Source organism: Paenibacillus sp. 23TSA30-6 (genome assembly GCF_014858585.1).
Classification (GTDB): Bacteria; Bacillota; Bacilli; order Paenibacillales; family Paenibacillaceae; genus Paenibacillus.
Map to the genome: position 1 here is coordinate 115,343 of NZ_SLTL01000011.1, position 57,671 is coordinate 173,013.

At 47.4% G+C, this 57,671-nt stretch carries 43 protein-coding genes and 1 pseudogene (2 of these 44 running past the window's edge); 21 read left to right on the forward strand and 23 right to left on the reverse strand.

What is annotated here, in order from left to right:
• From E0698_RS12590 to E0698_RS12600, 3 genes are all read right to left on the reverse strand, one after another.
• A protein-coding gene (locus tag E0698_RS12590) for a DUF1304 domain-containing protein (protein WP_192511782.1) crosses the window boundary here: on the reverse strand, window positions 1-36 show its start. 327 nt of this gene lie to the left of the window's left edge; only the first 36 of its 363 coding nucleotides appear in the window; the start codon lies at window positions 34-36; its stop codon lies beyond the left edge, outside the window.
• A gap of 130 nt (window positions 37-166) precedes the next feature.
• Window positions 167-1,678 (reverse strand): methyl-accepting chemotaxis protein, encoded by a 1,512-nt coding sequence (locus tag E0698_RS27315; RefSeq protein ID WP_192511783.1) that lies wholly within the window; start codon window positions 1,676-1,678, stop codon window positions 167-169.
• A gap of 259 nt (window positions 1,679-1,937) precedes the next feature.
• Window positions 1,938-3,191: a cation:dicarboxylate symporter family transporter gene (locus tag E0698_RS12600; RefSeq protein WP_134911577.1), complete on the reverse strand. Its 1,254-nt coding sequence runs from the start codon at window positions 3,189-3,191 to the stop codon at window positions 1,938-1,940.
• A gap of 210 nt (window positions 3,192-3,401) precedes the next feature.
• On the opposite strand from E0698_RS12600, the gene E0698_RS12605 reads away from it, so the two are divergent.
• Both E0698_RS12605 and E0698_RS12610 read left to right on the forward strand, forming a co-directional pair.
• Entirely contained in the window at window positions 3,402-4,706 is a 1,305-nt protein-coding gene (locus tag E0698_RS12605; protein WP_192511784.1) for a sensor histidine kinase, read from the forward strand.
• Between the two features lie 5 nt (window positions 4,707-4,711).
• Window positions 4,712-5,641: a response regulator gene (locus E0698_RS12610; RefSeq protein WP_149095457.1), complete on the forward strand. Its 930-nt coding sequence runs from the start codon at window positions 4,712-4,714 to the stop codon at window positions 5,639-5,641.
• A gap of 86 nt (window positions 5,642-5,727) precedes the next feature.
• On the opposite strand, the gene E0698_RS12615 is transcribed toward E0698_RS12610, so the two are convergent.
• Entirely contained in the window at window positions 5,728-6,240 is a 513-nt protein-coding gene (locus E0698_RS12615) for a MarR family transcriptional regulator (protein ID WP_134911580.1), read from the reverse strand.
• 76 nt (window positions 6,241-6,316) lie between these two features.
• Window positions 6,317-7,837, reverse strand: coding sequence for a monooxygenase (locus E0698_RS12620; RefSeq protein WP_149095456.1), 1,521 nt, complete (start codon window positions 7,835-7,837; stop codon window positions 6,317-6,319).
• A gap of 494 nt (window positions 7,838-8,331) precedes the next feature.
• Between E0698_RS12620 and E0698_RS12625 the strand changes: the two genes are divergently transcribed.
• Both E0698_RS12625 and E0698_RS12630 read left to right on the forward strand, forming a co-directional pair.
• On the forward strand, window positions 8,332-8,829 hold the full coding sequence (locus tag E0698_RS12625) for a DinB family protein (RefSeq protein WP_192511785.1): 498 nt from the start codon (window positions 8,332-8,334) through the stop codon (window positions 8,827-8,829).
• A gap of 178 nt (window positions 8,830-9,007) precedes the next feature.
• Window positions 9,008-10,207 (forward strand): MFS transporter, encoded by a 1,200-nt coding sequence (locus tag E0698_RS12630; protein WP_192511786.1) that lies wholly within the window; start codon window positions 9,008-9,010, stop codon window positions 10,205-10,207.
• Window positions 10,208-10,234: 27 nt separating this feature from the next.
• On the opposite strand, the gene E0698_RS12635 is transcribed toward E0698_RS12630, so the two are convergent.
• Window positions 10,235-11,056 (reverse strand): endonuclease/exonuclease/phosphatase family protein, encoded by an 822-nt coding sequence (locus E0698_RS12635; protein WP_192511787.1) that lies wholly within the window; start codon window positions 11,054-11,056, stop codon window positions 10,235-10,237.
• A 5-nt stretch (window positions 11,057-11,061) separates the two neighbouring features.
• Entirely contained in the window at window positions 11,062-12,726 is a 1,665-nt protein-coding gene (locus E0698_RS12640; protein WP_134911585.1) for a PTS transporter subunit IIBC, read from the reverse strand.
• Window positions 12,727-12,969: 243 nt separating this feature from the next.
• Here E0698_RS12640 and E0698_RS12645 point away from each other — a divergent pair, with 243 nt between their 5' ends.
• The 3 genes from E0698_RS12645 to pgmB all read left to right on the forward strand — a co-directional run bounded on the left by E0698_RS12645 (window position 12,970) and on the right by pgmB (window position 17,114).
• Window positions 12,970-13,992, forward strand: coding sequence for a LacI family DNA-binding transcriptional regulator (locus E0698_RS12645; protein ID WP_149095452.1), 1,023 nt, complete (start codon window positions 12,970-12,972; stop codon window positions 13,990-13,992).
• Window positions 13,993-14,132: 140 nt separating this feature from the next.
• Complete coding sequence (locus tag E0698_RS12650; protein ID WP_192511788.1) at window positions 14,133-16,415, forward strand: glycoside hydrolase family 65 protein; 2,283 nt, start codon at window positions 14,133-14,135, stop codon at window positions 16,413-16,415.
• Between the two features lie 24 nt (window positions 16,416-16,439).
• Window positions 16,440-17,114 (forward strand): beta-phosphoglucomutase, encoded by a 675-nt coding sequence (gene pgmB, locus E0698_RS12655; protein WP_192511789.1) that lies wholly within the window; start codon window positions 16,440-16,442, stop codon window positions 17,112-17,114.
• 290 nt (window positions 17,115-17,404) lie between these two features.
• On the opposite strand, the gene E0698_RS12660 is transcribed toward pgmB, so the two are convergent.
• Both E0698_RS12660 and E0698_RS12665 read right to left on the reverse strand, forming a co-directional pair.
• Window positions 17,405-17,791 carry a retropepsin-like aspartic protease gene (locus tag E0698_RS12660; protein WP_134911589.1) on the reverse strand — a complete coding sequence of 129 codons (387 nt, stop codon included), beginning with the start codon at window positions 17,789-17,791 and terminating at the stop codon, window positions 17,405-17,407.
• Window positions 17,788-18,045 (reverse strand): hypothetical protein, encoded by a 258-nt coding sequence (locus E0698_RS12665; protein ID WP_192511790.1) that lies wholly within the window; start codon window positions 18,043-18,045, stop codon window positions 17,788-17,790. The genes E0698_RS12660 and E0698_RS12665 overlap by 4 nt, the downstream gene beginning before the upstream one ends.
• A 415-nt stretch (window positions 18,046-18,460) precedes the next feature.
• Between E0698_RS12665 and E0698_RS12670 the strand changes: the two are divergent.
• A pseudogene (locus E0698_RS12670) lies at window positions 18,461-18,784 on the forward strand (HAD-IA family hydrolase); the annotation flags it as partial.
• A gap of 44 nt (window positions 18,785-18,828) precedes the next feature.
• Here E0698_RS12670 and E0698_RS12675 read toward each other — a convergent pair.
• Complete coding sequence (locus tag E0698_RS12675; RefSeq protein WP_192511791.1) at window positions 18,829-19,008, reverse strand: hypothetical protein; 180 nt, start codon at window positions 19,006-19,008, stop codon at window positions 18,829-18,831.
• A gap of 832 nt (window positions 19,009-19,840) precedes the next feature.
• Between E0698_RS12675 and E0698_RS12685 the strand changes: the two genes are divergently transcribed.
• The 3 genes from E0698_RS12685 (at window position 19,841) to E0698_RS12695 (ending at window position 24,967) form a co-directional block, all read left to right on the forward strand.
• Window positions 19,841-21,505: an SWIM zinc finger family protein gene (locus E0698_RS12685; protein ID WP_192511792.1), complete on the forward strand. Its 1,665-nt coding sequence runs from the start codon at window positions 19,841-19,843 to the stop codon at window positions 21,503-21,505.
• On the forward strand, window positions 21,502-24,522 hold the full coding sequence (locus E0698_RS12690; RefSeq protein ID WP_192511793.1) for a DEAD/DEAH box helicase: 3,021 nt from the start codon (window positions 21,502-21,504) through the stop codon (window positions 24,520-24,522). The genes E0698_RS12685 and E0698_RS12690 overlap by 4 nt, the downstream gene beginning before the upstream one ends.
• 100 nt (window positions 24,523-24,622) lie before the next feature.
• Window positions 24,623-24,967 (forward strand): hypothetical protein, encoded by a 345-nt coding sequence (locus tag E0698_RS12695; RefSeq protein WP_192511794.1) that lies wholly within the window; start codon window positions 24,623-24,625, stop codon window positions 24,965-24,967.
• Between the two features lie 105 nt (window positions 24,968-25,072).
• On the opposite strand, the gene E0698_RS12700 is transcribed toward E0698_RS12695, so the two are convergent.
• The gene (locus E0698_RS12700) at window positions 25,073-27,166 is read right to left on the reverse strand and encodes a pectate lyase family protein (RefSeq protein ID WP_192511795.1); all 2,094 of its coding nucleotides are present in this window, start codon (window positions 27,164-27,166) and stop codon (window positions 25,073-25,075) included.
• Window positions 27,167-27,491: 325 nt separating this feature from the next.
• On the opposite strand from E0698_RS12700, the gene E0698_RS12705 reads away from it, so the two are divergent.
• The 8 genes from E0698_RS12705 (at window position 27,492) to E0698_RS12740 (ending at window position 38,999) form a co-directional block, all read left to right on the forward strand.
• Window positions 27,492-28,013 carry a ClbS/DfsB family four-helix bundle protein gene (locus tag E0698_RS12705; protein WP_149095445.1) on the forward strand — a complete coding sequence of 174 codons (522 nt, stop codon included), beginning with the start codon at window positions 27,492-27,494 and terminating at the stop codon, window positions 28,011-28,013.
• Between the two features lie 75 nt (window positions 28,014-28,088).
• Window positions 28,089-28,724 carry a uridine kinase gene (gene udk / locus E0698_RS12710; protein WP_192511796.1) on the forward strand — a complete coding sequence of 212 codons (636 nt, stop codon included), beginning with the start codon at window positions 28,089-28,091 and terminating at the stop codon, window positions 28,722-28,724.
• A 242-nt stretch (window positions 28,725-28,966) separates the two neighbouring features.
• Entirely contained in the window at window positions 28,967-30,526 is a 1,560-nt protein-coding gene (locus E0698_RS12715; RefSeq protein ID WP_192511797.1) for a response regulator transcription factor, read from the forward strand.
• 38 nt (window positions 30,527-30,564) lie between these two features.
• Complete coding sequence (locus E0698_RS12720; RefSeq protein WP_134911597.1) at window positions 30,565-32,376, forward strand: cache domain-containing sensor histidine kinase; 1,812 nt, start codon at window positions 30,565-30,567, stop codon at window positions 32,374-32,376.
• 407 nt (window positions 32,377-32,783) lie between these two features.
• Complete coding sequence (locus E0698_RS12725) at window positions 32,784-34,073, forward strand: ABC transporter substrate-binding protein (RefSeq protein WP_192511798.1); 1,290 nt, start codon at window positions 32,784-32,786, stop codon at window positions 34,071-34,073.
• 101 nt (window positions 34,074-34,174) lie between these two features.
• Window positions 34,175-35,071: a carbohydrate ABC transporter permease gene (locus tag E0698_RS12730; protein WP_025686098.1), complete on the forward strand. Its 897-nt coding sequence runs from the start codon at window positions 34,175-34,177 to the stop codon at window positions 35,069-35,071.
• On the forward strand, window positions 35,068-35,892 hold the full coding sequence (locus E0698_RS12735) for a carbohydrate ABC transporter permease (protein ID WP_134911599.1): 825 nt from the start codon (window positions 35,068-35,070) through the stop codon (window positions 35,890-35,892). Before E0698_RS12730 ends, E0698_RS12735 begins: the two co-directional genes overlap by 4 nt.
• 56 nt (window positions 35,893-35,948) lie before the next feature.
• Window positions 35,949-38,999, forward strand: coding sequence for a glycoside hydrolase family 2 TIM barrel-domain containing protein (locus E0698_RS12740; protein WP_192511799.1), 3,051 nt, complete (start codon window positions 35,949-35,951; stop codon window positions 38,997-38,999).
• Between the two features lie 205 nt (window positions 39,000-39,204).
• Here E0698_RS12740 and E0698_RS12745 read toward each other — a convergent pair whose 3' ends face one another.
• From E0698_RS12745 to E0698_RS12775, 7 genes are all read right to left on the reverse strand, one after another.
• Entirely contained in the window at window positions 39,205-39,747 is a 543-nt protein-coding gene (locus tag E0698_RS12745; RefSeq protein ID WP_192511800.1) for a GNAT family N-acetyltransferase, read from the reverse strand.
• Between the two features lie 216 nt (window positions 39,748-39,963).
• Complete coding sequence (locus E0698_RS12750; protein WP_192511801.1) at window positions 39,964-41,931, reverse strand: BglG family transcription antiterminator; 1,968 nt, start codon at window positions 41,929-41,931, stop codon at window positions 39,964-39,966.
• Window positions 41,932-41,977: 46 nt separating this feature from the next.
• Window positions 41,978-44,671, reverse strand: a complete 2,694-nt coding sequence (gene mngB / locus E0698_RS12755; RefSeq protein ID WP_192511802.1) for a mannosylglycerate hydrolase — start codon at window positions 44,669-44,671, stop codon at window positions 41,978-41,980.
• Window positions 44,672-44,904: 233 nt separating this feature from the next.
• A complete protein-coding gene (locus E0698_RS12760; RefSeq protein ID WP_192511803.1) occupies window positions 44,905-46,020 on the reverse strand; it encodes a PTS fructose transporter subunit IIC in 1,116 nt (371 codons plus the stop codon).
• 115 nt (window positions 46,021-46,135) lie between these two features.
• Window positions 46,136-46,453 (reverse strand): PTS fructose transporter subunit IIB, encoded by a 318-nt coding sequence (locus tag E0698_RS12765; protein WP_149095436.1) that lies wholly within the window; start codon window positions 46,451-46,453, stop codon window positions 46,136-46,138.
• Window positions 46,453-46,908: a PTS sugar transporter subunit IIA gene (locus E0698_RS12770; protein WP_192511804.1), complete on the reverse strand. Its 456-nt coding sequence runs from the start codon at window positions 46,906-46,908 to the stop codon at window positions 46,453-46,455. The genes E0698_RS12765 and E0698_RS12770 overlap by 1 nt, the downstream gene beginning before the upstream one ends.
• Window positions 46,909-47,079: 171 nt before the next feature.
• A complete protein-coding gene (locus E0698_RS12775) occupies window positions 47,080-47,973 on the reverse strand; it encodes an AraC family transcriptional regulator (protein ID WP_192511805.1) in 894 nt (297 codons plus the stop codon).
• A gap of 130 nt (window positions 47,974-48,103) precedes the next feature.
• Here E0698_RS12775 and E0698_RS12780 point away from each other — a divergent pair, with 130 nt between their 5' ends.
• Window positions 48,104-50,365: a glycoside hydrolase family 127 protein gene (locus tag E0698_RS12780; protein ID WP_192511806.1), complete on the forward strand. Its 2,262-nt coding sequence runs from the start codon at window positions 48,104-48,106 to the stop codon at window positions 50,363-50,365.
• Between the two features lie 93 nt (window positions 50,366-50,458).
• Here E0698_RS12780 and E0698_RS12785 read toward each other — a convergent pair whose 3' ends face one another.
• Window positions 50,459-51,541 carry an RDD family protein gene (locus tag E0698_RS12785; RefSeq protein WP_443146911.1) on the reverse strand — a complete coding sequence of 361 codons (1,083 nt, stop codon included), beginning with the start codon at window positions 51,539-51,541 and terminating at the stop codon, window positions 50,459-50,461.
• A gap of 35 nt (window positions 51,542-51,576) precedes the next feature.
• Window positions 51,577-52,455 carry a LysR family transcriptional regulator gene (locus E0698_RS12790; protein WP_192511807.1) on the reverse strand — a complete coding sequence of 293 codons (879 nt, stop codon included), beginning with the start codon at window positions 52,453-52,455 and terminating at the stop codon, window positions 51,577-51,579.
• Window positions 52,456-52,590: 135 nt separating this feature from the next.
• Here E0698_RS12790 and E0698_RS12795 point away from each other — a divergent pair, with 135 nt between their 5' ends.
• The gene (locus E0698_RS12795) at window positions 52,591-53,580 is read left to right on the forward strand and encodes a zinc-binding dehydrogenase (protein ID WP_134911607.1); all 990 of its coding nucleotides are present in this window, start codon (window positions 52,591-52,593) and stop codon (window positions 53,578-53,580) included.
• An 85-nt stretch (window positions 53,581-53,665) separates the two neighbouring features.
• On the opposite strand, the gene E0698_RS12800 is transcribed toward E0698_RS12795, so the two are convergent.
• From E0698_RS12800 to E0698_RS12810, 3 genes are all read right to left on the reverse strand, one after another.
• A complete protein-coding gene (locus E0698_RS12800) occupies window positions 53,666-55,057 on the reverse strand; it encodes an MATE family efflux transporter (protein WP_192511808.1) in 1,392 nt (463 codons plus the stop codon).
• Window positions 55,058-55,333: 276 nt separating this feature from the next.
• Window positions 55,334-56,701, reverse strand: a complete 1,368-nt coding sequence (locus E0698_RS12805) for an MFS transporter (protein WP_192511809.1) — start codon at window positions 56,699-56,701, stop codon at window positions 55,334-55,336.
• A 27-nt stretch (window positions 56,702-56,728) separates the two neighbouring features.
• Window positions 56,729-57,671: the 3' end of a glycoside hydrolase family 127 protein gene (locus tag E0698_RS12810; protein WP_192511810.1), read on the reverse strand. Its footprint extends 1,001 nt past the window's final position; 943 of the gene's 1,944 nt are visible here — the last part of the coding sequence; its start codon lies off the right edge, out of view — the gene reads right to left on this strand; the stop codon is at window positions 56,729-56,731.

A 57,671-nucleotide genomic window follows, 5' to 3' on the forward strand; every position in this document is an offset into this window, starting at 1 on the left:
AACAATCCCAACCAATATTGAACTGATCAAGCTCAAGTATATTCCTCTTTTCCACACAAGTTATGATGAGGTAACTTTTTAAATCTATCTCCGAAAAGTATAATGGTTCTTCCAAAAGCAGTAAAGAGGCCGAGCCTAATGCCCGACCTTATTCCTGCATAAACCCTTACATCGTTCTCGCAAAATCAAGCAATGCTTTGGACATGCTGTTAATCTCGTCCGTAGATGCATTCACCTGCTGCGTGAGCGCAGCCTGTGTCTGCGTCAACGTAGACATGTTGCCGATGTTATGCAAAATCCGCTCGATGAGCGTCTTCATTTCGTCCAGACTGGTCTCAATATTTCCGGTCGCATCGGCGCTGTGAATGGCAAGCTTCCTTACTTCATCCGCAACTACAGCAAAACCGCGTCCCTGTTCACCCGCACGGGATGCCTCGATCGCCGCATTCAGCCCAAGCAGATTCGTTTGATTGGCAATCTCTTTGATGAAGTTGGAAATGTTTTGTGTCTCTTCCGCGCTATCTTTGGCCTGATTAGCCGCCTCAGTCGATTGCTCTTGAGCCGTAGCCAACTCCTGCGCCTGATTACTAACCGAGTTTACACCATTCACCATTTCCGTAATGGAATCAGAGAGATGTTGTATTTTGAGCGTGAGCTCGTCCGCAACAGACTGCTTTTGTTTTTCCATCGTTACATCACGGATAGTACCTGCCATGCGAATTGGCACTCCCTTACTGTCACGTATGCTTCCACCACTATTATAATACCAGCGGTATTCGCCATTTTTATTCTGCAAGCGGCAAGTTACTTCATAGGGAGTGCGATCTGAAAAATCATTCAAATGGTCGTTCAACGCTTTAAACGCTATTTCAACGTCATCTGGATGCAAGCGTGAACTCCAACTGCTAAGCGCACTCGGAAAGTCTTTCTCATCACTAAAGCCCAGCGTTTTGCGAAATTGCGGTGACCACCAAAATTCACTATTTGGATTTTCTACATCTCCGTCAACCAGAATGATGTCGTATGGAGCTTCGATTAATACACGGTTAACAAGGTCATACCTTGTAACCATGGCCTCCAACTCCTCGGACTTGATCTTCTGATCGTGCACATCCAGCAAAGCACCGGCAATCCGAAGCGGTACTCCCTGATGGTCGCGAATCGTTGTTCCAGTCGCACGGAACCAACGGTATTCGCCATGCTTCAGCTTTAGGCGATACTGAATGTCATAAGGAGTTTTTCCGGTATGATCCAGCAAATGATCCGCCAACGCTGCCAATACCCAGTCATAATCCTCCGGATGTAACCGGGATGCCCAGCTATCCAATACATTTGGGAAATCTTTTTCGCTCTGATACCCCAACATGGAACGGAATTCATCTGTCCATGTGAACGTATTACTTGGATTGACGGGATCACCTGCAATGACCTCCATATCCCATAAGCCGACTTCAATCGCCTTGGTGACGAGTTTCAGACGAATGTCGGTGTTTCGAGCTTCGTTTTTGATGGATTCAAGCGCTTGGTTTACATTGTTTGCGATTTCTTGAACCTCGGTAGATGCAGAGGATAGTTGTATTGCGGCAGAGTAGTCTTTCTGCTGTATTTTTTGCGACAATTTGCGGCTTTCTTCCACTAAAGGAGCAAGTGATTGAGCCTCGTTTTTTTTGAAAAACATGATATGATCTTCCCTTCTGGACCAATGTTTGAAACGGTATATTTTATATCGGAATATTATCAATAATCATTATAAATAAAAATGAAATTAATTAGGTAAAAAGAACCATTTTTAAAGACCATATGCCCAAATATCCATAGATAAAATATCGAAAAAGGTCGAAAAAGGGAGAAACCTCACAGGTCTGGAAACGAAAAGAACACCCTCGCACTTACTCTGCAAGAGTGTTCTTTTCGGCAAATATTCGGTTTATTCGATTTTATTTCAAAGAAGCGGCATATTCCTCGCCCTTTTCCTTATCGTATTCGCCTTCCCATTTGGACATGACCACGGCGGCAAGCGAGTTGCCTAATACATTGACTACCGTACGCGCCATATCGAGAATACGATCAATACCAGCGATAAAGGCCAAGCCTTCCAGCGGAAGGTTCACTGATCCCAGTGTAGCGAGCAAAACTACAAAGGAAGCGCCCGGCACACCTGCCATACCTTTGGAAGAAATAATCAGCACCAGCACCAGCGTGATCTGTGTAGTGATCGGCAGATCAATACCATACATCTGGGCGATGAAGATCGCAGCCAGCGCCTGATACAAGGTGGAACCGTCCTGATTAAAGGAATATCCTATCGGAATGACAAAGGAAGTAATTCCTTTCGGACATCCGAACTTCTCCATTTTCTCCATGATCTTAGGCAGGACACTTTCCGAGCTGGCCGTTGAGTAGGCAAGCAGTAGCTCACTTTTCAAAATTTTGACCATAGTCCAGAGACGAGTACCGCAGAGCTTGGCGATAATTCCAAAAACAATCACAATGAATAGCAGCATGGAGCCGTACACCGACAAAACAAGCTTCAATAACGGCCACAATGAGGCCAGGCCAAACTTGGCTACTGTCGTTCCAATCAGTGCAAATACACCGAACGGAGCCAAGCGCATCACCTGATTGGTTACCCAGAACATAGCGTCGGCTACGCCTTCGAAGAAATTCAGCACAGGCTTGCCCTTGTTACCAATCGCCGCTACCCCTAGTCCGAACAAGACGGAGAAAAAGATAATGGCCAGCATATCCCCTTCGCCCAGCGCTTGAAAAATATTAGTAGGAACAATATGGACAATCGTATCCATAAAGCTGTGGCCTGACTTTTCAGCCGTCTCCACGTAGCTATGAATATCACTTTTGGCCAGGTGGGACATGTCTACACCGTCTCCGGGACGAACCAGATTCGCAACCAGCAATCCGAAAAGGATGGCAATGGTCGTCACAATTTCAAAGTACACAATAGACTTTCCGCCGAGCTTGCCCAGCTTTTTAATATCTCCGACGCCGGCTACGCCGATAATGAGAGTTGAGATCACAATAGGCACGACAATCATCTTAATCAACCGGATAAAAATATCGCCGATCGGCTTTAAGTAGACTTCCACCCCTGAATTGCCGTAAAATAAGGCACCAATAATAATACCTAAAGCCAGACCGATAAAGATTTGCATTGTCAAATTAATCTTTTTCACTTCGTGTCCCCCCTGGCTGATTTGTATATTTTTGCAGTATGCTGTTCTTAATATTCAAATGGTGTTATTTATACTACAGTCTGATCTATAAAAACCGACAATTATCTACACCTGTATTTGTTTTTTTTCAATAAATTCACCACTTTAATGTTGGATTGTGAATTTATCTCACATTGCCTTTTTGATCGAATACACAGGAGGTGAATAATTATGAAGCTGAATATCCTCCTTTTCCTGCTTATGCTTGTGGTCGTACCACTGGCGGGCGAGCTGAATATTCACCCTTTCTTTAATACATTTCGTCTCAGCTTCGGCACGCCTGTATTTTTTTTCTTTCTGCTATCTATTCGTCATATTCCGCCTGTATTATCAGGACTGCTTACAGGCATAGCCGTGGTGGCCTTTCGTATCTCACTCAGTTATTTTACCCATTCCGGCCTTTCCTTTGAAGAGCTGGTGACCCTGCACGGGCCTACCTTTTTTTATTACTTGGTCTACGGCCTGCTCTTTCAGGTCCTTAACATTAATGCCGAGCCTTACCGCGCTCTCCGGGTAGGCATCCTCTCCGTGGGTATTGAGGTTGCGGCAAGCGTTGCGGAACTTAGCGTCCGGCGGAGCATTGACGGGGAATTCTGGGACATCATCAAGATGGGCAAGGTGGTGCTCATCGCCATGATCCGTAGCTTCTTCGTGCTCGGGTTCTACAATATCATTCGCCTGAAGCAGTCCGTTCAGCATGAAGAGGCGCAAAGAGAGCAGACCGAACGGATTCTGCTTCTGGTATCGGATCTGTACGAGGAGTCCGTCCAGCTCGGCAAAACCCTGTCGCATACAGAGCAGATCACCCGTGAAAGCTACGAGCTATATCGGGAGTTGCAGCAGGCTGAATCTCTGGAAGACAGGGACCGTTACGCCAGACAGGCACTGCGTATTTCCGGACAGGTTCATGAGATCAAAAAAGACAGTCAGCGGATTTTTGCCGGGCTGTCCAAGCTGATTGATGCGGAAAGCGGAGTGCATTACATGCCTTCTCGGGAGCTTGGGGAGCTGATCGTCCGAACGAACCGCAAATATGCCCAAGCGCTGGACAAGCCCATTCATTTCACCCTGCATGTTGACTCTTTACTGCCGAAGTTGCATGTTTATACGGTTTTGACACTCATTAATAATCTGACAGCCAATGCGGTTGAAGCGATGAAGGACAACGGAAGTATTGACGTTTCCATTCGGTTTCTACCGGGAAAAGAGGACACTGTAACCTTTAGCGTCACGGACAACGGCCCGGGGATTCCTCAGCGCAAACGGGAAATGGTCTTCACACCGGGGTATACAACCAAGTATGATGATGAAGGACAGCCTTCGACCGGTATGGGATTGTTTTATGTGCGCGAGGTCGCGGAGAGCCTCGAAGGAACGATTGTACTGCAACAGCATGAAGAAGAACACACAGACAGGGTACGGACCACTTTTACAGTCACATTGCCTTTACGGAAACTGACGGAGAAAGGAAGATAGCCCGGATGCGTTTTTATATTGTGGATGACGATCAGGGAATTCGTTCTATGCTGGCAGACATTATTGAAGATGAAGGTCTCGGGGAGGTTATCGGGGAAGCGGAGGACGGTTCCTATGTGAGCAGCGATCTACTGGAGCTTAACCGGATTGATATATTACTCATTGACCTGCTGATGCCGATTCGTGATGGCATTCAGACGGTACGCGCGCTCGGTGATCAATTCAGCGGCAAAATCATTATGATTTCCCGCATTGAATCTAAAAATATGATCGGCGAGGCCTACTCACTCGGTATTGAATACTACATTGCCAAGCCCTTGAATCGGCTGGAGATTATTGCGGTGATTCATAAGGTGTCCGAACGTTTGCGTATGCAGCAATCTATCACAGATATCCAGCGCACGCTACAGGGACTATCGATGTTCGCATCGACAGGACCATCGACAACGGTAGAACCGACCAAAAGCATCACAACTTCCGGACAGTTTCTGCTCTCCGAAATGGGAATGATCGGCGAAGCGGGGAGTATGGATCTGCTGGACATGCTGGAATATCTGGATCAGTATGAGGAGGAAACGGGTAACCTGTCCCCCTACATGTTCCCGCCGCTGAAGGATATCTTCGCGAATGTAGCCTTGAAACGGCTGGGAAGCTCGGCTTCTGCGGCAGAGCTGAGCAAGGAAATCAAGGCATCTGAGCAGCGCGTCCGCCGCGCCATTTTCCAGACGCTAAGCCATATCGTGTCGCTCGGATTGACGGATTACACTCACCCTAAATTTGAAAATTATGCGTCCAAATTTTTTGATTTTACAGAAATCCGCAAAAAAATGCTGGAGCTGCAAAACAATGTGGAGCCCTCGCTGTCTCAAGCCCGTATTAATACGAAGAAATTTGTACAGGTGTTCTATATGGAGGCCAAAAGGCTATTGCATTAGAAAAGCACCTGCATATCCCCTAATGTGTCCGCCACATGAAAAGGGTTACGCAGATGCCATTTTGTTAGAAAAATGCCGATGATCTTCTAGTCTTTTGGTTCCTCACTCTTGTCATGGAGTTCCAGGGCCTCCAAAAAACCGACACCGTCGGACAACAAACGTTTCAAGACATTTAATTCCTCCGTGCTGTAACGATCTAAAAATTGAAGCAACTGATGCTGTACTTTAACGTGAAGCCGCTCATGCACAAGAAAGAGCTTTTTCCCCAACGGGGTTAGACGAAAGTAAATTTCTTTTTTGTTGTCGTTAAGCTGGGTTCTGCGAATCCAGCCTTCCTTGAGCAGCTTGGTGCTAACTTTCGAAACCGTACCTTTGCTCAGCTCGATCCGATCCGCTAATGCCGTAACATTAATCGGCTCATGCCTTCCGATACAGTCAATAACGTGAATATCGGTCAAATTGAGCGAAGCTATCCCGTCAAAATGCTCGTGGACTTCTTCGAGAAAAGACATACTCTCTCTCTGATGATACTGCTCCAGTTGATGGTTAGTTTTGATAAGCAGGTCATAGACATGCTGGATGGTTGTGGCTTTTTCCATACAAACGGATGGTCACTCCTTTGGGGTACTCCTCCCTTCATTATAGCTTAAATTTGTTTCGCAAGAAACAATATGATTATAGCAATACGGGTTCTCCGCTACACCAGCTCGCGATACCTTCCCCGATGGTTCTCAGCACGTCCGTCTGTTCCAAGGAAATAGCCCATGCAATATAACCGTCTGGACGAATCAGAACCGTATGCACATCACTCCATCCCACAGGCGCTTCTTCGGCTACAGCCTCTACATATGAGATATGCGAAAGTGCAATTTTGTGAAGCTCATTCGCTATCTTGGCATCCTGAGCAAGATGAAGCAGCACAAAACGGCCCTCATGAAAAAGATCGTATGCATACGTTCTTGTTCCGTCAGACAGCCTTAATTGGAAATCTGCAAACCGCTTCCCGTTCAGAGGATGCTGCGGCATACCCTCAGCCGCCGGATAACCTACATCCAACGCACTAATTTGCTCCGCCATAGAACGGTTGATTTCCGTATGACGGAACCATTTCTCTTGCAACTGACGGTGAGCCAGTACAGCAGTCGTAAAATCCAACAGGCTGGTCTGAATCTCCGTATTCCGCAAGAACTGTGTATTAATAGGGTAGCGTTCGCCATGGTAGCTATCCAGCAGCGTGTCCGCAGCCCAGCCGTGAATCACTCCTGCCAGTTTCCATCCCAAATTCGTCGCCTCCTGCAAACCCACATTCATGCCCTGTCCACCTGCCGGGAAATGAATATGTGCAGCATCGCCAGCCAGCAGGATTCTGCCCTTGCGATATGTTTCGGCCTGCCGCGTAGCATTCCCGAATCGGGACAACCAGCGGGGATTAGACGCTCCAAGGTCTGTACCGAGAAGATAGCGCAGTTCTGTCTGAATCTCTTCCAGCGTTACAGGTACGTCTTTCGGGACATGCATCAGATGGGGGGTAGTCAAAATAACCCGGTAAATATCCGGAGAAACGGGGGCAATCATCACCCCACCCCGCTCTGTGTATTCGGAACGTATTCCATTTTCAGGAGGAACGGCCAGCTCTACATCCGCTAATACAGCGGTCAGAGTAGTATCCGTGCCGGGAAAAGCAATACCTGCCTGCTTGCGCACGGTACTTCCCGCCCCATCGGCTCCTACGACATAAGCCGCTGTCATCACCGACACATTCGCATGCGGACCGGATGCGCGGACACTGACGACCTCTACACCCTGATCCTGTTCCCGCACAGACACCACTTCTTCCCCACGTCGGATCACAACCCCCAGCTTTGTCGCATGTTCCTCCAGTACCTGCTCGGTGATCTCCTGCGGGATAAACAAGGTATAATTCGAGGAGCTGTCAAGCACCGAAAAGTCCAGACGTGTATCCAGCATGGCAAAATGTCCCGTACTTATGGGCTTGCCGTGCTCCATGAATCGCTCCTTCAATCCACGCATATCAAACATCTCCAGCGTCCGAGGATGTAACGTAAGTGCGCGCGAGTAGGGACTTGTTTCCTCTAATCGCTCAATCACACAAACACTCACCTTTGCCAATGCCAGCTCAGCAGCCAGCCACATCCCGACAGGACCGCCACCCGCTATAATCACTTCATAATCCATGTCTCACGCTCCTTTGTATGAAAGTATAATCCCACCACCATTTTGTTTCAAAGGAAACAATATAAAGATGCGAAAAGCTCCCCTTTAACATTTTCGTATCTAAATAAAAATCATAATCGTTCATGATATTTTGTTTCTTGTGAAACAATTTTATTGTAGCTACATTGAGAATAATTATCAACTACTTTTTTTGAAAAAAATCCTGGATCCCCTCGCAAACCATGCTAGATAAGCTGAACTAAAGACGAAAAAAGGTGGAACAAGAACGAAGTGGGCGGAATGGTGCTGTACAAGCGCTAGCGGTCGCCTTAAAAGCTTTCCATAGGAAAGCTCGCTTCGGAAGCATTACTTACCCGGATTTCAACCTTTATAAATTGAATAAAGAAATCTGGGTCGTATGCATCTTTAGTGCAGCTTATAGAATTTCCATTTCCAAAAATTTAATTGTATAATTGTAAAATGAGAACAAGCTTTTATGAAAGGGATGATCTTACATGTCGGATGCAAACCAATTATTCGGTCAAGCACTGGTTAAATCGCTGGTCGGTGAACGTGGACATATTCGAGTGGCTCGGGCTTTACCGGATATCCACATCGAGCTGGCAGGGAAGAAAAATGCAGAAATGCCCTACAGTATTTATCAACTGTTGAAGCATATGAGCTACTGGCAGCAATTTATGCTGGAGCATTTGGAAGGTCGGAAGCCCCAGCTTCCGGGCAATGTAATGGAAAGCTGGCCTGAAGAAACCGAACCGCAAAGTGAAGAAGCATGGCAAGCTGTCATTAACGAATTTTTACAGGGCGTAGATCAGGCTGTAAAGATTGCAGAAACTGCACAACTGGATGATTCACTCCCCCATTTCCCCGGTGAAACGAAAGCGGGACTGCTGCGGAATATCGCTTCCCACAACTCATATCATTTGGGCGAAATCGTGCTGCTGCGCCGTATTTATGGAGCTTGGCCGCCGCCTGGAGGGGGCTTTCCCGCTTAATGGGTACAGAATTAGGCACAGCAAGGAACACATCTGCGTATCCTATGAGAGAACTCACTCCCCTTGTGCCTGCTTACTTCATATTCATCCTACCTTGATTTGAAGCCCTTCATGCGTAATCAGGAGTAATCAGAAAAACGGTTCCCATGATGCAAGCTCAAAGAGAGGTTTCGAGGATATGAAGAGGCGTATACATTTAAACCATAATATCGTCTGTATGATTGTCATCAGTCTTATTGCTAATATGAGCGGGAGTATGATCCTCCCGCTCTTTGCTATTTATGTAGAACAGTTCGGCATATCCGCACTCAGCATGAGTATTTTATTTTCTCTATTTTATGTGGGAAGATTTCTGGGTGGAGGCTTGGCAGGACGAATTTATGAAAAGATTGGCGCAAAGCGCTTGGGGCTGAGCTTACTCTTGGCTGAGATTATGTGTATGCTCTTGTTCCCGATTGCAGAAAGCTTCATCATTCTATCCATCCTTAGACTCCTTCAAGGCTTGGTGGCGATAGGATTAACCGTGTTTGTAAGAGTCACCATCAGCCAGATCAGTACCACGGAGAATAGAGGTATCCTCAATGGATATATCAGCAGCAGCGAAGGGGCAGGTACGATTTTAGGACCTATCATGAGCGGAGTGATTGTTTCCTATTTTACTTTATCTGTTCCATTCTATTTCGTTGCTATGTTTTCATTGGTATCGTTCGTCGCCGTTTCTAGAATGACATTCCCCAGTCCTCCTTCCAAACCTCAGCCACAGCCCGAGCTCCTTCATGAGCCGAAAAGAAAAACCACTTTAACAAAGCAGCTACTGCTCTATTCCACCGTTCATTTCCTTGAAATGAGTGCATTCGCCATATTTTTAACGTACTTCTCTGTGTATGCAACCTACAAGTTCCACTGGAGCCCTGTAGAAATCAGCCTAGCTTTTACCATCATCGGGGTATCGACGTTTGTATCAGCACCTTTTATGGGCAAAGTATCCGATCTGCTCAAAGATCGCTTAATCCTCAGTATTATTGGCCTGTTGCTGATCATGGTGGAAATAACCTTGTTTCTGTGGTTCACTGAACCGTGGATCGTATACTTGGGGATGTTCATCGGAGGCATTGGCGGAGCCAGCTATCTGGATTCTTTTTACTCGCAACTGGGGGATGTCATTCCTGAGGAAAACAGAAGTTCATTTATCGGCAACGTTGTATCCCTCTCGGAATTAGGGGCTATTGTTTCTCCAATCATCGCAGGCGTACTCATTGAACGTTTTAACATAAATGCCCCTTTTTATTACAATATGCTTTTGGTGCTTATGGCTATTGTTATCCAATACTTCATTCGGTTAAGGTCGAAATCCTCAAGAAAAAGGCCACTTGCATAAGCAGGCAGCCTGTTCCTTTATCTATCATTACAGCTCCAATTCAACTGCAACCCCGAAATGATCGGATACGACTGATCCCGTTTTTCCGTTCAGCACGACAGTTGAAGATTGAACCTGTACGGGTTTGTTGGAAAAAATATAGTCAATCCGCAGCGGTTCGGCGTTACTTTCCCAGCCTGCAATGGCTTTGATGACCGTATGGCCTTCATCACGTACTGTTGCGTTCGGATAGGTGTCCGACCAGCCGGATTGCAGCACATAGTCATACCCTTCCCGGCGCACTTCAGCCGCATTGTTGAAATCCCCCATCATAAAGACAGGCGTCGGTGCAAAAGTATTCAACACCTCCGTTGTACGGTCCCATAGTCCACGGAAGGATTCTTCATCATTCCACCAGTTGTAGTGCCCGCTCACAAACCATGCCGATACTCCATCCACTCCAGTTTGCACGCCCACAATTTTGCGGGATCGGTAGTTGTCATAGTCCCGTAGCGAGGAAACATATTCGCTCACCGTATCTGTAATCGGTGTTTTGGACAAAATCGCCAAGCCCTCATCGTATTTGGCAAAGCCAATATGTGCGGGGGCCCACGTCCAATAATAGGTATCGGACAATAATCCGTTCAGCACATAAGCGTAATTATCACGCTTAATGACCACCTCAGGATCAGCACTATAGTAAGCTCCCAAATTGTCCGGCGATAAAGGAGCCTCGTCTATGGACTGGTTCACTTCCTGCAAAGCAATGACATCGAACTGCTGCTCATGAATAAAAGCGGCCAGTTGTTTTAGCTTTTCAAGCTGATTTTCTTCCATCCAAGCATGTACATTTAGGGTTAACAATTTCAAAGTAATCACCTGTTGAGTATGTCTTGTATATCTGATTTGAGCACATCGGCCTTCGGTCCGTAAACCGCCTGTACCCCATTATCTACTTTAATCAAGCCCAGAGCGCCTAGCGCTTTCCATGTCTTTTCGTCCCCGACGGCATCTGTATCCTTCACCGTCACACGCAGACGGGTCATGCAAGCATCCACCTCGACAATGTTCTGCTCACCCCCAAGCGTTTTGATGATATCGGTAGCCAGTTGATTTTGCGGGGAAACAGCCGCCACACCATCTGCCTTCGTACTCCCCACCTCGGAAGTCCCCTGAGGCTCCTCATCCGTATAGTTTCCCAGTCTTCCCGGCGTAGCCATTTGGAATTTGCCGATCATAAAATAAGCGATAAAGTAGGTTGCTACCGCAAATACAACACAAGTCAGCACGAAGTTAATAATATCCTGCACCAAACCCGCATTTATAGACAACGGCAATCGGGTCAGCAGTTCAATCATACCAAACGAATGTAAACGCAAATGTATGATGTCCGCCATTCCGAACGCAATTCCGGTAAGAATAGCATAAACCACGTACAGTACAGGCGCTACGAACATAAACATAAATTCCAGCGGCTCCGTTACCCCTGTCAAAAAGACAGCAGCAGCGGCTGAAAAAATCATCGACTTGTACTTGCTTCGCTTATCCTTGTCTACACGGCGATACATAGCCACCGCCAGTCCCATAAGGATTCCCGCTCCGCCGATCATTTGTCCTACCTTAAAACGGGCAGGCGTCACGCCTTCCAACAAGCTATTGTAGGCTGCCGGATCGGTACCACGAAGCGCACTCAGGTCGCTTGCCCAAGCCAGCCACAGCGGGTCCTGTCCAGCAACGACGCTGCCCGCCCCGGAACCCGTAAGCGTCGTGTAAACGCCACCAAGTTGAGTATAGTTAATAGGAACCGTCAGCATATGGTGAAGCCCGAAGGGAATCAATAGTCTTTCCAGTGTACCATAGACAAATGGCGCTACAAAAGGAGCCGATTCCCCAGAGGTCGCCAACCAAACACCAAACTGGTTAATCCCTCCCTGGATAAATGGCCAGATGGCAGACATGATCAAACTAACGATGACAGACCATAAAATCACGACAAAAGGAACAAAACGTTTACCGTTAAAAAAGGCTAAAGCGTCCGGTAGCTTGCGGTAATTGTAGTATTTGTTAAATACCACTGCCCCGACGAACCCGGAGATGATACCGACAAACACGCCCATATTGAGTGCAGGTGCCCCTAAGACAGAAGTAAAATAGCCACTGACCGGAATGGATGCACCAAAGAGAGTATGGGTGGTTGCCCCCTCCTGCGTTAGCATCTTCGAGGATACACCCAAAATCGTTCCTGTTGAAATATTAATAAGGATAAAAGCAATTAAGGCAGCAAAAGCCCCGCCAGCCCGTTCCTTAGCCCAGGAACCGCCGATGGCCACCGCAAACAGAATGTGTAAATTGTTAATGATGCCCCAACCCAAATTTTCCATGACCCCACCGACGGTCAACCAGACATGAACATCGCCAGCCAGCATTGCCACCACTTTACCGAGCGAAATCATAATTCCGGCCGCTGGCATGACGGCGACTACCACAAGCAGTGCTTTCCCAAGCTTTTGCCAAAAATCAAATGATAGAAGTTTTTTCATTTCTCCATCAATCTCCATCCATATAGTATGTACAGCGTTGTTTGTTACCTCGTAAATATATGCAATCGGTTGCACAATTATTATAATGATATCGCTTTCTATTAGCAATACCCTGATTGTAAATATCTTGGTTAATGACGATGTAAAAGCTCGAAAAAAGCCGCGAGTTTGTTGATTTTCGAGCAATATCGTATGATAGAACATAATATTTCCTGCTTGAGATAGCAAAAGGAGAAGAAGACGATGGCAGTAACCATCAAAGATGTCGCAAAACGTGCCAATGTTGCTACTTCCACCGTGTCCCGCGTCATTCAAGACAGCCCTAAAATCAGCGAGGCCACCAAGGCACGTGTCCGTAAAGAAATGAAGGCACTCGGCTACGAGCCCAATTATTCGGCCCAAAGTCTGGCTAACCGTGTCACACAGTCGATTGGCATTATTATGCCAGAATCGGATGTGGCAATCTTTCAAAACCCGTTCTTTCCGGAAAGCCTCCGCGGGATTAGTGAATGGGTGAATGAGCATAACTATACACTGTCGATTGTCACGGGGAAAACGAGCGATGAATTGCTATCCCGCGTGAAGCTGATGACGCGAACCGGACGTGTTGACGGCTACATTGTCCTGTACTCCAAGCAAGAGGATAAAATCGTGGAGTATTTTCATAGAGAAAAAATACCTTATACCGTAATCGGTAAGCCTCAGCAATTTATCAGTGAAACCACCCATGTGGACAACGATAACTACCAAGCCGCCAAGGACGTGGTCACTTATTTGATCCGTCTGAATCATCAGCGTATTGCTTATGTTGGCGGAGATCATGAACGCACTGTGAATATTGAAAGACTCAGGGGCTATCAGGATGCGCTACGGGAGGCCCATCTGCCTCTACCAGGCGAATATGTTGTCAGGGAGCCTTTTTCCCTGGAGGACATGCGGACGCTATTGCAGGTTTCCCCTCCCCCTACCGCTATGATCGTCAATGATGACCTTGTTGCGATGGCGGTACAAAAATCACTGTCCCAACTGGGCGTGTCCATGCCGGAACAGCTTTCCATGGTGAGCTTCAACAATCTGATGCTGGCTGAGCTGATGAATCCCCCTCTTACTTCCGTAGATATTGATATCTTCACCCTGGGTTATCAGGCGGCCAAAAGTCTGATCGAAAAAATCGAAGACCCCAAGGAGCTGACCAAACATATCATTGTTCCCCACCGGATCGTAGAACGCAAATCCAGTCAGGCGCTGTTATCTTCCAAGGAATGAACAAAAAACTGATTTTGTGGACATCCATAAAATCAGTTTTTTTGCGTTGACAGGGCAATCGGTTGCACTATATACTGAACTCGCTCATATACTGATTTCGTTAAAACAACGAATTCATTTTCCGAGAGGGGTACGCAATCATGGTTTATAACCGATTATTTGACGTAGATAACTGGAAACTGACAACCCACACTCTACATACAACACACATGCGATTACAAGAAAGCATAATGTCCATAGGCAACGGTTATATGGGCATGCGCGGCAATTTTGAAGAAGCCTATTCAGGTGATCATCATCAAGGAACTTATATCTCCGGTGTCTGGTTCCCCGACAAAACAAAGGTCGGCTGGTGGAAAAACGGCTATCCCGAGTATTTTGGCAAGGTCATCAACGCCATGAATTTTATCGGCATCGGTCTGATCGTGAACCAGCAGGAAGTGGACTTATTTACGGCCCACATCAGTGATTTTGTGCAGGAACTGGACATGAAGCAAGGTATTCTGCGGCGTGCCTGTACCGTGAACGGTCAGGTTCGTATCACCACGGAACGTTTTCTAAGCATCACCACTCGTGAACTATGCCTGATTGATTACCAAGCAACCAATATAAGCGAGCAGCCTCTAACGATTGAGCTTGTTCCTTATCTGGACGGTAATACGAGAAATGAGGACACCAACTATGATGAGGTGTTCTGGCTAGAGGAAGCACGCGAGGTTCAGGAACAATTCATCAGCCTATCCACAACGACGATAGATAATCCATTTGGTGTTCCGCGTTTTACCGTAAACGCTACCATGGGTATTGTGACCGAGGGACAGGATCATCAGACGACGGAAGAAGGCTTTTTGTATGCTGCACGCCACTATCAATATACCGTCGCCCCGGGTGACAGTGCTCATTTGCAAAAAATCGTGGCCGTCACCACCTCACGTGACATAGAAAAGGATGCGTTAATTCCACAGGCTGAACGTCTCGCCGTGGAAGCCGTGAACAAAGGATACGCTCTGCTTAAGCAGGAGCATATCGCCGCTTGGGACGGACGTTGGGACAAAGCGGATGTTGAAATCGAAGGGGATGCAGAGGCCCAGCAGGGAATACGTTTTAATATTTTCCAGCTATTCTCTACGTACTACGGTGAAGACGCTCGCCTGAATATCGGACCGAAAGGCTTTACGGGTGAGAAATATGGCGGTGCCACGTATTGGGATACGGAAGCGTACGCTGTACCGATGTATTTGGCGCTGGCAGATCCTGATGTGACTAAAAACCTGCTGCTATACCGCTACCATCAACTGGAGGGTGCCAAGCATAACGCGGCGCAGCAAGGTCTTCGTGGAGCACTGTATCCTATGGTCACCTTTACGGGTGTGGAGTGCCATAATGAATGGGAAATTACCTTCGAGGAGATTCACCGTAACGGAGCCATCGCGTATGCCATTTACAATTACACCAACTATACGGGCGACTTGGCCTATTTACGGGAATATGGAATAGATGTACTGGTCGAAATTAGCCGCTTCTGGGCGGATCGAGTTCATTTTTCCCATCGCCATCAGCAGTATATGATCCACGGGGTTACCGGACCGAACGAATATGAGAATAACGTCAATAACAACTGGTATACCAACACGCTGGCTGCATGGGTTTTAAAATATACGTCATCGGTCTTGCCTCAAATTTCTTCAGAGAAATCGGAGAAGCTGGCTGTTACCGAGGATGAGCTTGCGCATTGGCAGGATATCATCAACCGCATGTATTATCCTTACGATGAGGAACGGGGCATATTCGTACAGCATGATACCTTTCTGGATAAGGATTTACAGCCTGTATCCTCCCTTGATCCAAGTCATCTGCCACTAAATCAGAAATGGTCATGGGATAAAATCCTCCGTTCTTGCTTCATCAAGCAGGCGGATGTGCTGCAAGGTCTGTATTTCTTCGGAGATCGGTTCACGCTGGAGGAAAAAGCACGCCATTTTGCATTTTATGAGCCCATGACCGTTCATGAATCCAGTCTGTCCCCATCCATTCACGCTGTGCTGGCTGCCGAGCTCAAAATGGAGGAAAAAGCAGTCGAGATGTATAAACGGACAGCTCGGCTGGATCTGGATAATTATAATAACGACACCGAGGACGGACTGCATATTACCTCCATGACGGGAAGCTGGCTGGCGATTGTGCAAGGCTTTGCCGGAATGAGAACGTATAACGAAACGTTGAGCTTTTCCCCCTTCCTGCCGCAGGGCTGGAGCAAATATACGTTTAAAATCAACTATCGTGGTCGCTTGCTAAGTATTCTCGTACAGGAAAATGAAGTGATCATTACGCTGTTGGACGGAGAACCCCTCACGCTGGAGCTGTATGGACAGCCAACGCACATTACCCATGGGCAGCCGTTACTGACAAACAGTGTTTCATAAACCGGACAGACAGGGGGAAACCAAATGAAGGCAGTGATTTTTGACTTGGACGGAGTCATTACAGATACCGCCGAATATCATTTTCAGGCATGGGGCAGCTTGGCGACAACGTTGGGTATTCCTTTCGACCGGGAATTTAATGAGCAGTTAAAAGGAATCAGCCGTACAGAGTCACTCGACAAAATATTGGCGCGTGGTGATCGGTCCAGCGCGTATTCAGCCGATGACAAGCAGCAACTGGCCGCACAGAAAAATACCGAATATCAGCGGCTCATCTCGGCTTTGACCCCGGTAGATGTATTACCGGGAATCCGCGCGCTCCTAACGGAGTTACGTGACGCCAGGATCGGTATCGCGCTGGCCTCTGCGAGCAAAAATGCAGCGTTTATACTGGATAGGCTGGAGCTGACGCACTATTTTGACAGTGTGGTGGATGTCACAGCCATTCGGCATGGCAAACCCGATCCGGAAATTTTCCTCACGGGAGCCACGAATCTGGGCGTTCGGCCTGCCGACTGTATCGGTATAGAGGACGCACAGGCGGGAATTCAGGCGATCAAGGGTGCCGGAATGTTCGCGGTCGGCGTAGGAACGCCCTCGCAAATGCAAGGAGCCGATGTCGTGGTGGCTACTACCGCCGAGCTGTCTTTGAGGATGCTGAAGGATCATTTTAGTAAGTTGAACTGGAAATGTACATGAGGTGCCACTGCGCAGGCGGATGGTGCTTCCCATCGCTGTTGCCCCCGGATTTCCTGAATGATCGCACAATGTTTGAAATCCGGGGGCAAAGGCGACCGCTCCGCTTGTACAGCACCATTCCGCCTACTCCGTTTTCCATGTGAATTTTTCGATTTCATCTTATATAATAAGTTTCAAAAAAGGGAATGTCCTTTAAAAGTGAATTTGATTGGCTGGTGGACCCGTTCCACCAGTTTTTTATTTTCCTTTGATACAGGCCTTATTGAATTTAGAAGTTTTGCAAACAAACTCTAATAGGTATCCGTCTTTACTTCCATTGCTTTAGCATCAATAATAGCTCCAACTAGTTTAAGGAAATTAAAACCCAGTATCCCATCAATCTGCATACCATAATCCATACTTCCAATTTCCACCTGAAAATTTTTGAGTGTCGATTCTTCGAGTGTAATGGAATCAAGAAATTTAGTGTAGACATATTCTACGCCACCCACGCCTCGTATAATATCAACATCATCATTTCCTTCCGGAACCATTCCTATTTCTCGTACTATATCTGCATTCAGAAGTGTGCTGGCAGAACCAGTATCTAGCAGCATTTTGCTTAAAGTTAACTCTTCTCCCCTAAATGTTACGTTGACCTTGACAAAGGGAAGCTCATATATTTCTGTAATGTTCATCTAGGCCCCCTGATCCCCACATAGCGTTCTTTTGCCGTAACCGTGGCACGAGAGGTGTGAAAAAAACAATACTCACGCTGAGGATCTACTCTGTGCAGCTCATTATACCGCTTAAAAGCATCAGTCGAATCATCGAATGTATCAATTACGGTCATTTCTTCAATGAAACGCTGACCATCCTTGGAATAGGCTTTGGTCGCCTCAAGTACGACCCATTCATTGGGAAAACGTTCTTTAACTTCTTCCCATCGCATTTCAGACACCTCCCATATTTTGAGAAGAACATAATGTATATAACTCGATATTTTATAATGTTATTCGACATTATTATACCATCTCGAAGTACTTTATATCGCAAAAAGCCCACAACTTCCGATTGGAAGTCGTGGTTCGGATTATGTTTTTAGAGTAACTTTCCACTACTTCTTCAATTGTTTTTTCGTTTGACTGAGGCTTGTCCATATTTTTCCCTCCTAAAAAGGTTCCATTCCCACAAGTATATTCTAAACTTCTTTGGAAATCTGTCATTCGCCAAAGGTTCTAATAGTTTGATAATAAAGTGTTTTTTTAGACATATAATTGGATAATCAGACAAGTAATCTTAGGTCTCATATTGTTTTAGTGATCTATCAGATCAATTTTATGAAAAAGATGATGGTAGGTATGTGGGCTTCTGCGAGCAAAAATGCAGCGTTTATACTGGAACGGCTGGAGCTGACGCACTATTTTGACAGCGTGGTAGATGTTACCGCCATCCGGCATGGCAAGCCTGACCCTGAAATCTTCCTCACCGGAGCCGCCAATCTGAGCGTTCAGCCTGCCGACTGTATCGGTGTAGAGGATGCTCAGGCCGAAATCCAGGTGATCAAGAGTGCAGGAATGTTCGCGGTCGGTGTGGGCACGCACTCGCAAATGCAGGGTGCCAATATCGTGGTGGCTACTACCGTCGAGCTGTCTTTGAGGATATTGGAGGATCATTTTCTCAGAGGATGAACAAGGTAGAAAGATTATAAAAAATGACCTGTCTCTGTGACAGGTCATTTTAGCGTTTTTATGACTTGAAGGACTTTCTCTTTGGTGTCTGGGTGATTATTCGCATATTCTGTGAAGGCTTCTTGCAAAATGGTTCTTTGATCCTTTTCCGTAACAAATGACCAGGTACGCAGCATTGTAGCGAACTCTTCCGAAAATCTAAAAGATAGCGCATTCCTTGCCAAAGCGATTACCTCCTATTCTTAATAGCTTGTGATAAAGCAGCCAGTGAAATAACCAGACCGACCAAAGCGATGATAAGGGTAACAGTTTGCATACTGATGCCTCCTTTATGGTTTCTCGAATTTGTAAAATATATTTTACAACAGAGAATGAAGAGGGTAAGATAAGCATAAGATGATAGGGTGCAGGAAGGGGATTGCTCCCCAACCTTGCTAATGATTCAAGCCTTCTTACGCTGCAACGTAAGGGGCTTTTTACTTTACCCGGCGGTTATTTTTCTTGGCTGTTTGGAAGTTCATCCAAGCGGCTGCGAGATTAACCAGTGCCGTGAGTAGAAGTACAATCGCGGTCCCCATCGTGCTGCCTCATGACCGATCCTCACTGGAAATACGGAATCGTATTCGCCGCGGGAAATAAATACGAATACGTGCGGTTAGGATCAAGCTGGCTGGGCAGGTGAATATCGTAGCTATATAAAGATGACATCTTCTTTTCCTCATCATACAATCCTAAACAGGATCATCAGCACTAAAATATTAGTAATATTTATTTTATATTCATAATACAAATTCACTTTTTAAAAGAACGCATGTCAACCCGCATGAAAACTTTCCATCTGCTCCCTCCACCTCAATTTACGTCCCAGCATTTTGCATTATTCGTTTCCATTCGCCCGCAGGTACAATATATAGACGGACAGAATCATTCCGATCTATTATATTGCCGAATAAAAACCGCTCTCTGGATTAATGCAAATACTCGTTCCTAAACTGATATAATGGAAGAGTTAAGCTGTCATCAGATTGACTATTCTCTCTTAGGAGACTAATGCATATGAAACCAACCTATCTTATGGATGATATACAGTGGCAGCAGCTTATCCAAAATGTAGCTGACCATTTTAATGATGTGACGATCAAACGCGGGTTCCAATATTTTAAGCAAGGAAAGGTAAAAGAATTTATAATGCCTGACGCCGACCATATCGCGGCTGTCGTAGATGGAAGCGATCTTTACGAGGTGGATCTGCACTTGAGCGCTTTTGCTGCCAGCCGATGTACATGTCCGGTTCATAAGAACTGCAAGCACATGATCGCCACACTGCTGAATTATGCGAATGTGCAGGAGCGTTCCGTACATGCGTTGGTGAACGCCCATTCAGCGAGCTTCACCCGGTTGGCTACCAAATCTGACGTGCGCACCACCGCGCCTGCTTCCCGGTCCACTCCTTCACCGGATCGCAAGCAGGCTGCCAGGAACACGATCAGTAAAACAGCAAGCCGCATACTGAATTTGCCCATCTTGGAGTGGCATGACTTGTTCGATCAGTGCATCGCCCTTATCCACATGAATACGCAAAATTCCCAATATGCACAAAGCGCGCTGGCCTCAATATATGCCGTGAAGCCGCCGCTTTCACCCGGCATGGAACAGTTGTATGAATTGCACGCTCATCTGCGTGTGCTGGAAAAGCTGGTGCCTCAGTCACCTATGCCAGGCTATCCCACCCATTCCTATATGGGATATTACACGCAAATCGCCGCAGATGAGCTTAAAGAAGCTATCGAGCGTGATTTTGAGAGCCAGCTTGCCCTAACCGATGAACCGATGCAAGAAGCACGCATGGCAGAGACCTTGGCCTATTTACGCCGAAAAATGCTGACAGAATCGCGTAATGGCAATTATTTTTCAGACGCGTACTACCGATTTTGGCTAAACTGGATGCGTCCCCAGCAGAAAGATTACACTTCCAGCATATATGCAGAGGAATTACTGCATTTGCAGACGGCTGAGGATGAGCTTGGGACAGCTTTGGCCCGGCTTCCCTGGATGCTGGCCCAAAGCTGGATGTATTTTTACCAGTCGCAGGATGATCAAGCCTGGTCGCTGCTTGAGGAGGCCGAAAAGGCTTTTCCGCTAAAAATCTCTTCCAGTCAGTTGCTTTTGTTCTTGCATGCGTTGCGTGAAGCCGAGGAATGGCCACGCCTCAAGGATGGACTACGGCATATCGGACCCTTGCTTCACAGCCATCGGGACGATCATTTACACGATTATATGAATGGTTGGGATATGGTTTTGCAGCACCTTCCAGAAGCGGAGCAGGAAATGTGGAATACACTGGTCGGTATGCTTCCTTTTGCCGGGGGAATGTATGAAGAAGCGCTGCTTGCCCACGACAAATGGCGGCAATGGATTGACTATCAGCTAAGTATACGCAGCGAGCCTTTGAGTTTTCGAGTGAGCGTGTTACAACCCATTGAAAAGAACGCACCAGAGCTGCTGTTGCCCTTTTACCATCAGGCAGTGGAACGATATGTGCTGGAAAAAAATAGATCCAGCTATAAAGCAGCGGTCAAGCTGTTGAAGCGACTGTTCAAGCTATACAAAAAAATGAAGCAAGAACCGCGCTGGGAGCTGTTCTTCGCGACCTTCACCAGCCGTCATAGCCGCCTGCGGGCGCTACAGGAGGAATTGCGGAAAGGGAAATTGTTATCATGAGCCAATACACGGAGACGATTACGGTACACATCCAGTTAACTACCTATGGAGACGCGCTGATTTATGGCGATTCCTCCATGAATTACAGCATTTCCGGTCAGATGTTGAAGCAGCGTTTGTTTGCCTGGCACGAGGCCTCTTTCTATGGCACCGAGCTGGAGATTCAGCACGTTCAGGACACGGATATTATCCTCCTGCCCTCGGAACAAGTGATTCCCTTTCTGGCGGAACGCCAATTGCTGGAGCATATCGAATGGATCTGGGACGAGGGCAATGCCCCGTGGCTTCGGCTGATCCCTCTACTTGCCCATTGTATTGAAGCAAAAGCCTACACGCCCAGCTTCACGGCATTTCAGACAGGGAAGCTACAATGGATTTGGGATACGGAAGCAATGGTGGAGGCGAGAGAGACGTTAAAGACGTTAGAGGGGCTAGAATCGGGGAAAAGGTTTGAAAGCACCGAAGCGGCAGAGCTTGCTCTGCTTGACAGCCTGGAGAAGGACGAACTCGAAGGGCTGGCTGCGGCGTTCTCGGCCGCCGTGTTTCAACGCTGGTACAGCACCGAGGCGGAAGCCGCCGATTTGCGAAGAGAATATCCAATTCTCTTCGCCCAAAACCGCCCGGCCGCGGCAGGTCTGGATGCGCGGGCATGGCTTATCGCTATCGGCTGGAAGGCCGATACCGCGCCCTTCCGCCCGCTCCTGCAACTGCTGGAGCCAGAGCTGGAGGACGACGATCCGTCGTGGCAGCTCAAGCTTGTGTTGCAGGACAAGCAGGACCCGGCACTGCTGGTGCCTGTACGGCTAGCTGACGATGGATACGCATCCGGCCCGTGGCCCGATGCGTGGACGGCCCATGTGCGTGAGCGCTCAGCCGGATGGCTGGAGCGCTTGACCGCGATTTTGCCTGCCGGGCAGCGGACCGGAAGCCGCGATGACGTGCTGGATCGCCCGCTCTCCGACGAGGCGGCGTGGCAATTCCTGACGACCGACAGCCATCGCTTGCTGGAGGGCGGTTGGCAGGTGCTGCTGCCCGCTTGGTGGGAGGCAGCCACCCGCAAGAAGCCGAAGCTGCGGGCCAAGGTTCGCCCGGGCGAAGGCGGGGGTGAGCGCACAAAGGGCAGCTCGCTGTTCGGACTGGACTCGATTGTCCAGTTCGATTGGCGTGTTGCCATTGGCGATGCCGATCTGAGCGAGTCCGAGTTCGCCGAGCTGGTGGCCCGCAACGAGCGGCTGGTGCGCTTCCGCGGGCAATGGATCGCGCTCGATCCCGCGCTGCTGGCGCAAATCCGGCGAGCCATGGCCGGGATCGACAGTGCTCAGGGATTGTCCTTTCAGGACATCCTGCAGCTGCACCTGCTCGGCAACGACGATGAGGCAGAGGGCGACGCTACGGGAGAGCAGCCAGAGGATGCGGCACGCTTCCGGCTGGAGGTCGAGCTGAACGGGCATCTGCTGAAGCTGATCAGCCAGCTCGGGCGACAGTCGGAATGGCCCGCACTGGACGTGCCGGATGGACTGCAAGCCGAGCTGCGGACGTATCAACAGGACGGATACGCGTGGCTTGCCTTTTTACGGCGCTTTGGGCTGGGTGCCTGCCTTGCCGATGATATGGGGCTTGGCAAAACAGTGCAGTTTATTGCCTATTTGCTGCATCTACAGGATATCGCAGCAGAGACGAGCGTCCGCTCCAGTTCGCTGCTGATTTGTCCGACTTCGGTACTGGGCAACTGGCAGAAGGAACTTAGCCGATTCGCCCCTTCATTAAAGGTCATGCTCCACTATGGAAGCAAACGGGATCAGGGAGACTTGTTCCGCGAAGAAGTCGAGCAAGCCGATGTCATCCTGACCTCCTTTGCAACAGCGACCCTGGATCAAGAGCTGCTGCAAAGCATAACCTGGGACTCGGTTTGCCTGGATGAAGCGCAGAACATTAAAAATGCGCAAACCAAGCAATCCAGTGCCGTTCGCAGCTTCCCTGCCCGGCATCGTATAGCACTCACCGGGACGCCTATTGAAAATCGGCTATCCGAGCTATGGTCGATTTATGATTTTATCAATCCCGGTTATCTGGGCAGCGCACGCTCCTTCAGCAATCGGTTCATCAATGCTATCGAGAAGGAACATAACGAACAACGAACGATAGACCTGCAAAAGCTGGTTCAGCCCTTCATGCTGCGACGCAAGAAGAAAGACCCGGCTATACAGCTTGATTTGCCCGAGAAAAATGAGATGAAAACGTATATTCACCTCACCTCCGAGCAGGGAGCGCTCTATGACCAAATTGTTAAAGAGCTCATGGAACGGATGCAGAAGCTGGAGGGGATTGAGCGAAAAGGCGCTATATTATCTGCCCTGACCCAGTTGAAGCAGCTTTGCGACCATCCTGCGCTCTTAACTAAGGAGGCGGTGCCGGATGCCACGGCTTCCAGCTATAGTCAGCCCGATTTCGAAGCAGTTATCAGCCGTTCATCCAAGCTGGAGCGTATTTTAGCCATGGTCAAGGAGCTGCGAGAAGAAGGCGAGCGCTGCCTTATTTTCACACAGTATATCGGCATGGGACGTATGCTCCAGCAGGTGCTCGCTCAAGAGCTGCAAGAGCCGGTGCTCTATCTCAACGGCAGCACGTCCAAAACCGCCCGTGACCGGATGATTGACCAGTTCCAATCTCACACATTGCCACCTGACGAGCAGCCATCCGTATTTATTTTGTCACTCAAAGCCGGGGGTGTGGGTCTGAATCTGACAGCTGCCAACCACGTCTTTCACTTCGACCGCTGGTGGAATCCGGCTGTTGAAAATCAGGCTACGGACCGCGCCTACCGAATGGGACAAACGAAGGACGTACAGGTGCACAAGTTCATCTCGCTGGGAACGCTGGAGGAACGCATTGACGAAATGCTGGAGAGCAAGCAGCAGCTTAGCGACCAGATCATTTCCAGCACCGAGGGCTGGATTACCGAGCTGTCGACAGACGCGTTAAAAGAACTCTTTACGCTACGACGCGATTGGGCATGATGAGGTCTATAACCTATTTTTGAAGAAGTAGATTATAGCACGGTCCGAAACTCCTTTGTGTGCATCTACTATCACATCACAACAAAGGAGTTGATATGAAGTGGCCATTCGTCCTCCTCAAACCCTGAAGTCTACGGGCAGAAAGGTTCCTGTTACGAAATATCGTAATGTAAGTCCTACGCAAACCCTTCGTCGGTTTACAGTCATCTGGGCTAACACTAATGGTGTGCCTTTTAACACGACCGGATTTTTTGCTACACTCCGGCGTGCAGATGGAAGCTTTGTGCAAGCTGCAGGCTTCGACAGTTTTGGTACTGCCCGATTCAGCAGAGTCCGTACACCTACGAACCAGCCTTATACTCTGCGTACCTTTAGAGACGACGGAACGTTATTCCGGATTAGATCAGTACCTGCTGGTGTGTCCTCGTATGTCGTTATCGGTTAAGTGCTTGCCGAACGCGTCCTGAAAGTGTATACGAAAAAAAGCAGCCAGGAACAGAGTATATCTGTCCTGGCTGCTTCTTATTCCAATGCTATTTTTCCAATACACTTATTCGGAATCTTCCACCGTTTCTGCAGCCTTCAAAGCAACTGTTTTGTATACGGTTTTAAGCCAGTTTTCATTCGACCAGTTCAGCTTGCCTGCACCTGCTCCGTCCTTGGCTGTCAATTGAGCAACCAGGTTTTCAGGATCTTCGGCTGTGTAGCTGTAAGGCAACGTTGTGAATCCATTCCAGGAGAAGCTCTTGCCTTTTACAGGATAAGGGGCTAACGGGCTATTCGCATCTTCGCTGCCCCCTCTGAATACTGTACCGTTGTCAGAGAAGATAACATCTTCTGCTTTGATTTTACCTGTGTAGTCATCTTTTTTTGGGTCTTTTTGATTATTACGTACTGGTGAAAATACATCAATTAAATACGATTTTTCAAGCAGTACCGCGCCATTTTCCGTGGAAATCGCACCGTTACCCACTACGTCAAAATGGTATCCTTGGGCAGCAATCGCTTTCGCCATGTCGGACGTAATTCTGTTTTTGGCTCTAGCCAATCCGGCATCGTCCATAACGATGTTATAGGCATGGGCATTACCAGCACGCAGACGAGGCATACGGTCTTGAATATCCTTGTAGTAGTTATGGTGCAATGTTACTGCCAAATCTGCATTATCAGCAGCCATCTCAGTAGCACCGATCAGATGCGCTTTCTTTTGTCCTGCTGCGATATCAATGATATCTTCTTCACTCAAGCCTACTGCACTGCTTCTCAGATAAGCATACATAGGGTAGGAAGATTTGTCTGCTTCCATAGCGTTAACCTGTTGAGTTACCCAGCTATTGGAGCTGCGGTCATCTCCTTTGAACAAGGACCATGAAATGGTAACTCCGTTACTGCCTTTTTTCACATCTACCAAGCCATCATATGCTTTGTTGAATGTACAATGGTCAATCCATACTTTGGAGCTTTGACCTTCAACCGTGATATAATCCCAGTCATTCTTGTCATAGTTCCCTTTGGTTGCTTCATCCCACTCCCAAAGTTCGTCAAATTCGAGGTTACGGAAAATCAAATTAGAGCTTCTTTTAATAACAATACCAGCATGTTTGATTTTAGCGCCATTTGCCGAGAAAATCGTGATTCCATTCAAGTTTTCTATATAGATTTTGCTCACACCTGTTTTCTTCAAAACGGGATTTGTCAGCACAGGGTTGTTTGCGCTAAAAGGCATGACCTTTGCAGCATCAGGCATTTCGTTCCATCCCAAATCAAGATCATTCATGATCTCAATAACTTTGACTTTAGAACCTTTTTTAAGTGCCTCGTTGAGATCTACAGCGTTGTAAACCTTTTTGTAATTGGCATCGGTATCCTTAATTTCCCCGCCGCCTGTATTACCATAGGAGAAACCGGCCAGATTATAGTTAATATTTGAGGTTGCGTTTTTATCTACCCCAGGAGTTGGTTTATCTATACCTGGTGTTGGATTCACCGGCGTTGTGCCTGGATCTGCTTCAGTTGAAGCACCGGATACGGTAACATTATCGAACTGGGCAACCGCCTTGGAGGTTACCAAACCAATAGCTCCGGAAGCAAGGCCGGAATCTGTTGCGGTCAGCTCCAGCTTATCATTGACATACATCTTAATTTCCGAACCGGACAGCTCCAGCTTCACTCTGTACCAGGTATTGGTGTCCAGTTTGTATTTGTTATTGGTAGCCAGTGTCTTCATAGAACCGTTTACCTTTTTGCGAATTTCAAGCGCTCCACCCTTCTTGTTGTACAAAGATGCAGCATAAAAGTTGTTGGAATCTGTGTATCTGCCTGCAACATATACCCGATTGGAGCCATTAAAATCATCTACATATACATCTGCTTGCACACTATAGTTGGTCCATGATGCATTACCTTTAACCGAATGGCTTTCGCTTTGACTAGATTGCTGGTATGTAGAGCCATTCCCGTTCGAGACAACTGACCAGTTCCCTGAACCTGCTGTCCAGCCTTGAGCTTCCCCTTGTTCAAAATCATCACTTACCTGTAAATTCCCATCTGCATGTGCATGACCTAGTAACGGTAACGACAAAGACAGAGCCATCGTACTGCTCAACATTACACTTGCACATTTTTTCAGCAAACTCGACTTCATGTAACAGTCTCCTTTTTAGATAAATTGATAAGAACCAACCAACATAACTGTACAGCTGTTTGTGCCATACGGCCTTTCCAAACAATATACGCTAGCGCAATACACTAATAATTATAGACTTATAAAATAATATTAAAATATGTCGAATTACTTATCTTTTGGTTTAAATTCTCTATTAATTTTGCATCCTTTTTCGTGAATATACCAATTACCCTTTCATAAAACCACATAAAACATTTTTTTGAATAAGCCATAAGGTTGTCATGTTTAAAGTGATACATTTAGAGAGGTCGGTATAATGAAAAGAACCTATAGGAGTGATTAGATGCCCAGCTACCACTACGCTTCCAAAACCGAGTTAAAAGAAGCAATTCATGCCTCCTACTTACTGTTAGATAGTGAATACAAGGAGGTTGACGAGAACCAAAAGGATGTCCGGATACCCGAAGTAGATAAAACACCTGCAGAAATCATTGCCTACCAGCTTGGATGGCTTCATCTTGTCATGTCATGGGACAGGGACGAAAAGGAAGGAAAAGACGTCATCATGCCTGCACCAAATTATAAATGGAATAGGCTAGGCGAGCTTTACCAATCCTTTTACAAAACCTACACCCACCACTCTTTACATGAATTACGCCAACTATTCAAGCTGACAGAGCAAAAGTGGCTGGATTGGATTGACACGCTAAGTCATGAAGAACTCTTTACGCAGGGCGTTCACAAGTGGACAGGCAGTAATCCGAAGTGGCCCATGGCTAGATGGATTCACATCAACTCCGTGGCACCGTTTAAAACATTCAGAGCCAAGATACGAAAATGGAAGAAATACAATGCTCTGCATTGATGAAAAAAAGTGCGTGTTGTGCTACAATACTTGAGTTGTATCGGGATATATTCAGGGAAGGGTAAGTGAAACGCCATGCTTATTATTGGTATTGCCGGCGGTACGGGTTCCGGTAAATCAACGGTAGCACGCGCTGTCGTTGAACGTCTGGGATCAAACAAAGTGACTTTCATATCTCAGGATAACTACTATAAAGACCATTCACATCTGAGCCATGCTGAACGTGCTTTGGTCAATTATGATCATCCGTTTGCCTTTGACAACGAATTGCTTATCGAGCATCTCCAATGTCTGAAAAAAGGACAAGCGACTCAAGCGCCAGTGTATGACTTTACAGTTCATGCCCGTTCCACTGACGAGACGGTAGAGCTTCTGCCGAATCATATCGTTATGTTGGAGGGTCTGCACGTGCTGTCTGACGAAAAGCTCCGTCAACTGCTCGACATCAAGGTATTTGTCGACACCGATCCGGATGTGCGTATACTTCGCCGGGTACTTCGGGATATTGAGGAGCGAGGCCGCACCATTCAGTCGATCCACGATCACTATTTGAGTACAGTTAAGCCTATGCACGAGGCATTTATTGAGCCTTCCAAGAAATACGCTGACCTGATCCTCCCTGAAGGGGGCCACAATGAGGTTGGCATTCAACTGCTGTCTATTTTGACTGAAAAATATTTGGCAGGTGATCGAACATGGGGTACCGTTTAAGGTAAAGGTAGCCCGGTTTACTCAGGCTGTCGAGATCTTCTCGACGGCCTTTTTTGTCGTTTTACATGCCATTTGAACTAAATTACCTTTGGATTAGACAAAGGTTTATGTTAGCATGTAAGGATTAAATGCTTTATATTTAAGCTAAGTTGGAAGCGTTATCAACTATGTGTCTCAAATGATGTGACGTCCGCCTTATGGAGGTCATTTTTTGAATAGGTATAATTACGGAGAGTGCTACCATGAAAGAGCTATGCAATATTTTGATTGTAGATGATGAGATATTGGTACGGCAAGGGATCAAGCATCATTTATCGTGGGAACAGTATGGATTTCGCATTGTAGGCGAGGCTTCTAATGGAAAAGAAGCGTTAGCGCTGATTGAGACTTTGCGCCCCCATATTGTCATTACGGATATCGTGATGCCTATCATGGACGGTGAAGAACTGACGCGCATTGTCAGACAGAATTATCCTGATATTGAGGTCATTGTGCTCAGTAGCTACGGCGAGTTTAATTACGTGCGATCCACCTTCCAGCAAGGTGTTGCTGACTATATTTTGAAGCCCAAGCTGGACACGGATGAGCTGCTTCAAGTGCTCCAGAGAACAGCCCGCAAAATTCCGTCCATTCAGTATCAGGCGGATGCCGGGAATAACCAAATTACGATGGATCATGTGATAGAAAAGCTCGTTTCCGGCTATAGCATCGACTATGACACGGAACTGCTGAAGCAGGAATTTCCGTATGCCCGTTTTACACTCATAGGCGTGGAGCAGGCGGAACCACAGGGGAAAGGCCACTCCCACCCTGCCTTGGACCTATTTTCCAAGCTCACCGATCGAGTGACATCTGCCTGTGAACAAATCGTGTTGCGACAACTGCCGTCTGAAGCAAACACGGCTGTTTTTTTAGCTAATCTTGATCCGCGTGAATTACACTCCTGGATAGCTGCGGTCCGAGAAGTAGCTCAGGAGACGAAGCAAGTCGAGCCACAGACAGGCTGGGCGATCAGCCGTTTGTTTGATAATTTTAATCAAATGAGCGAGGTCTATCAGGATGAACTGCCCAAACTGCTCAGCTATCGCTTTTACTTCCCGGGAACCGCGCTCTTGATGGAAGACGAACTCCCCAAGCCTGTTCAGGTGAACAGCTCGTTTAACTTAAAACAGTTCACGGAAGAGATGAAGCGTGAGCATTTTGAAACGGCTTTTCAGGATTTGAGGTCTTATGTAGCCGCTATGTCCGGCAACTATACCTCCACCGCTTTTGAATTCAAATCCCTTCTCGGGAACATCGTATTCAACATTACGATTTTGCTCGGGAATCAGGGGTATGATATGAAGGAACTGGATGCAGCGAAATACTCCTATTTCAAAACAATTAATGATGCCCCTCACGTACATGAGGCAGTGCGATTGTTGGAGACCTTTTTAGAAGAAGCGAACATGCAGATTCTGGCCAAAACACAGCAAGGAAGCAGTACGAGCATGAAGAAGCTGCTGGAATATATCGAGGAACATCACGCGGAAACGCTCAATTTGACGACACTCGGTCAATATTTTCATTTTAATCCCTCTTACTTGTCCAGTTATTTTACAGCACACCATACAGAGGGCTTCAGCGAGTATCTGAACAAAATTCGGGTTGAAAAGGCTGCTGAGCTGCTGCGGTCGGGGACGATGTCCATTTCGGATATTAGCAGCACCGTCGGCTATTCGGACCCCAGCTATTTTACCAAAGTGTTCAAAAAGGTAACGGGTTACTCACCCAGCCAATATCGCAGGGAGCATCTCCATTAGAGAGCAAGAGCATATCTGCCAGCAGAAAAGAGATTGATATGAAAAGGTATATCCATAAAATCAAATATCAAGGTCTGTTCTTTAAAATATTTGTCGTTATGGTGGTCAGCATCACTGCGGTGTCCTTGCTGACCTCTTTGGTGACGATTCGGATGTCTGAACGACTGTTCGCCGAAACATTCAGCATTACGAATGCCAAGGTACTCAGTCAGATTCAATCCAGCTTTGAGTCCTTCAATGATTCTATCGTGAATGCCGTAACCCATGCTTCGGAAAATGGAACGGTCAAAAACTACCTGACAGGAGGGCAATCCGACTCCATTAACTCAGCGCGAATCTACTTCGGTATGGCACAGCAGATGAAGCAGATTAAATCAAATGTCGACGCCTATGATGTCAGTGTCGCCGTAACGGGCATGAACGGCCGGAGCTTCTATTCCGACTCGTCCTACTGGCCGGTAACTGCGGAGGAGCTCAAGAACAGTTTGATTACAGCCCGCAGCGCGGCACAGCCTACACAGCTCATGTATCAATTGGATACGGATCTATTTCGTCAGCAAATGAATAATACCGGGCAGAAACCGACACCGTATATTATCGCCTCCAAGGCTTTTATGGAGCGAACTAGCGGTACGTTGTATGGCATGATCTACATTGCCATTCGCGAGCCGGAATTCCGCCGCTTCTATAACAACTTCACAAGCAACGGCAATGATGTACTCATTTTGGACAAGTCGGGACTGATTGTATCGAGCAACCGTCAGGATCTGATCGGACAACGTTCCAATGAGTTGCTAGGCTATGCCACAAAAATTAATGAACAGGGACTTAATTACATCAATGCCGATGTGATGAACAAGGAGAGCATCCTTCTTTCCAACTACATTCCTTCTTATGATTTTTATCTGGTGAACATGATCGACAGACAAACCGCGATCGGACAGATTATTGACGTCAAATCCGTTGTACTGATCTGCATTGGCATCGTGTTGATTGCTTTGTTAATTGTTTTTCTGATTTCCCGTCGCCTGATTCGTTCTCTGACCCGGCTGGTCAAGCAAATGTCGACCGTCCGCGAGAAAAATTTTGATAACTATCTCCCGGTAACGGGTAGCTATGAGGTTAGACAGTTAAGTCATGCCTACAACTACATGCTGGATGAACTGAATGACTATATCCAGAAGCTTCTAGAGACGCAAAAAGGACAACGAAATGCAGAATTGGCTGCGCTGCAGCGGCAGATCAATCCGCATTTTCTGTACAATACACTGGCTTCGATCAAAATGCTGGTGCTCAAAGGAAACAAGGAGACCGCCGCCGAGACGATCAACGCGCTCATTTCCCTACTGCAGAATACGATCAGCAATGTAAGTGAAACGATCACAATCGAGCAGGAAATGGCCAATATGCAAAATTACGTGTTCATTAACCACGTACGCTATGGGCAGCGGGTACAGGTGAATTATTTTGTGTCGCCGGATTGTCTGGAGTACCATGTGCCCAAGCTGATTATCCAGCCTTTTATCGAAAATTCATTTTTCCATGCATTTAATGAAAAAAATACAGGACACATCTATATATTGGTGTCCAAAACGGACGACACTCTCATCTGCGAGGTAGTCGACGACGGGGACGGTATGGATATGGACGGACATGCTGTGCAGGACGGACTTCCGAACCCCAAGAGCAAGCGCCAACTGTTCACGGGCATCGGCATTCAGAACGTACACAACCGCATTACCCTTTTATATGGAGAAGAATATGGCGTGACCATCTCCAGCAAAAAAGGCGAGGGTACCAAAGTGAAAATGACACTGCCATTGATCGTAAAACCCGCCTCTCCTATCTAATAAAAATATAGGCTGGACTAAAGACAAAGAAGGTGGAACAAGAACGGAGTGGGCGGAATGGTGCTGTACAAGCGTAGCGGTCGCCTTTGTATCCGGATTTCAACCTTATATAATTTGAATAAAGAAATCTGGATACAACAGCGATGGGAAGCACCATCCGACCGCGCAGTGGCGCTTCGTGTACAACTTTAGTTCAACCTAAAAAAAATACCTAAACCAAAATAAAATACAAATGTAAGCGGTACCTTTTTTGATAATTCATAATAATAAGACCAATCCGTATAAAGATATTCCTAACGCCTGCAAAACAAGGATGATAAACTAGATTTATAAACAAAGTAACCGCTTTCATTCAAAAGGTTTAGCACGAATAAGTAACATATAAAAAAGAGTAGGGGTTGAACGAAATGAAAAAAATGACTTTCCTTCTGCTGATCGCAAGCTTGATCTTGCTGTCCGCATGTTCCAGCAATTCCGAGAAAGCCGCGACTACCACGGATTCCGGCAAGAAAGAAATCACGGTCTGGGCTTGGGACCCGAACTTCAATATCGCAGCACTGAAGCTGGCGAAAGATCGCTACGTTGCCAAACATCCTGATGTAACCGTAAACATTGTAGAATATGCTCAAAATGATATCGTACAAAAAATGAATGCCGGTCTCAACTCCGGTTCCACCAAAGGATTGCCTAACGTGGTTCTGATCGAGGATTACCGGGCACAGAACTTCCTGCAAGCCTATCCTGATTCCTTCCATGATATGAGCAGCTCGATCAAAGCATCCGACTTCGCGGATTACAAAATCGGACCAACAAGCTACAACGGCAAGCAATACGGTGTTCCATTCGACTCCGGTGTTATGGGTCTGTATGTAAGAACGGACTATTTGGAACAAGCCGGCTACAAAGTAGCTGACCTGACCAACATTGATTGGGACAAATTCATTGAGATCGGTAAAGCTGTGAAGCAAAAAACAGGTAAAGAAATGCTCACTCAAGATCCGAATGACCTCGGTCTGATCCGCGGTATGATCCAATCCGCAGGTTCATGGTACCTGAAAGAAGACGGTAAAACACCAAACCTGGCTGGCAATGCAGCTCTAAAAGAAGCACTCTTGACGTACAAATCCTTGTTCGATGCCAACATTGTTAAAATGAATGCCGACTGGAGCCAATTCCTGGCCGCCTTCAACAGCGGTGCAGTCGCTTCCGTACCTACAGGTAACTGGATTACACCATCGATCAAAGCAGAAGCTTCGCAATCGGGTAAATGGGCCGTTGTTCCTTTCCCTAAATTGAAAAATGTACCTGAGTCCGTGAATGCTTCCAGCCTCGGCGGCAGCTCCTGGTATGTGCTGAACACAGACGGTCAAGATACCGCTGCTGATTTCCTGAAAGAAACATTCGGTTCAGATCAAGATCTATATCAAGATATGCTGAGCAAAATTGGAATTGTCGGTTCATTAAACGCAGCTTCCAGCGGTAAAGCTTATGACGAGACAGATCCGTACTTCGGTGGCGACAAAGTCTATAAGAAATTCGCAGAATGGACCAAACAAGTTCCAAAAGTCAATTATGGCATGCACACTTACGCCATTGAGGATATTATGACCGTTGAAATTCAAAACTACCTGAACGGCAAAGATGTAGATGCAGTTCTGAAAGATGCTCAAGGACAAGCAGAAGCACAGCTTAAATAAAACAGTCCATCTAGCCAAGGCTAAACAATAAAACGATAAGCACTTAAAACCTTGGGCTTTCGAGTTCAAGGTTTTATTGCTGCATGGGGAGTTGACATGGTATGAAGACAGCCGCGCCCAAAATGACGACATCACGTTTCAAGGCAGGTATGACAGGATGGTTGTTCATATCCATCGCAGTGATCATGATTGTGGCTTTTTATTTCTATCCGATGATCCAGGCGCTCATCTTGTCCTTCAAGACAGGTACAGGGTCTAATCTGACCTTCAACGGCATTGATAACTACAAACGTCTGTTCACCGACAGCATGTTTATAACCGCCGTAAAGAACACGTTTATCTATTTGATTTTCCAGGTGCCATTGATGGTGATTCTGGCCCTGTTCATTTCCGTACTGCTGAATGATAAAAACCTGAAATTCAAAGGCTTTTTCCGCACAGCGATCTTCTTGCCTTGTATTACATCCCTTGTAGCCTATTCGGTTGTATTCAAATATCTGTTCTCAGCTGATGGTCTGGTAAACTCCTTATTGCTGAATCTGCACGTGATCGGCACGCCGATTCAATGGATTACAGACCCCTTCTGGGCCAAGGTTACGATTATTATTGCAATCACATGGCGCTGGACCGGCTACAATATGATCTTTTACTTGTCCGGTCTCCAGAACATCGACAACTCGATCTACGAAGCGGCCCGTATTGATGGAGCTTCCTCCATTCGACAATTTTTCAGCATTACGGTTCCACTGCTCAAACCGATTATCCTGTTCACCTCCATCACATCGACGATTGGTACACTCCAGCTCTTCGATGAAATTATGAACATTACCAAAGGCGGACCGGGGAACGCGACTTCTTCCATTTCGCAATATATTTATAACCTGTCCTTCAAATATTCATCCGACTTTGGTTATGCGGCGACCGTATCCTACTCCATCGTCATTATGATCATTATCTTGTCGATCATCCAGTTCAAAGTGGCAGGTGAGAAGAAATGATGAAAACGAAAAGATTATTTACGTATGCCTTTCTGATCATTATATCGTTCGTTTCGATTTTCCCGTTCCTGTGGATGCTATCCAGCGCCACCAACCTGTCGGTTGATGTGACGAAAGGCAAGCTGCTGCCCGGCTCTCATCTGATGGATAATATGCACAATCTGCTGGAAAAAGTGGATATCGTTACCGCGCTGAGTAATTCGGCGAAAATCTCGATTTCCACGACACTGCTGGCAATGCTGATTGCCTCACTGGCAGGCTATGGGTTTGAAATCTACAGAAGTAAAGCCAAGGACGTAGTCTTCAATATCCTGCTAATGTCTATGATGATTCCGTTTGCGGCGATCATGATTCCGCTCTATCGGATGTTCGGCAGTATCTCTAATACGCTGCCTTGGATCGGCATTGATACCCTTTCGTCTGTCGTCATTCCGACAGTTACCACGGCGTTTCTGATCTTCTTTTTCCGTCAAAGCACCAAGATGTTTCCGAAGGACTTGCTGGAAGCCGGTCGTATGGACGGATTGTCCGAGCTGGGTCTGTTCTTCCGGGTGTATATGCCTACGATGAAAACAACTTATGCCGCTGCCGCCATCATCACGTTCATGTCGAGCTGGAATAACTATCTCTGGCCTCTGATCGTGTTGCAAACGCCGGAAAATCAAACGATTCCGCTGTTGATCTCGAACCTCGGCTCTGGCTATGCACCCGATTACGGCGTGATTATGATTGCCATCGTCCTGTCCACGTTGCCGACTGCACTGGTATTTTTCCTGATGCAGAAGCATTTTGTAGCGGGTATGGTAGGCTCGGTAAAATAACGGATTCGCTGTTGTGAAATCCCTTCATTTCATTTTAAAAATAAGGAGTGTTCGCCTTGACCATCCACACCCCCAGCCTGGATTGGCTAACCGACGTAACCAAGTTTGCAGTACATCGGCTGCCTGCCTATTCCGATCATAAATATTACGCTACACTTCAGGAAGCGAAGCGTCATGCCGATATGGCTTGGCGTCATAGCCTGAACGGTAGCTGGAAGTTCAACTATGCTACGAACCCATCCAGCCGTCCGGCGGAGTTCTATGCCCCTGATTTTGAATACGGCGGCTGGAGCGACATTCAGGTACCGGGTCATATTCAGACGCAAGGCTTCGGCCAAATGCAGTACGTGAATACGATGTATCCGTGGGACGGACATTCCGACGTTCGCCCACCACATATTCCGGAAGATCACAACCCGGTCGGGAGCTATATCAAAAGCTTTGTTTTGCCGGAACATATGGCTTCTGACGGTCAGCCTGTGTTCATTTCTTTTCAGGGCGTCGAGTCGGCTTTCTATGTGTGGTTGAACGGGCAATTTGTCGGGTACAGTGAGGACAGCTTTACACCGTCCGATTTTGAACTGACACCGTTCCTGCAAGCAGGCGAAAACAAGCTGGCGGTTGAGGTATATCAAAGAAGTACGGGAGCATGGCTGGAGGATCAGGATTTCTGGCGTTTTTCCGGTATTTTCAGAGACGTATATCTGTACACCATCCCGTCTGTTCACGTACGTGATCTGCATGCCAAGGCCGGTCTGGACGCCTCGTATACGCAGGGCCTTCTGGAGCTGGAGCTGACCTTGGAAAAAGCAGTAGCCGCCTATGCAGCCGTCGATGTCAAAGATGCTGCGGGCCAGATTGTCGCTTCTTTGAAGACGGATTTTGCAGATGGCAAGGCTTCGCTATCGGCAACACTGGATCAAGTCCAGCGCTGGAGCGCCGAAAAGCCCTACTTGTATACGTTGTTCATCCAAATCTACGAACCGGATGGAACGCTGATCGAGGTCATTCCGCAAAAGGTCGGCTTCCGCAAGTTTGAGCTGATCAACAAGGTGATGCATCTGAACGGCAAGCGGATTGTCTTCAAAGGCGTGAACCGCCATGAATTCAACGCTCGCACCGGACGTGCGATTTCGCGTGAAGATATGCTATGGGATATTCGCACCCTCAAGCAAAACAACATGAACGCGGTCCGCACCTCTCACTATCCTAACCAGACTCTGTGGTATGAGCTGTGCGATGAGTACGGGGTGTATGTGATTGACGAAATGAATCTGGAAACACACGGCTCCTGGCAAAAGCTTGGCGCAGTCGAGCCTTCGTGGAACATTCCCGGCAATCTGCCGGAGTGGCAGGATATCGTTATGGACCGCGCCATTTCCATGCTGGAACGGGACAAAAACCATGCGTCCATTCTAATCTGGTCCTGCGGCAATGAGTCCTATGCAGGTGAAGTGCTGCGGAATGTAGCCAACTATTTCCGAGCCACCGACCCGAGCCGTCTGGTACACTACGAGGGCGTGTTCCACAATCGTACCTATGATGATGCCAGCGATATGGAAAGCCGGATGTACGCCAAGCCTGCGGATATTGAGCAGTATTTGAACGACAATCCGCAAAAGCCGTACATTAGCTGTGAGTACATGCATGCAATGGGCAATTCGGTAGGCGGTATGCACAAATATACAGAGCTGGAGAACAAATACGAGCTGTATCAGGGCGGTTTTATTTGGGACTACATTGATCAGGCGGTTATGAAAAAAGATCGCTACGGACGCGAATACCTCGCTTTTGGCGGCGACTTTGACGACCGTGCGACAGACTATGGCTTCTGTACGGACGGAATTGTCTATGCGGACCGGAAGGTTTCACCGAAGATGCAGGAGGTCAAATTCCTGTACCAAAATCTGAAGCTCACGCCGGATCGCACAGGCGTGACGATTCGTAATGAAAATCTGTTCGAAGGAACAGATGAATACGAGCTGGTATACAGCCTGCTTCATGAAGGCCACGAAATCGCACGGAACGTAATTCATGTGGATGTAGCGGCACAGACAGAAGCTCATATTGCATTGACGCTGACAGATACGGCTGGAATAGACGCGCCTGGTGAATACGTCATTCACACGTCTCTGGTCTTGAAAGAAGCTACGCTGTGGGCGGAGGCTGGATATGAAGTAGCCTTTGGGCAGTATATTTTCATCGTGGAAGATACCCGTCCGCAAAAGGCTCCTACGGGCGGTGCCCTTCGAGTCGCGCATGGAGATGTTAACATCGGCGTCCATGGTGCCGATTTCAGCGCCATGTTCTCCAAAGGAGCAGGCAGCCTGACTTCACTGCGCTACGCTGGACGCGAGATGATCGCCATTCCTCCTGCCCCATTGTTCTGGCGTGCAACCACGGACAATGACAGAGGTGTAGCGCTTGGGTTTGAAGCGGGCGGTTGGTTTGCTGCGAGTCTAACACGCAGATGCGTGGGGTTTGAAGTCACGGAGGAGCAAACTGATCACGTAACCGTTACGTTCCGCTATACACTGAGCATTCATGCAGACGTACGGGTAGCAGTGGCATATACCGTCTTTGCCGATGGCAGCCTGAAAGTGAAATCCACTTATGAAGGCGTATCCGGGTTGCCTAACCTGCCGATCTTTGCTCTTTCTTTCAAGGTTCCAGCAGACTACCGCCATTTGGACTGGTACGCCATGGGACCAGAGGAAAACTATATCGACCGGGCCTTCGGAGCAAGACTCGGCGTATTCCACAACGAAGCAGCGGACAACGTATCCGGTTATGTCGTGCCACAGGAATCAGGTAACCGTACAGGCGTACGTCGTGTCGATATTACTGACGATTCTCAGCGAGGTATTCGCATTACTTCACCGGCAACCGCGCCTGTGGAATGCAACATTTCACCGTACACAGCGTTCGAGCTGGAAAGTGCATACCATCAGTATGAGCTGCCAAACGTCTACTACACCGTCGTCACGGTGGCTGGCAAGCAAATGGGCGTAGGCGGTGACGATAGCTGGGGCGCTCCGGTACACGAGGAATACCAAATTGCAGCCGATCAAAAGCTGGAATTTGAGTTTACCGTGCAAAGGGTATAAATAAGTTCACCGCATAGATAATCAGGATCATCATTATGCAGCAAGCTAAGCCCTTCCGGCTTCCCACGAGAGGAGCATCGGAAGGGCTTTTGTAATTCAAATAGCTGTCCAGTGAAAATAAAGTCTTAGACTGCCGCTGTTGTCATTCAACTAACGTATCCCGTTAGTTGAGCCATAAATCATAGATTATTTTCACTTTGGGAAACTAGATATCCTCTGACGGATTTATAATCGCCAAAACCTGATGATCCTCCCACTCTCCGTTGATCTTTACGTTGCTTCGAGAGATGCCTTCTTTGTGAAAGCCAGCCTTCTCAAGCACACGGATTGATCCTGGATTCCGAGGAGAGGCTTCCCCGACGATCCGGTGAAACTTTAGCTCATCGAAAGCGTAACGCACCACCTGCTTCACCGTCTCCGTCATATAGCCCTTGCCGTTATAAGCTTGGTCTAGGTCGAATCCGATCATACAGCTCTGAAGCGGTCCCCTCACCACAAAAGATAGCCCTATGCTGCCTATAATCCGGTCGTCCTCCTTGTGGCATACCACGAAGGAATATCTCCGATCCTCCATCATGTCGGCCTTGCTCGTAATAATCTTCTGGAGCTGGTGCTCCTCCGTATAGTACTCCTCTAGATTGCTTGGCGAAAACTTCTCAAACAACTCCCGATTGCGCTTGTACATTGCTGTTAATTCTGCGGCGTCCGCCTCCTCAGAGAACCGGACATATACTCGCTGCTCCGACATCTGCACCATCCTTCATTACTATGATATTGGGAGAATTATATCACAGGATGAAGATTCGGTAATTGATTCGATGAGTGGTGTATATTAGGATCATTTTATTAATAACTCCAAAAAAACAAAGTGGGAAAGGAGTCGCAGCTCCTTTCCCACTTTGTCAACAGCCCCTTTGGGGTCCCTTTTTTCGTTTCATATGAAAGAGGATAATGTGTTCAGCCTTCAATGAAAATCATTGCTCTTGACTGCAAGTACCTGACGGGCGATTAGCATAAAGGCATCGAAGGAGTGGCAATGCTTTAATCGTTCCAGCGTTTCTTCTTGACGAATCAGCTCTACAAACAGATCGTAAATCCCCATCGCCTGCTCGTAGTCCTCTTTGCAGATCGAAAGCAGGAATACAACATGAACCTCATGGTTGGCATCCCATTGAATCGGCTTTTCCAGCAGACACACGCTTACGACCGTCCGGTTAGAGCTAAGCTCCAAAGGATGGGGAATCGCCATACCTCGATCCAGAGCCGTAGATCCCAGCTTCTCCCTCTCCATGACTGCTGGCAGGAACTTGTCAGTTACAACTCCTTTTTGCCTCAAAATACCGCTCATTTCTTCAATCAGAGCATCTTTATTCGGCCGATCGGATCGGGTCATAAATAAGTCCTGGTCAAAATACCGCAGCAGCGAAATTTCCTGTTCCTCATCGCTGGCACGCACCATCCGCGTGATCGTCTCCATATCCCGTTCCGAAGGAATCGGGCTAATCACCGCCGACGGTTTATCCTTACGCTGCTGCAAGTGGATCGTGGATACGATCAAATCCTCGTCGACAGTAGGCATTTCCTCGTATTCTCGAAGTGAAACCACCCGCGATACATCCAGCTCAGCGAAAAGCGAACGCAACCTGGATTCCAAAATCCGGGCGGTTCCGTAGCCGGAGCCACACACCAGCAACACGGTTTTACGACGCCGATGTGGGATATTGTATTTGCGTTCCAAAGCAGCTCCAATATGAAGCGCCAAATAACCAATTTCGTTATCGTTGATTTCATACGGGAACGATTTTTGCAGTTCTTTTACTGCACCGACCGTGATTTCATAAGCAAGCGGGTAATACTTGCGAATATGCCCAAGCAACGGATTACGCATGTTCATGCCATGCTCCAGCCGGGTCAGCATCGGTTTCAGATGCACAAACAAGTCCCGGGACAGCCGTTCATCGTCACGCAAATCATAGGTGAAGCGCTCGTAGACAAATGTCAGCATCTCGCGCACAGCCAGGAAGAGACGGTCAGACTGGAGACGTTCCCACTCGGTTTCGGCCATCTTTTTGCTGACGATATGCAGCAGGACATAATCCAGTTCCCCTGAAGGACAGGTGATGTCAAAAGCCTCCTCCATCTCACTCAAAATGGCAGTAGCCAATTCAATATCTCGCTGACCGCCTGCCACCTTTTCAAAGCGCTCCAATCCTTGCCCTTCCTTCACTCGTAGTACCATAACCGCCAGATGGGTGATCAGGTCCTTCAGCGCCAAATCCGCCATCTTGATGCCGTTGGGACGCAGATGCTTCAAAATAATTGCACGGATTCGCGGTAAATCCAGCCCCTGAAACAGTTGTTGCTGTTCCAAAGGCATACCGCTGCGTTGTCCTTCTTCATCGCGTACATCGGCATACTCAGCGAGACAGTAACGGATACTTTTCTCTTCCCCGACCACCTTCACGCCATATCCCGGCTTGGTGCGCAGGGTGAGAGCATAATCATCCAGAATCCGCCGGATAATTTTAAAATCATTATTCATGGTCGCCCGGCTAATGTACAGTTCATCGGCAAGGTCTTCCATCTTCACGTATTCTCCCGTATTCAGCAGCTTGAATAGCTCATACCTTATGCGTTCTTCCGGTGCTCCCGGTAGCCGCCCGCTTACCTCCGTTTCTTCCTGACCTTCCTCAGCGAATAAACGGTATCTTTCGGGATCAACGACCATGATTGTATAGCCGCTACCCTTCTTGGATTCCAGACGTGCTCCATATTCATTCAGAATACCGCCCAGTTTTTTGAGATCATCACGGACCGTTCGCTCCGTGACCTCCAGCCGCTCGGACAGCGCTTTGGTGGTCCAAGACCAGCCTTGATCGTTTCCACTGACGAGCTGGTACAGCTTTTTCAAGCGTTTGTAAGGAAAAATCATGTAGATTCAAGACCTCCTTTCCAATAAACCATGTTTTGTTTCCGCGTTACTTCGACTCAGGCGTCACCAGTACCGTCAACAGCTTGCAATGCTCCAACTCCGGCAATGGTGCACCTTCAGCATCCGATGAGGCCAACGTTTCTCCCTTGGAGCGCTCATCCAGCGAAGCCAGCTCGTAGTGGGCCGATTCACCAAAAGCGATCCGTCCGATTGCATTCTTCTCTAAATAAGGATTAAATACACGCACAATATATCCATCCGTATGCTCTGCTTTCTTGAATGCACTCAGGATCACATTCGAATCCTCGCTAAAGGAAAGCAGGCTGTAGTTTTGCTCAAATATTCTTTCTTCGTCACGGAAGGCGAAAATTAAACGACCATTCAGGAAGTCAGACAACTGGTAGCTGGTCAATGGCGTTAAATATTCCTTGGCCGCTTTAGCTATATTGGCTTCATCAAAACCGGACTCATGCACATGCAGGGCAAAAGTGAATGAAAGCTCGCCAATGAGCTGCGCATCTGGCGTTTCTACGATCTTTTCTCCCGAAGCGCGTCCCGGGCGATATAGCAGATTTTCCTTGCCCATAAACCCGAAAGTACGGAATAACGTCAGCGCTATTGTATCATGCTCTGAGCCTATGATTTCATATTCCCGTACACCTCCGGTCAGCACCGCTACTCCACGGGAACCATCGTTCAGCGCAGCATAGCTTTGCAGAGCCTCAATCGTGATCGGTTTTTCTGTCCACTGCTCACGTTCCCACACCTCTACTTCTTCCAGCGTTGTTGGACGGGCAATGACTCCGAACGGTTGATCCGCAATAGAAAGCTTGGAAGCAATCCCGGTGTCAAATAGCACCCGCAGACGGTGACTCAGCACGCGATTGTCCACATCTACCGAGAAACGGATCAGACGCTCGCCTTTACGCAGGGAGACGGATGCCTGTAGCGGCAGTTCCGCAGAGATTATGGCAGCGGCGCGTTCATTCAAATCGTACGGAACCTTTAGCTTCATACGGAGGGACAGCTCCTCGGCTACCGGACTTTTAGAGGTGATAGTCTCTACATCAGCACCGAGCGAAGAAACCGTAAGGTCACGTTCCGGCGGAGAATAGTTATAGGAATCTCCGTCATCCCCATTTTCCTCAAACACCATCTGATCCGCGTACACACGTCCCGAGATTTTATCCGTAATGCTTAATGCCCCGTTCTCCTGTACAGCTACGCTATAAAATTCGTTTTCAATACAGTTTCCATTACTGCGTTCTGCCGTGGCATCCCCGGTCGAACTGAAATCAAATACAATCTGCGTATATCCCATAGCAGGTATTTCCTGAAGCTCTGCCAGAAGCTTTGCACGGAATACACGTTCAGGCAGATACACTTTTTTGCTCGGATTCAGGTAAATATGCTGACCAAGCACGTAATCCGTCTGTTCCACTTTTTCGGTAATCGTATACGGAAGCTGCTGTCCGTTCGTATCCCGAATCACAAAGCTTCCTTCCGGTAAATAAGCATCAATCTCTGTAACGCCCTTACGCGGATAAGGCAATGTGTTAAAGATGGTGAAGGCGAATGTCTCCTCCTGTTTAATCTTTGAAGCAATCAGGCGCTTATGCAGATCCAGCAGATTTTCCGCGATATCCCGCGCCTGCTTGTAGCGAAAAGCCACATCCCGGTTCGTCGTGTCACTGTTGCAGCCACCGATGCTGTCATGGGCAGCATTTTCAAACATCAGCTTCCAGATATCCTTCACGATATGATGCGGATATTCATGTCCCAGCGCATGACTGATTGACAGGACTGGCTCCAGCGTATTTACGATTAAATTTTCAATATAGTTATTTTGCTGCTTGAGGTCAGCTCGCGTAGAAAAGATCGACTTATGGATGCGCATATGCTTCGCTTCCATAAGCTCTCCTTCCAGCACAGGAAGATCGCTGCTGTCCTTTTCAATTTCTTCAAGGAAACGCTCCGGCTCATTCATCACATATTCCCGTTCCGGGTCAAGCTCGTTGAACTTGCGGATCAGCTCCGGCAGATTCAGGCGGACAGGCGCTTGGTCGAAGCCGTTCGGAAAATAAACATGGCGAGTGGACGCTTTTTCCTCCAGCGCGCCGATTTGGCTGTCCAGATATGCTTCAAGTTCTCCGGGTTCCTCCGGAATATTACCGCCATAGTAGTACCCGAACGGTATTTGAACCGCAAACACCTGACTCCCATCCGAGCCCTTCCACAAAAATTCGGTTTTCGGGTTCGTATTGTCTGCTACACCGCGCCAGAACAGAAAATGGCGAATGCCGAACTCCTGATAAATTTGCGGCATCTGCGCCGACTGACCGAAAGCATCCGGCACATAACCAACCTTCATCGCATGACCATATTTCTGCGCTGTCTCCATACCGTAGTACAGATTGCGAACCATGGATTCACCGGAAATGACTAGCTGATCCGTCTGCGTATACCACGGCCCGGTCATCAGGCGCTTGTCCGTCACAAGGCTGCGAATGCGTTCCTCGTCTTCGGGACACCATTTGATGTAATCATCCAGTAAGGACCCTTGGGCATCCAGCAGGTAATACTTGAATTCGTCCACATTTTCTAATGCATCCAGCACTTCTTTCACATGCTTTACCAAGTAAACTTTGGATCTGGAAGTGGTAAAGTACCACTCCCGATCCCAGTGAGTATGTGGAATGACATGCACTTTCGTACGGTTCATATCTCTATCTCCCTCCATGTTATCTATCTTCTATTTATATAAGCTGAACTTAAAAGTTTCATATTGTGCCACTGCGCAGTCGGATGATGCTTCCCATCGCCACCGCCCCCGGATTTCTGGAATAAAGCCTATAATCAGAGTAGAAATCCGGGGACAAAAGCGACCGCTTCGCTTGTACAGCACCATTCCGTCTACTTCGTTTTAATGTGCATTTTTCGAATTCAACTTATCTAGTGAAGTTCAGGAAAAATTCAGTCAAATACCAGTTCGATGTCTTCTCCATTTTTCTTGACGGATGCTTCCTTCGTATCTGCCTGCTGCTTTTCTTCCTCACGGAAGTTGACGAGCAGGGTTCCCGCTACAATGATTAAAGCTCCCGTAATCCCTCCTGCGAGATAAGCAAACGGAGTACCTACAGATATCGCGCCATACAGGCCGCCGATTGGAGGCATGATGACATGTGCGCCCAACAAAGCTGTTAATGCCGCACCTGCCGCACAGGCAATCATGTTCAGTGGAATCAGCTTGGCAGGGTTGCGCAACGTAAAAGGAATAGCCCCTTCGGTAATTCCAATAACGCCCATGATGACCGAGCCTTTTCCAGCTTCCCGATACGTTTTGGAAAAACGATGCTTCAGAATCAGAGTCGCAAGTCCATAGCCCAATGGTGGAATACAGATGGCAATGTTTACGAAAATATTAGGCAAATATACACCTGACAGGAATAACGCATTTCCCGCCATCCAGGCTGCTTTATTGACAGGTCCGCCAAGGTCGAACCCGATCATGGCTCCCAAAATCAGGGCAAGTACGAGGGTGCTGGTTCCGCTTTCACTCATATGCTTAATCCAGTTAACCAGTCCTTCGTTAATCGCACTGAGCGGTCCCCCCAGGATGACGGACATGAGAATCCCCGTTAAGCCTACGGTAATGAGCGGTAAAATAATCAGTGGAACAGAACCAGCGGCTGGGCCTGTGATTTTCACTTTATTTTTCACCCACAGGGTTAGGTATCCGGCAAAGAACCCGGCAACGAGCGCGCCCAGAAAACCAGCGTTCGTTTCCTGTGCCAGTACGCCACCAATCAGCCCCGCAGCAAGCGCAGGCTTATCGGCAATCGAGTAGGCGATATATCCGGCCAGCACCATGTTCAGCAGCCCAATTCCGCGCCAGCCGACATTTTCCATCAAGTATAAAATATGAAGAAATCCGCTTTTATCGGCATAGGGGCCGAAGTCCGTGACCCCCATCGTCAGTCCAATAATTTTACACACCGCAACAATCAGGGAACCTGCAATAATAACCGGCAAAAGGTAGGAAATGCCTGTCATTAGATGCTTTCTAGCTTCACTCAGCCATTTTTTCATCATGTTCTCTCCTATCTTGAAAACTACTGTTATCCAAAGGCTAATCGGTTGTTATTCAAGGCAGCTACGCTGCTTTCTTTTTTACTACATGTCGCTGTTCCCTGTAGCCTTAGCCTTATTTTTGAGCAGATATGGCTTCCACCGCTTTGGTGAGAACCGCTTCCGCATTGTTGACCGCATGACCGATTTTGACGCGAACGATCCGTTTATCCTCAAAACGCTCCGCATCCTTTACCGTCTGGTCCGAGGCAATCAGTACAAAATCCGCTGCTGCAATCTCTTCCTCCGTAAGCTTGTTCACCTGGCCTAGCGCACCCTGCTGTTCCACTTTAATGTTGTGACCGAGCTGTGCTGCTGCTTTTTCCAGTGCTTTTGCCGCCATGGGAGTATGAGCCAAACCTGCTATACACGATGTAACGCTTACGATTTTCATTATGACACCAACCCTTCTGTATATTGTTCGAGCAAATGATACACATCGTCGCTGCTCTTGGCACCCGCTACTGCCTCTTTGAAGGAATCCTCCAATAGAAGGGTTGCGAGTGAGGAAATAATTTGCAAATGGGATACATCCACGGAGCCTTTGGGCACCAAAATACTGAAAATATACTGGACAGGCTTACCGTCATGAGATGCCCAATCAATACTATCTTGCAATCGGATAACCAGAACTGCTGGTCTTGTGACTGCTTCGCTCTGCGTATGAGGTATGGCAAACTGATCCTGAAGGCCCGTCGAATATACCTTCTCCCTTTCCCACAAATCCTGCACCAGCTGCTCTCTATGGACGGTGACACCCAGCTTCTCAGCCTCTTGGGCAATAAATTCAAATACAGCCGATTTTGTCTCCAGCTTCTTATCCAGATAAATCTGTTCTCTAGTAATCATGGTGGATGTCTCTCCTCCCTTCTATCTATAAGTGAAACGCTTACAAGTTCATTCTAGCCCACTCCCCGCTAATGTTTTACCTATAAAATTTCCCTATCCAAGCGGAAATGCATTAGAGTTAATTTTTGGGAATGGAAAAGAAAAAAAGTGCACTAGGCTTTTGGCTTGCCGTCAGACTTTGTTCATAAATGTTTTGTGATAAGCATTCCGGTACTGCGAAGGGGTCATATTCACTATTTTTTTAAACATACGCATAAAGTACTTCTCATCCGTATATCCCGCTTCTTCCGCAATCTGCCTAATGCTCATATCTGTACGGGAAATCAGCTCCTTGGCTTTATTGATACGGATGCTGTGAATGAACTCCAAGGGCCGCATACCTGTATTTTGCTTGAACAAACGGGATATATAATCCTTGTTGTAGTTGAATTTTCGGGCTAAATCCGTCACGGTTATGGGTTCTTCCGCATGAATACGGGTCCACTCGATAATCTTGTTGAAGCTCACATTCCCCTGTGGGCTTGCGGGACTGGAGATCAAGCGGCTGAGGGCCAGCTCAGATATCTCGATCAGCAGCGAGGTGAACAGATAATTTACACTGTGATACGTAAGATAGTGCGAATTGGCTACGTGCAGAATCTGATTGACGATAATATGAATCCGGTCTCCATTGCCTGCGCGTACACATTGCGGTATATAGATATCCCGTACAAAACCATGGCGCTGCAAATGAGCATCCATAACACGGGTCTCCTGCTTCATTTCTTCATGGGATAATACATTTGGGGTCGTGGGAACATCGAAGTGAAACCAGTAAAATGTAACTCCCGGCACCGATTCCTGGTATCCTCCATGCGTACAACCGGGATAAAGCAATAGAATATCCCCTTCCCCTACCTCAAAATGCTCCTGTTCCTCCCGTATATATACCGTCTCCCGCACACCAAGGATCAGCTCAAAGTTCTCAATGGAACGGCTCATATGCTTCCAGGGCACCTCGGAAACAAACTCGCCTGCCGAGATTAGTTGAATGGGAGCATCTACATTGACTTTCAGATAGGTCATGTTATCGCCTCTTTAGCTTCATGTTCGGATTTGTCCACCCATTGTATGGTTAAGCTACTGACATACCGCGATGGCAATGCTAATGTAGTGGAGAAATATACACTTTCATCTTAGCTAAGGAGCGATGATTTTGAAAGCAGAAGCTTTTGACTTGCATAACGTAAGCATTGATTCCGGCCCACTTTTACATGCTATGGAACTGAACGCGGCCTATCTGTTGAGTTTGGAACCCGACCGTCTATTATCGCGCTTTCGTGAATATGCAGGACTGGAGCCCAAAGCGGCTCACTATGAAGGCTGGGAATCCCGCGGCATTAGCGGGCATACCCTCGGTCACTATCTGTCCGGCTGCTCGCTGATGTTTGCCTCAACGGGTGACGAAAAGCTGCTTGAACGAGTACATTATGTCATCGACGAGCTGGAAATATGCCAAAACAATCATGGAAACGGATACATTTCCGGTATTCCGCGTGGGAAAGAGCTTTTCGAGGAAGTGAAGGCTGGCGATATACGCTCGCAAGGCTTTGATCTGAACGGAGGCTGGGTGCCGCTATACACCATGCATAAACTCTTCGCAGGCTTGCGGGATGCCCATCTGCTCGCGCATCATCCCAAGGCTTTGCAGATGGAAATCAAACTCGGTGACTGGCTGGAGGATGTATTCCAAGGGCTGAACGATGATCAGGTGCAGCAGGTGCTTCATTGCGAGTTTGGCGGCATGAACGAGGTGCTGACGGATCTGGCCGAACATTCCGGGGAAGAGCGCTTCTTGAAGCTGGCGGAACGCTTTTATCATGGGGAAGTGCTGAACGATCTGGCAGAAAACCACGATACGCTGGCAGGACGACATGCCAATACCCAAATTCCCAAAATCATTGGCGCTGCACGGCAATATGAAATGACCGGAAAACCGCAATATGCGGATCTCTCCCGCTTTTTCTGGGATCGGGTTGTTCACAAGCATTCCTATGTCATTGGCGGCAATAGCTATAATGAGCATTTTGGGGAGCCGGGGAAGCTGAATGACCGTCTGGGCGAAGGCACCTGTGAAACCTGTAACACCTACAACATGCTGAAATTAACGAGGCATATGTTCGAATGGGACGCATATGCAGCGTATGCAGACTACTATGAACGGGCAATGTTCAATCATATTCTGGCTTCACAGCAACCTATCGATGGACGTGTATGCTACTTTGTATCGCTGGAAATGGGAGGGCACAAGTCCTTCAATTCTCAATATGAGGATTTTACATGTTGTGTCGGGTCCGGTATGGAAAGCCACTCCATGTACGGTACTGCAATCTATTTTCACACGCCAAAAACGATCTATGTCAATCAATATGTCCCTTCTACCGTGACGTGGGATGAGATGGGCGTACAGCTCAAACAAGAGACTCTCTTTCCGCAAAATGGTCGGGGAACGCTGCGCGTCATCAGCAAGGAACCCAAATCCTTCGCGATCAAGCTAAGATGCCCGCATTGGGCGGAACAAGGTATAATCATCAAAATCAACGGGGAAGAGTTTGCCGCGGAGGCTTGCCCTACCAGCTATGTTGTAATCGAACGGGAATGGAACGATGGGGATACGGTCGAGTATGACATTCCCATGACGGTGAGAGTCGAGGAAATGCCGGATAATCCGCGCCGGATTGCTTTTATGTATGGGCCGCTTGTGCTGGCTGGAGACCTTGGGCCCGTAGAACAGGAGTCCAACGAAGAGCATCTGCTTGCGTCTGTTCTGGTCGGAGCAACTGATTCGTTGACCTCGAAGCTGGTTCCTGACGGGAACAAGCCAAATGTGTTCCGGATGAACGATTTAGGGTATGTCGGAGACTTGGAGCTTCGCCCGTTTTATCAGATGTATGATCGTTCTTATACTGTTTACTGGGACCTCTTTTCCAAGGAAGAATGGGCGTCAACAGAGGCGGAATACCGTACTGCGTTAGCCTATCAGTTGCAGCTCGAACGACTTACGGTGGATGTTGTGCAGCCTGCTGAAATGCAGCCAGAACGGGATCATGCCTTTACGGGCGAACATGTGAGTCTGGGCTCTATCTATAACCGTAAATATCGTGATACCTGGCCTGGGGGCTGGTTTTCTTTTGTCATGAAGATTCTTCCGGATGAGCCCGTCCAATTAGCGGTGACTTATCTCAAGGATGCTGACCGCCCTTATCTTGACTTTGATATCATCGCAGATGGACAAATTTTAGAAGAAGGCAAGCTGGAGTCCGAGGAAATGAACAAATTTGAGACCTTCGTCTATGAGCTTCCTCTGTCCGTGACGGCTCAAAAGGATGAAGTTACGATCCAGTTCAAAGCCCATCCACTAGGCAAGGTTGCGAAGGTCACGGGATTGCGGGTAATTCGACATTCTAATGCGGGATAAAATGACTTATATACAAGAAAAGCAGACGCTCCTGTGAGCCGTCTGCTTTTTCTGCTTACTGCGCGCTGTATAGCTTAACATCATAGGTAGAGCCTAATGCTTAACTTCACGAAAACTGTTTCTAATCTTGCGCAATTCTTGCTGTGATCGACCATATCGAGAGGCGTACGTCCAGGCAAGCACTTGATGATAATGCGAAGGAGTCTCTATCGTAGTCACGTTATACATAACTGGAGTATCTTCCACTTCTCCTTTTAATGTAAATTCAATAGCAGGATAGCCGTTTACCACGATGTTGGAAGCCTTTCCCGATTCAGGGGTTGTAAGCCCTGATTCTATATGGCCCTGAATGATCTGTTTATACTCTTGAAGAGTCATACTGCTGTCGAAATCGCTTTTCGGTTCAGACAATACAATCAAGTATCTTTCTGTAAATTCATTTTTAATGGAGATATCCGCATCCTCATTAATCGTATAATCCCGTGACCAGCTCCACGGAGCCGTAACTTCAAACTGATTGTCCTTACTGACAAAAACGTCGGGCTTGGTTACTTGTGTGATGAGAGAAGAAATAAGGGATACAGCAAAGATGGCCGAAGTGATTGTCATCAGGATGATTGCCCCTGCAAAAATCCCGGTTTTCTTTCTTCCCACAGCTCTCAGATCCCGTACCTTTACAACATATGTACCCGCAGCCATATCACCCAGCCGTTGTTTTTTGGGTGTCGCCAGCACACATATACCTGCAGGTAATCCCCAGAAAAGCAGCGGATTCGTATCCACCAGATGTATGGCGGTGCGGATCAACGATTTAACGATACCCGGCGAGCTTCCTTCCCCATTCACAACTTGAATACGAAGAAGATATTTGCCCAGCGTGTAGCCTGTAAGTCCTTCCAGTAAGAGATAATAGCAGAAGGAGCCGATCAGGAAGATACCCACAACCATAACGATATTGGGACTTTCGGCAGCAGCTATCTTTTTCGCTGCAAAATAAACCAGTCCTCCATATCCAAAAACGATAAGGATGAAGTCAATCATCCAGGCAGCCCATCTTCTGAAAAAAATAGAGGCTCCGTATGTTGCTGATAACACAGCCATCCTGTCCGGCTCGGGTCGAATATAGCTCCCATTGACTACATGCTCACCCGGTACTACGGTGGATGGATGTTTCATTAAATCATGTTCTTCCAAATCATACACCTCTAATGTCAAATTAAATCCTCATTCAGTATAGCATCCCTTTTCATCCAGTGAAGCAAGCCTGACAGCGCACTGGAGCAAACGGAATCCCGCCGATGAACAAACCACACCTCCAATTTCCGATATTTTTCAGGCAGACGATGTGAAGCAATACTTCCCGTTTCCTCCGCCTTCGCAATCGAGGATTGTGGCAGCATGGACACTCCCAGACCAGAAGCTACACCACCCAGAATCACTTCCAATGTTCCAAATTCCATAATCTGATAGGCATTAATACCTGTTTCGCTCAAAAAACTTTCCGCTCTTGCCCGATGTGTGCAGCCCACGTCGAAAAACAGCATAGGCTTGGCAAGCAGCTCGCCCATGTTCTTGTTCCCAGGTTCCGAGATAAGCACCAATTCCTCTTCATAGGCCGCAACATGGTCTATATGCGGATCATCGACAGGCCCATAGACGAAGGCCCCATCTAATTCATAATTCAATACCTTTTGTACGAGATCATGCGTGCCGCCTGTCAAAAGGGATAGTTGGACATCCGGGTATTGTGAGTGGTATTCCGCCAATAATGAAGTCAAATGCGTGACCGCCGCTGTCTCAATCGAGCCCAATCGCAAAGGTCCCGTAGGATGGTCCGAATATTGAGTGGACTTTACAGCCTCGTCCAGCAAGGTCAGGATTGTATCCGCATATCCCAACAGATTCTCTCCTGCTGGCGTTAGCGTCATTCCGCGATTAGATCGACGAAAAAGCGGTACGTTCAATTGTGCCTCAAGCTGCTGAATCCGGGAGGTCACATTGGACTGTACATAGTTCAAAACCTGCGCAGCCTTCGTGATACTGCCCTCGCGAGCAACAGCCTGAAATATTTTCAAATCACTGCTTTCCATATATACGTCACCTGCTTGGTATGATCATTTATGATACTCACGTTCGATTTTGTTCATTTTACCGGATGCTTATCGCTCTGTACAATTCAATATACATGCAAATGCATCTCAATTCGAACCACGGGAGGTTTTACAATGAAAGCGATGATACATGCCAGCAAAAACGGCCTTGAGGGCCTTATGTATAAAGAAGTTACGGACAGACAGCCGGGGCACGACGAAGTGAAGGTAAGGCTCCAAGCCGCAGGATTGAATCATCGAGATCTATTCCTCATGGCGGATCGAACCGCCAACGATGCTCCACTCATTCTCGGGTCGGATGGCGCAGGCGTGATCGAGGCTGTGGGCGATGGCGTCCCAATCTCGCTGGTAGGCACCGATGTAATCATTAATCCATGTATCGGATGGGAGCATACGCACCACATTCCCTTGGTTCCAGCCATTCTGGGCGGACCTTCAGACGGGACATTTGCTGAATCGGTTATCATCCCCGTCCAAAATGCCGTCCGCAAGCCAGCTTACCTATCTTGGGACGAAGCAGGGGTGCTGCCTTTGTCTGCCTTGACCGCTTACCGCGCTCTCTTTACCAGAGGCCAATTACAGCAGGGTGAGCATGTCCTCATTCCCGGTATTGGCGGCGGTGTAGCCACGTATGCCATGCTTATGGCTTTAGCGGCGGGCGCACGGGTCAGCGTCACATCACGTAGCGAAGCGAAAAGACAAGCTGCCCTCGCCCATGGCGCAAATCATGCATTTGACAGCCATGGCGATTGGAAAGAAAGTGTGAACGGAGACGCCGTGGATCTGATCCTTGACAGTATCGGCCCTGCTACGTTCGACAAATACATGGAAATCCTCAAACCGAACGGTCGAATCGTTACATTTGGCGCAAGCTCAGGAGATCGAATAGAGATTCCGCTGCGGTCTATATTTTTCCCTCAAATCAGCATCATCGGTACCTCCATGGGCAGCGGCGAGGAATTCGCAGATATGCTTCAATTCATGGAGCGCCATGCACTCCATCCAATTATAGATAGCGTATTCCCTTTACAAGACACGGCACAAGCCTTCCACCGTATGCAGCAGGGAGCACAGTTAGGTAATATAGGGATCAGGATGAAGTAAGAGCCTGAACGAAGTACAGGAAGAAAAAAATCCACTACTATAAAATGCCTTCATCCAGAAGTCAATTTTATGGTAGTGGACCTACTCAGTCGATCAAACGATGCTGGACCCATTTGTTGCCATGGAAGCGCCAAAGGAAAACGATCCCCCGCACGCCCCATTCAATATCCATAGCCAGCCAGACACCAACAATCCCCAGATTGAACACAATGCCCAAAATATACCCAAGCACCACCCTGCACAACCACATGGACAGCATCGAGGTGAGGGACGTAAATTTCGAATCACCTGCTGCCCTAAGCGCAGAGGGTGTAATAAAGGCAATGGACCAGAGCGGAATCTGGGCCAACGTATTAATCAGTATGACAATGAAGATGTCATCTACGATTTCAGCAGGAGGATGAAACAGACCCACCATTGGCTTGAACAAAGGCATCAGGATTAATCCCATTACAATAAAAGAAGAAGACGCTAGCCAAATAAATGATTTGGTAAACTTGCGGGCATCCTCGACATTTCGACGACCCATACATTGACCAACTACAGTCACAATCGTAAGAGCCAAGGCATTCGCAGGAATTTGGAACACGTTAGCCAGTGATGAGCAAATGGCATTCGTCGCCAACGCATTTGTCCCCAGGCTCACAATGAAAATTTGGGTTAAAATTTTACCCCCATTGAAAAACATCTGTTCCGCTGCAAAAGGAAGTCCGATGAACAGAATCTTTTTAAGCATGGCCAGGTTAAAATAAAGCATATCTCTAAGCTGAACACGCAAGTCGTCATCTACCCTGACCAAATAGATCAACGCGCAGACTGCCCCTGCATATCTGGACACATTTACGGCAATCGTCATGCCCAGCACACCCATGTCCAATACATTAATGAATATTACATTTAAAAGCACGTACGAGAGGTTCATGATGAGAGAAAGAGCCAGCGATGCCCTCGTCTTCCCGATCCCCCTTAGCGCTCCACACACCGCCTCAACGATCGCAATCCCCACGAAAGACATACAGCTTCCCAGCAGATACACCTTACCGTTAGCTAATACATCAGCCGAGGCGGAGCCAAACAGAACACTTAAGATCGGATTGTACAGCAAGATCATAAACAGACTGATAGCTAAGGCCAGCAAGGAAACGGAGGAAATGGTACCGGATGCGGCTTTGGAGACCATCAGGTCGTTACCGCTACCCTTATACTGCGCAACGACAACCGTACCCCCGGTGGATACAGCAACAAACACATTAATCAAGAAAATATTCAGGGAATCAATCATATTCACCGCGCTGACCGCCGCCATACCCGATGAACTGATCATTGCCGTATTCACCAAATTAAGACCCACGATAAAAGCCTGATCGATCAGTAGAGGAATAAATAAAGCAATAATCTGTCGATAATCAATAGACTCTCCCGAAAAATGCCTATTCAGAAAGCCGTGTGTTCTCATCCTTACACTCAGTTGACTCATATCATCACATTCTTTTTATCAAATTGAAAAAAACCCTTCAACAGAAGAGCTTCCATGGCGAAAAAATGTATAAAGTTGCAAGGCTAGATGTATCTAGTTCTTGATTCTGTACACTTTTCTCTACATAGAAGTATCCCTCCAAATGAAAATCCTGTCAATGGTTTTACTCACATTTGAATAGAAAAAAACATAAAAACCTGCTCAGCTCAGTGAACAGGTTTTGAAGTAGCATTAATGTTTTACGATATGATTAAATCCTTGTTAAACGAATTACAATTACCTTCTCGCAATTAAATCCTGTTGAATGGATACTTCATTCTTTTCGAATTTTTTATACAAAAACATAGGAATGATGCCGATCAGGAAGATGATAAACGGTAGCCAGATAAAGCTGAACTGAATTCCAGACAACGCAGTAGGGGTTTGAACTTTCCCAGCGATGTAACCGGTACTGCCCATGATCCATGCTGGCAATAATCCGCCGATTCCGCTACCTGCTTTAATACAGAATGCGCTTCCAATGGAGGTCAGGAATCCACTTGCCCGAATACCATTTTTCCATTCCCCGTAATCGACTGTATCTGATAACATCGCAAACGGCATAGAACATGCAAAGCCTGATCCTAACGCACCAATAATCCAACCGATAATAATGAGGGTTAAGTCCGTACTTCCCATTAAAATCACAACCTGACCCAATGCAGCCAGGATCAATCCAATAATCATGATGCTGTTTTTACTTAATTTCCTGGCGAAAAACGGAATCAGAACCATCGAGATCAATTGTAATGAGGTCAGTCCGTTGATTAAAGGGACCAGGTCTTTGCTGTCCAGATTGTATTGCAGATAAAAGATAAGCGTGGCTGAACGGATATTCAAGCCAATCCAGTAGCACAAATTAGCAGCTACGACGAGCATCCAGGGCCAGTTTCGTTTGATGGCTGTAAAGCTCTTGGCAATGGGAATCGGCTTGGTTTTAACTCCTGCATTTTCTCGCAAATCAGCAAATGCTATCAAAAACATGATAATAGCCATGATTCCAAATAAAACGAGCGTTAGGGAAAAGCCCTTTTGATCATTTCCCTGCCCAAAGAAGGCCACCAAAGGCAACGTAAACGTCGTGGCTATGAAAAAGCCTACATTCCCCCCGACCATACGAAAGGAGTTCAATACGACGCGCTCGTTAGAGTTCGTGCTCAGGTTAGGCAGAATGGACGTAATGGGCGTACTGATTCCTGTATACAGGATACCGGCTATGATATAAGTGATCGCCGCGTACGCAATTTTTCCGGACTCACTCCAGTTGGGTGTTGTGAACGTAAGAACCATGAACACCGCAAACGGGATACATAACCATAGAAAATAAGGTCTACTCTGCCCGTATTTTGACTTGGTTCGGTCAATCAGGATGCCCCAGATCGGGGCATCAATGGCATCAATGAAGCGGGTGATAAATAGTAATGTCCCGGCAATCCCAATAGAAAGACCGAACACATCGGTATAAAAATATAATAGATAGCTGGAAATGACACAGTATAAAAGATTGCCCGCTGTATCTGTTAATGAATAGCTGATTTTACGATGAAAAGGAACGGTACTGTCTGCTTTCTCGGGTGGCTCCGTACTCACAATTCTCGTGCTCATGATCTCTTCTCTCCCCATACGAATGAATTATGATTCATAAACCCACACACGCATTTCTCCTTTATCCCGGTTGCACCAGGCGTAGTAAGGAATAGCTGTGATTTGTTGAGAAACCAATTCAGGGGGCTCCGAGCTATATAATGTCGGTGAACCTTTCACCCGATACCCCTCCGTGGTCAGCTTTACAATGCCACCAAGCAGGTTTTCGCTAAACTCTTCGGTAATGAGACTGTCCTTGGGCAACCTTAATCCCGCCAGGTTCTCCCCGTTATCCACTTCTTCCAGACAAAACACGATTGGGCCGCGTTGGAGAGCAACTTGCTGCTGATTCATGGAGACAAGAGGATTGCTCCGAATCCGTTCAACGGGCATAGCCAAATGCAGAGTTACCACATCACCGTCATTCCAGGTGCGTTGAATTTCTACATAGCCTTTTTCCAGATGGTGTAATGAAATGGTTTCTCCATTCACCTTCACCTCTGCCTGCTTGCACCACCCCGGAATCCGCAAAGCCCATGTAAACGAAGTCGGCTCTGCTGCATGAATCGAAAAGGTCAGGTCTGCATCCCATGGATAATGATGAGTTTGTGTAATTTCCACCTTTTGACCGGATAAAACCATGTTTACCTTGCTTGCAATATACAGATGTGTATACAACGTATCCTCGGTTTGGGTATACATATTGTCTTCGACCGATGCGATCATGCGCGCTAAATTGGGCGGACAGCACGCACAGAAGAACCATTTTTGCCGTTCTGTTTTTACGTGCTCCTGATCTTTTCTGGATTTTTGAAAAGGATTAACTTCCAGTGGGTTTACGTAGAAAAATCGTTTCCCATCCAGATCCATCCCACTAATCGTCCCATTGTACAGCGCACGCTCCAGCACATCGGCATATTTCCGGTCTGGCGCTAAGCGCAGCATACGATTGGCCCAAAAGGCCAGCCCTACAGAGGCACAGGTTTCGCAG

What these genes read in the sequence shown, in the direction of transcription:
- E0698_RS27315 (WP_192511783.1), bottom strand. Translation starts at nt 1,678, where the DNA reads ATGTTTTTCAAAAAAAACGAGGCTCAATCACTTGCTCCTTTAGTGGAA.
- E0698_RS12605 (WP_192511784.1), top strand. Translation starts at nt 3,402, where the DNA reads ATGAAGCTGAATATCCTCCTTTTCCTGCTTATGCTTGTGGTCGTACCA.
- E0698_RS12610 (WP_149095457.1), top strand. Translation starts at nt 4,712, where the DNA reads ATGCGTTTTTATATTGTGGATGACGATCAGGGAATTCGTTCTATGCTG.
- E0698_RS12615 (WP_134911580.1), bottom strand. Translation starts at nt 6,240, where the DNA reads ATGGAAAAAGCCACAACCATCCAGCATGTCTATGACCTGCTTATCAAA.
- E0698_RS12620 (WP_149095456.1), bottom strand. Translation starts at nt 7,837, where the DNA reads ATGGATTATGAAGTGATTATAGCGGGTGGCGGTCCTGTCGGGATGTGG.
- E0698_RS12625 (WP_192511785.1), top strand. Translation starts at nt 8,332, where the DNA reads ATGTCGGATGCAAACCAATTATTCGGTCAAGCACTGGTTAAATCGCTG.
- E0698_RS12630 (WP_192511786.1), top strand. Translation starts at nt 9,008, where the DNA reads ATGAAGAGGCGTATACATTTAAACCATAATATCGTCTGTATGATTGTC.
- E0698_RS12640 (WP_134911585.1), bottom strand. Translation starts at nt 12,726, where the DNA reads ATGAAAAAACTTCTATCATTTGATTTTTGGCAAAAGCTTGGGAAAGCA.
- E0698_RS12645 (WP_149095452.1), top strand. Translation starts at nt 12,970, where the DNA reads ATGGCAGTAACCATCAAAGATGTCGCAAAACGTGCCAATGTTGCTACT.
- E0698_RS12650 (WP_192511788.1), top strand. Translation starts at nt 14,133, where the DNA reads ATGGTTTATAACCGATTATTTGACGTAGATAACTGGAAACTGACAACC.
- pgmB (WP_192511789.1), top strand. Translation starts at nt 16,440, where the DNA reads ATGAAGGCAGTGATTTTTGACTTGGACGGAGTCATTACAGATACCGCC.
- E0698_RS12660 (WP_134911589.1), bottom strand. Translation starts at nt 17,791, where the DNA reads ATGAACATTACAGAAATATATGAGCTTCCCTTTGTCAAGGTCAACGTA.
- E0698_RS12665 (WP_192511790.1), bottom strand. Translation starts at nt 18,045, where the DNA reads ATGCGATGGGAAGAAGTTAAAGAACGTTTTCCCAATGAATGGGTCGTA.
- E0698_RS12685 (WP_192511792.1), top strand. Translation starts at nt 19,841, where the DNA reads ATGAAACCAACCTATCTTATGGATGATATACAGTGGCAGCAGCTTATC.
- E0698_RS12690 (WP_192511793.1), top strand. Translation starts at nt 21,502, where the DNA reads ATGAGCCAATACACGGAGACGATTACGGTACACATCCAGTTAACTACC.
- E0698_RS12700 (WP_192511795.1), bottom strand. Translation starts at nt 27,166, where the DNA reads ATGAAGTCGAGTTTGCTGAAAAAATGTGCAAGTGTAATGTTGAGCAGT.
- E0698_RS12705 (WP_149095445.1), top strand. Translation starts at nt 27,492, where the DNA reads ATGCCCAGCTACCACTACGCTTCCAAAACCGAGTTAAAAGAAGCAATT.
- udk (WP_192511796.1), top strand. Translation starts at nt 28,089, where the DNA reads ATGCTTATTATTGGTATTGCCGGCGGTACGGGTTCCGGTAAATCAACG.
- E0698_RS12715 (WP_192511797.1), top strand. Translation starts at nt 28,967, where the DNA reads ATGAAAGAGCTATGCAATATTTTGATTGTAGATGATGAGATATTGGTA.
- E0698_RS12720 (WP_134911597.1), top strand. Translation starts at nt 30,565, where the DNA reads ATGAAAAGGTATATCCATAAAATCAAATATCAAGGTCTGTTCTTTAAA.
- E0698_RS12725 (WP_192511798.1), top strand. Translation starts at nt 32,784, where the DNA reads ATGAAAAAAATGACTTTCCTTCTGCTGATCGCAAGCTTGATCTTGCTG.
- E0698_RS12730 (WP_025686098.1), top strand. Translation starts at nt 34,175, where the DNA reads ATGAAGACAGCCGCGCCCAAAATGACGACATCACGTTTCAAGGCAGGT.
- E0698_RS12735 (WP_134911599.1), top strand. Translation starts at nt 35,068, where the DNA reads ATGATGAAAACGAAAAGATTATTTACGTATGCCTTTCTGATCATTATA.
- E0698_RS12745 (WP_192511800.1), bottom strand. Translation starts at nt 39,747, where the DNA reads ATGTCGGAGCAGCGAGTATATGTCCGGTTCTCTGAGGAGGCGGACGCC.
- E0698_RS12750 (WP_192511801.1), bottom strand. Translation starts at nt 41,931, where the DNA reads ATGATTTTTCCTTACAAACGCTTGAAAAAGCTGTACCAGCTCGTCAGT.
- mngB (WP_192511802.1), bottom strand. Translation starts at nt 44,671, where the DNA reads ATGGAGGGAGATAGAGATATGAACCGTACGAAAGTGCATGTCATTCCA.
- E0698_RS12760 (WP_192511803.1), bottom strand. Translation starts at nt 46,020, where the DNA reads ATGAAAAAATGGCTGAGTGAAGCTAGAAAGCATCTAATGACAGGCATT.
- E0698_RS12765 (WP_149095436.1), bottom strand. Translation starts at nt 46,453, where the DNA reads ATGAAAATCGTAAGCGTTACATCGTGTATAGCAGGTTTGGCTCATACT.
- E0698_RS12770 (WP_192511804.1), bottom strand. Translation starts at nt 46,908, where the DNA reads ATGATTACTAGAGAACAGATTTATCTGGATAAGAAGCTGGAGACAAAA.
- E0698_RS12775 (WP_192511805.1), bottom strand. Translation starts at nt 47,973, where the DNA reads ATGACCTATCTGAAAGTCAATGTAGATGCTCCCATTCAACTAATCTCG.
- E0698_RS12785 (WP_443146911.1), bottom strand. Translation starts at nt 51,541, where the DNA reads ATGAAACATCCATCCACCGTAGTACCGGGTGAGCATGTAGTCAATGGG.
- E0698_RS12790 (WP_192511807.1), bottom strand. Translation starts at nt 52,455, where the DNA reads ATGGAAAGCAGTGATTTGAAAATATTTCAGGCTGTTGCTCGCGAGGGC.
- E0698_RS12795 (WP_134911607.1), top strand. Translation starts at nt 52,591, where the DNA reads ATGAAAGCGATGATACATGCCAGCAAAAACGGCCTTGAGGGCCTTATG.
- E0698_RS12800 (WP_192511808.1), bottom strand. Translation starts at nt 55,057, where the DNA reads ATGAGTCAACTGAGTGTAAGGATGAGAACACACGGCTTTCTGAATAGG.
- E0698_RS12805 (WP_192511809.1), bottom strand. Translation starts at nt 56,701, where the DNA reads ATGAGCACGAGAATTGTGAGTACGGAGCCACCCGAGAAAGCAGACAGT.